Source organism: Oceaniglobus sp. K40-3, from assembly GCF_055808395.1.
Genome location: NZ_CM147868.1, coordinates 2825325 through 2882014, shown reverse-complemented (window position 1 = coordinate 2882014; position 56690 = coordinate 2825325). Strand labels below are relative to the sequence as shown.

53 protein-coding genes and 8 pseudogenes (2 of these 61 cut by a window edge) are annotated in these 56690 nt (G+C 61.5%); 37 read left to right on the top strand and 24 right to left on the bottom strand.

Features of this window, described 5'->3' with window-relative positions:
- From AC0L7P_RS14970 to AC0L7P_RS14920, 11 genes are all read left to right on the top strand, one after another.
- Positions 1 to 23 carry the end of a carbohydrate ABC transporter permease gene (locus AC0L7P_RS14970; protein ID WP_473433458.1) on the top strand. Its footprint begins 1408 nt before the window's first position, so only the last 23 of its 1431 coding nucleotides appear in the window; its start codon lies beyond the left edge, outside the window; it ends in the stop codon at positions 21 to 23.
- A gap of 3 nt (positions 24 to 26) precedes the next feature.
- Positions 27 to 1106 carry a carbohydrate ABC transporter permease gene (locus AC0L7P_RS14965; RefSeq protein WP_473433457.1) on the top strand — a complete coding sequence of 360 codons (1080 nt, stop codon included), beginning with the start codon at positions 27 to 29 and terminating at the stop codon, positions 1104 to 1106.
- 19 nt (positions 1107 to 1125) lie between these two features.
- Entirely contained in the window at positions 1126 to 1848 is a 723-nt protein-coding gene (locus tag AC0L7P_RS14960) for an ABC transporter ATP-binding protein (RefSeq protein ID WP_473433456.1), read from the top strand.
- Complete coding sequence (locus AC0L7P_RS14955) at positions 1845 to 2030, top strand: hypothetical protein (RefSeq protein WP_473433455.1); 186 nt, start codon at positions 1845 to 1847, stop codon at positions 2028 to 2030. Before AC0L7P_RS14960 ends, AC0L7P_RS14955 begins: the two co-directional genes overlap by 4 nt.
- Complete coding sequence (locus AC0L7P_RS14950; RefSeq protein WP_473433454.1) at positions 2017 to 2220, top strand: TOBE domain-containing protein; 204 nt, start codon at positions 2017 to 2019, stop codon at positions 2218 to 2220. Before AC0L7P_RS14955 ends, AC0L7P_RS14950 begins: the two co-directional genes overlap by 14 nt.
- Complete coding sequence (locus AC0L7P_RS14945) at positions 2217 to 3371, top strand: Gfo/Idh/MocA family protein (RefSeq protein WP_473433453.1); 1155 nt, start codon at positions 2217 to 2219, stop codon at positions 3369 to 3371. The genes AC0L7P_RS14950 and AC0L7P_RS14945 overlap by 4 nt, the downstream gene beginning before the upstream one ends.
- On the top strand, positions 3331 to 4215 hold the full coding sequence (locus AC0L7P_RS14940; RefSeq protein ID WP_473433452.1) for a Gfo/Idh/MocA family protein: 885 nt from the start codon (positions 3331 to 3333) through the stop codon (positions 4213 to 4215). The genes AC0L7P_RS14945 and AC0L7P_RS14940 overlap by 41 nt, the downstream gene beginning before the upstream one ends.
- Positions 4212 to 5276, top strand: a complete 1065-nt coding sequence (locus AC0L7P_RS14935; RefSeq protein WP_473433451.1) for a Gfo/Idh/MocA family protein — start codon at positions 4212 to 4214, stop codon at positions 5274 to 5276. The genes AC0L7P_RS14940 and AC0L7P_RS14935 overlap by 4 nt, the downstream gene beginning before the upstream one ends.
- A 178-nt stretch (positions 5277 to 5454) precedes the next feature.
- Entirely contained in the window at positions 5455 to 6594 is a 1140-nt protein-coding gene (locus AC0L7P_RS14930) for an aromatic ring-hydroxylating oxygenase subunit alpha (RefSeq protein ID WP_473433450.1), read from the top strand.
- Between the two features lie 204 nt (positions 6595 to 6798).
- Positions 6799 to 7452, top strand: coding sequence for a DUF1028 domain-containing protein (locus tag AC0L7P_RS14925; RefSeq protein WP_473433449.1), 654 nt, complete (start codon positions 6799 to 6801; stop codon positions 7450 to 7452).
- 26 nt (positions 7453 to 7478) lie between these two features.
- On the top strand, positions 7479 to 7778 hold the full coding sequence (locus AC0L7P_RS14920) for a hypothetical protein (RefSeq protein ID WP_473433448.1): 300 nt from the start codon (positions 7479 to 7481) through the stop codon (positions 7776 to 7778).
- Between the two features lie 40 nt (positions 7779 to 7818).
- Here AC0L7P_RS14920 and AC0L7P_RS14915 read toward each other — a convergent pair whose 3' ends face one another.
- The gene (locus AC0L7P_RS14915; protein ID WP_473433447.1) at positions 7819 to 7977 is read right to left on the bottom strand and encodes a hypothetical protein; all 159 of its coding nucleotides are present in this window, start codon (positions 7975 to 7977) and stop codon (positions 7819 to 7821) included.
- A gap of 36 nt (positions 7978 to 8013) precedes the next feature.
- On the opposite strand from AC0L7P_RS14915, the gene AC0L7P_RS14910 reads away from it, so the two are divergent.
- Positions 8014 to 9852, top strand: coding sequence for a patatin-like phospholipase family protein (locus AC0L7P_RS14910; RefSeq protein ID WP_473433446.1), 1839 nt, complete (start codon positions 8014 to 8016; stop codon positions 9850 to 9852).
- 73 nt (positions 9853 to 9925) lie between these two features.
- Here AC0L7P_RS14910 and AC0L7P_RS14905 read toward each other — a convergent pair.
- A pseudogene (locus tag AC0L7P_RS14905) lies at positions 9926 to 10565 on the bottom strand (50S ribosomal protein L25/general stress protein Ctc).
- 231 nt (positions 10566 to 10796) lie between these two features.
- Between AC0L7P_RS14905 and AC0L7P_RS14900 the strand changes: the two are divergent.
- Together AC0L7P_RS14900 and AC0L7P_RS14895 are read left to right on the top strand one after the other, a co-directional pair.
- Positions 10797 to 11582, top strand: coding sequence for an MFS transporter (locus tag AC0L7P_RS14900; RefSeq protein ID WP_473433445.1), 786 nt, complete (start codon positions 10797 to 10799; stop codon positions 11580 to 11582).
- A complete protein-coding gene (locus AC0L7P_RS14895) occupies positions 11471 to 12013 on the top strand; it encodes an MFS transporter (protein ID WP_473433444.1) in 543 nt (180 codons plus the stop codon). The genes AC0L7P_RS14900 and AC0L7P_RS14895 overlap by 112 nt, the downstream gene beginning before the upstream one ends.
- On the opposite strand, the gene AC0L7P_RS14890 is transcribed toward AC0L7P_RS14895, so the two are convergent.
- The 3 genes from AC0L7P_RS14890 to trpA form a co-directional block, all read right to left on the bottom strand.
- Positions 11980 to 13872 (bottom strand): amylosucrase, encoded by a 1893-nt coding sequence (locus AC0L7P_RS14890; RefSeq protein WP_473433443.1) that lies wholly within the window; start codon positions 13870 to 13872, stop codon positions 11980 to 11982. The two genes, AC0L7P_RS14895 and AC0L7P_RS14890, sit on opposite strands and share 34 nt — an antisense overlap.
- A 53-nt stretch (positions 13873 to 13925) precedes the next feature.
- The gene (locus tag AC0L7P_RS14885; RefSeq protein WP_473433442.1) at positions 13926 to 15095 is read right to left on the bottom strand and encodes an alpha-hydroxy acid oxidase; all 1170 of its coding nucleotides are present in this window, start codon (positions 15093 to 15095) and stop codon (positions 13926 to 13928) included.
- Between the two features lie 81 nt (positions 15096 to 15176).
- Complete coding sequence (gene trpA, locus AC0L7P_RS14880; RefSeq protein WP_473433441.1) at positions 15177 to 15968, bottom strand: tryptophan synthase subunit alpha; 792 nt, start codon at positions 15966 to 15968, stop codon at positions 15177 to 15179.
- 210 nt (positions 15969 to 16178) lie between these two features.
- On the opposite strand from trpA, the pseudogene ychF reads away from it, so the two are divergent.
- The 5 genes and pseudogenes from ychF (at position 16179) to kdsA (ending at position 21261) form a co-directional block, all read left to right on the top strand.
- Positions 16179 to 17277 (top strand): annotated as a pseudogene (gene ychF / locus AC0L7P_RS14875) (redox-regulated ATPase YchF).
- 155 nt (positions 17278 to 17432) lie between these two features.
- Complete coding sequence (locus tag AC0L7P_RS14870) at positions 17433 to 18038, top strand: hypothetical protein (RefSeq protein ID WP_473433440.1); 606 nt, start codon at positions 17433 to 17435, stop codon at positions 18036 to 18038.
- An 81-nt stretch (positions 18039 to 18119) separates the two neighbouring features.
- Positions 18120 to 19513 (top strand): annotated as a pseudogene (locus AC0L7P_RS14865) (pyridoxal phosphate-dependent decarboxylase family protein).
- Positions 19514 to 19638: 125 nt separating this feature from the next.
- Positions 19639 to 20443 (top strand): annotated as a pseudogene (locus AC0L7P_RS14860) (3-deoxy-manno-octulosonate cytidylyltransferase).
- Positions 20428 to 21261 (top strand): 3-deoxy-8-phosphooctulonate synthase, encoded by an 834-nt coding sequence (kdsA, locus tag AC0L7P_RS14855; protein WP_473433439.1) that lies wholly within the window; start codon positions 20428 to 20430, stop codon positions 21259 to 21261. The pseudogene AC0L7P_RS14860 and the gene kdsA overlap by 16 nt, the downstream one beginning before the upstream one ends.
- Here the strand turns inward: kdsA and AC0L7P_RS14850 are convergent.
- The 5 genes from AC0L7P_RS14850 to AC0L7P_RS14830 all read right to left on the bottom strand — a co-directional run bounded on the left by AC0L7P_RS14850 (position 21252) and on the right by AC0L7P_RS14830 (position 27134).
- Positions 21252 to 22640, bottom strand: coding sequence for a phosphomannomutase (locus AC0L7P_RS14850; RefSeq protein WP_473433438.1), 1389 nt, complete (start codon positions 22638 to 22640; stop codon positions 21252 to 21254). The genes kdsA and AC0L7P_RS14850 overlap by 10 nt on opposite strands.
- 64 nt (positions 22641 to 22704) lie before the next feature.
- Positions 22705 to 23574 (bottom strand): DMT family transporter, encoded by an 870-nt coding sequence (locus tag AC0L7P_RS14845; protein ID WP_473433437.1) that lies wholly within the window; start codon positions 23572 to 23574, stop codon positions 22705 to 22707.
- A 3-nt stretch (positions 23575 to 23577) separates the two neighbouring features.
- Positions 23578 to 25944, bottom strand: coding sequence for a PIG-L family deacetylase (locus AC0L7P_RS14840; RefSeq protein ID WP_473433436.1), 2367 nt, complete (start codon positions 25942 to 25944; stop codon positions 23578 to 23580).
- Positions 25945 to 25959: 15 nt separating this feature from the next.
- Complete coding sequence (locus AC0L7P_RS14835) at positions 25960 to 26892, bottom strand: ROK family protein (protein ID WP_473433435.1); 933 nt, start codon at positions 26890 to 26892, stop codon at positions 25960 to 25962.
- On the bottom strand, positions 26889 to 27134 hold the full coding sequence (locus AC0L7P_RS14830; protein ID WP_473433434.1) for a MarR family transcriptional regulator: 246 nt from the start codon (positions 27132 to 27134) through the stop codon (positions 26889 to 26891). The genes AC0L7P_RS14835 and AC0L7P_RS14830 overlap by 4 nt, the downstream gene beginning before the upstream one ends.
- 124 nt (positions 27135 to 27258) lie before the next feature.
- Here AC0L7P_RS14830 and AC0L7P_RS14825 point away from each other — a divergent pair, with 124 nt between their 5' ends.
- From AC0L7P_RS14825 to AC0L7P_RS14790, 8 genes are all read left to right on the top strand, one after another.
- Positions 27259 to 28089 (top strand): extracellular solute-binding protein, encoded by an 831-nt coding sequence (locus AC0L7P_RS14825; RefSeq protein WP_473433433.1) that lies wholly within the window; start codon positions 27259 to 27261, stop codon positions 28087 to 28089.
- On the top strand, positions 28058 to 28522 hold the full coding sequence (locus AC0L7P_RS14820) for an extracellular solute-binding protein (RefSeq protein ID WP_473433432.1): 465 nt from the start codon (positions 28058 to 28060) through the stop codon (positions 28520 to 28522). The genes AC0L7P_RS14825 and AC0L7P_RS14820 overlap by 32 nt, the downstream gene beginning before the upstream one ends.
- Before the next feature lie 76 nt (positions 28523 to 28598).
- Positions 28599 to 29486 (top strand): carbohydrate ABC transporter permease, encoded by an 888-nt coding sequence (locus AC0L7P_RS14815; protein ID WP_473433431.1) that lies wholly within the window; start codon positions 28599 to 28601, stop codon positions 29484 to 29486.
- The gene (locus AC0L7P_RS14810) at positions 29486 to 30364 is read left to right on the top strand and encodes a carbohydrate ABC transporter permease (RefSeq protein WP_473433430.1); all 879 of its coding nucleotides are present in this window, start codon (positions 29486 to 29488) and stop codon (positions 30362 to 30364) included. The genes AC0L7P_RS14815 and AC0L7P_RS14810 overlap by 1 nt, the downstream gene beginning before the upstream one ends.
- A gap of 126 nt (positions 30365 to 30490) precedes the next feature.
- Positions 30491 to 31975, top strand: a complete 1485-nt coding sequence (locus AC0L7P_RS14805) for a lyase family protein (RefSeq protein ID WP_473433429.1) — start codon at positions 30491 to 30493, stop codon at positions 31973 to 31975.
- A 3-nt stretch (positions 31976 to 31978) separates the two neighbouring features.
- Complete coding sequence (locus AC0L7P_RS14800) at positions 31979 to 33031, top strand: ABC transporter ATP-binding protein (protein WP_473433428.1); 1053 nt, start codon at positions 31979 to 31981, stop codon at positions 33029 to 33031.
- Positions 33028 to 33369 carry a hypothetical protein gene (locus tag AC0L7P_RS14795; protein WP_473433427.1) on the top strand — a complete coding sequence of 114 codons (342 nt, stop codon included), beginning with the start codon at positions 33028 to 33030 and terminating at the stop codon, positions 33367 to 33369. Before AC0L7P_RS14800 ends, AC0L7P_RS14795 begins: the two co-directional genes overlap by 4 nt.
- A complete protein-coding gene (locus tag AC0L7P_RS14790) occupies positions 33339 to 33902 on the top strand; it encodes a carbohydrate kinase family protein (RefSeq protein WP_473435473.1) in 564 nt (187 codons plus the stop codon). The genes AC0L7P_RS14795 and AC0L7P_RS14790 overlap by 31 nt, the downstream gene beginning before the upstream one ends.
- On the opposite strand, the pseudogene AC0L7P_RS14785 reads toward AC0L7P_RS14790, so the two are convergent.
- From AC0L7P_RS14785 to AC0L7P_RS14755, 7 genes and pseudogenes are all read right to left on the bottom strand, one after another.
- Positions 33903 to 35040: pseudogene (locus AC0L7P_RS14785) on the bottom strand (iron-containing alcohol dehydrogenase). It abuts the gene before it with no gap.
- 4 nt (positions 35041 to 35044) lie between these two features.
- Positions 35045 to 36424, bottom strand: a complete 1380-nt coding sequence (locus tag AC0L7P_RS14780) for an aldehyde dehydrogenase family protein (protein ID WP_473433426.1) — start codon at positions 36422 to 36424, stop codon at positions 35045 to 35047.
- Between the two features lie 40 nt (positions 36425 to 36464).
- The gene (locus AC0L7P_RS14775; RefSeq protein WP_473433425.1) at positions 36465 to 37823 is read right to left on the bottom strand and encodes a glutamine synthetase family protein; all 1359 of its coding nucleotides are present in this window, start codon (positions 37821 to 37823) and stop codon (positions 36465 to 36467) included.
- Positions 37824 to 37904: 81 nt separating this feature from the next.
- Positions 37905 to 38934: pseudogene (locus tag AC0L7P_RS14770) on the bottom strand (TRAP transporter substrate-binding protein).
- Positions 38935 to 38982: 48 nt separating this feature from the next.
- Positions 38983 to 40308, bottom strand: a complete 1326-nt coding sequence (locus AC0L7P_RS14765) for a TRAP transporter large permease (RefSeq protein WP_473435472.1) — start codon at positions 40306 to 40308, stop codon at positions 38983 to 38985.
- Positions 40309 to 40874, bottom strand: a pseudogene (locus AC0L7P_RS14760) (TRAP transporter small permease subunit); the annotation flags it as partial.
- Entirely contained in the window at positions 40871 to 41656 is a 786-nt protein-coding gene (locus AC0L7P_RS14755; RefSeq protein WP_473433424.1) for an N-formylglutamate amidohydrolase, read from the bottom strand. The gene AC0L7P_RS14755 and the pseudogene AC0L7P_RS14760, both read right to left, overlap by 4 nt.
- 96 nt (positions 41657 to 41752) lie before the next feature.
- On the opposite strand from AC0L7P_RS14755, the gene AC0L7P_RS14750 reads away from it, so the two are divergent.
- The 5 genes from AC0L7P_RS14750 to AC0L7P_RS14730 all read left to right on the top strand — a co-directional run bounded on the left by AC0L7P_RS14750 (position 41753) and on the right by AC0L7P_RS14730 (position 47774).
- Positions 41753 to 42625, top strand: a complete 873-nt coding sequence (locus AC0L7P_RS14750) for a MurR/RpiR family transcriptional regulator (RefSeq protein ID WP_473433423.1) — start codon at positions 41753 to 41755, stop codon at positions 42623 to 42625.
- Between the two features lie 204 nt (positions 42626 to 42829).
- Positions 42830 to 43159: a hypothetical protein gene (locus AC0L7P_RS14745; RefSeq protein WP_473433422.1), complete on the top strand. Its 330-nt coding sequence runs from the start codon at positions 42830 to 42832 to the stop codon at positions 43157 to 43159.
- 17 nt (positions 43160 to 43176) lie between these two features.
- A complete protein-coding gene (locus AC0L7P_RS14740; RefSeq protein WP_473433421.1) occupies positions 43177 to 44721 on the top strand; it encodes a polysaccharide biosynthesis protein in 1545 nt (514 codons plus the stop codon).
- 150 nt (positions 44722 to 44871) lie between these two features.
- Positions 44872 to 47031 carry a YjbH domain-containing protein gene (locus tag AC0L7P_RS14735; protein WP_473433420.1) on the top strand — a complete coding sequence of 720 codons (2160 nt, stop codon included), beginning with the start codon at positions 44872 to 44874 and terminating at the stop codon, positions 47029 to 47031.
- Positions 47028 to 47774 (top strand): YjbF family lipoprotein, encoded by a 747-nt coding sequence (locus AC0L7P_RS14730; protein WP_473433419.1) that lies wholly within the window; start codon positions 47028 to 47030, stop codon positions 47772 to 47774. The genes AC0L7P_RS14735 and AC0L7P_RS14730 overlap by 4 nt, the downstream gene beginning before the upstream one ends.
- On the opposite strand, the pseudogene AC0L7P_RS14725 reads toward AC0L7P_RS14730, so the two are convergent.
- Both AC0L7P_RS14725 and AC0L7P_RS14720 read right to left on the bottom strand, forming a co-directional pair.
- Positions 47761 to 48370: pseudogene (locus AC0L7P_RS14725) on the bottom strand (sugar transferase). The gene AC0L7P_RS14730 and the pseudogene AC0L7P_RS14725 overlap by 14 nt on opposite strands.
- Positions 48367 to 49221, bottom strand: coding sequence for an NAD-dependent epimerase/dehydratase family protein (locus AC0L7P_RS14720; protein WP_473433418.1), 855 nt, complete (start codon positions 49219 to 49221; stop codon positions 48367 to 48369). The pseudogene AC0L7P_RS14725 and the gene AC0L7P_RS14720 overlap by 4 nt, the downstream one beginning before the upstream one ends.
- Positions 49222 to 49340: 119 nt before the next feature.
- On the opposite strand from AC0L7P_RS14720, the gene AC0L7P_RS14715 reads away from it, so the two are divergent.
- On the top strand, positions 49341 to 50459 hold the full coding sequence (locus AC0L7P_RS14715) for a polysaccharide biosynthesis/export family protein (RefSeq protein WP_473433417.1): 1119 nt from the start codon (positions 49341 to 49343) through the stop codon (positions 50457 to 50459).
- A gap of 35 nt (positions 50460 to 50494) precedes the next feature.
- On the opposite strand, the gene AC0L7P_RS14710 is transcribed toward AC0L7P_RS14715, so the two are convergent.
- Entirely contained in the window at positions 50495 to 51643 is a 1149-nt protein-coding gene (locus AC0L7P_RS14710; protein ID WP_473433416.1) for a HupE/UreJ family protein, read from the bottom strand.
- A 13-nt stretch (positions 51644 to 51656) separates the two neighbouring features.
- Between AC0L7P_RS14710 and AC0L7P_RS14705 the strand changes: the two genes are divergently transcribed.
- A complete protein-coding gene (locus tag AC0L7P_RS14705) occupies positions 51657 to 52472 on the top strand; it encodes a DUF4198 domain-containing protein (RefSeq protein WP_473433415.1) in 816 nt (271 codons plus the stop codon).
- A gap of 196 nt (positions 52473 to 52668) precedes the next feature.
- On the opposite strand, the gene AC0L7P_RS14700 is transcribed toward AC0L7P_RS14705, so the two are convergent.
- Both AC0L7P_RS14700 and AC0L7P_RS14695 read right to left on the bottom strand, forming a co-directional pair.
- Complete coding sequence (locus AC0L7P_RS14700; protein ID WP_473433414.1) at positions 52669 to 53064, bottom strand: hypothetical protein; 396 nt, start codon at positions 53062 to 53064, stop codon at positions 52669 to 52671.
- Positions 53064 to 54266, bottom strand: coding sequence for a pyridoxal phosphate-dependent aminotransferase (locus AC0L7P_RS14695; protein WP_473433413.1), 1203 nt, complete (start codon positions 54264 to 54266; stop codon positions 53064 to 53066). The genes AC0L7P_RS14700 and AC0L7P_RS14695 overlap by 1 nt, the downstream gene beginning before the upstream one ends.
- A 107-nt stretch (positions 54267 to 54373) precedes the next feature.
- Between AC0L7P_RS14695 and AC0L7P_RS14690 the strand changes: the two genes are divergently transcribed.
- The 3 genes from AC0L7P_RS14690 (at position 54374) to AC0L7P_RS14680 (ending at position 55616) form a co-directional block, all read left to right on the top strand.
- Positions 54374 to 54778, top strand: a complete 405-nt coding sequence (locus AC0L7P_RS14690; protein ID WP_473433412.1) for a helix-turn-helix domain-containing protein — start codon at positions 54374 to 54376, stop codon at positions 54776 to 54778.
- Positions 54775 to 55038, top strand: coding sequence for a succinate dehydrogenase assembly factor 2 (locus tag AC0L7P_RS14685; protein ID WP_473433411.1), 264 nt, complete (start codon positions 54775 to 54777; stop codon positions 55036 to 55038). Before AC0L7P_RS14690 ends, AC0L7P_RS14685 begins: the two co-directional genes overlap by 4 nt.
- 80 nt (positions 55039 to 55118) lie before the next feature.
- The gene (locus AC0L7P_RS14680; protein ID WP_473433410.1) at positions 55119 to 55616 is read left to right on the top strand and encodes a MarR family winged helix-turn-helix transcriptional regulator; all 498 of its coding nucleotides are present in this window, start codon (positions 55119 to 55121) and stop codon (positions 55614 to 55616) included.
- Between the two features lie 103 nt (positions 55617 to 55719).
- On the opposite strand, the gene AC0L7P_RS14675 is transcribed toward AC0L7P_RS14680, so the two are convergent.
- Both AC0L7P_RS14675 and AC0L7P_RS14670 read right to left on the bottom strand, forming a co-directional pair.
- Complete coding sequence (locus tag AC0L7P_RS14675) at positions 55720 to 56469, bottom strand: DUF1194 domain-containing protein (RefSeq protein WP_473433409.1); 750 nt, start codon at positions 56467 to 56469, stop codon at positions 55720 to 55722.
- 112 nt (positions 56470 to 56581) lie between these two features.
- On the bottom strand, positions 56582 to 56690 hold the end of the coding sequence (locus AC0L7P_RS14670) for a VOC family protein (RefSeq protein WP_473433408.1). Its footprint extends 320 nt past the window's final position; the window shows 109 of its 429 coding nt (coding positions 321-429); the start codon falls outside the window, past its right edge; it ends in the stop codon at positions 56582 to 56584.

Below are 56690 nucleotides of genomic sequence, written 5' to 3'. Positions count from 1 at the left end.
CCCGCCGTCAGTCGGAGCTGTAAGCCATGGGAATTGCAACATTTCTTACCCGCACCCGTGGCAGCGCCGACAAGGCCGACAGGATCGGCGCCGCCGATGTTCTGGCCTATTGCTATCTCGCGCTGGGGGTGCTGATTATCCTTATCCCGGTGCTTTGGACCTTTGTGAGTTCGGTTAAACCCGAGCGCGCAGTCGACAGTTTCGATACCCGCCTGTTGCCGATGGCCCAGATCGAGGCCGACGTGCACGGGGTGGGTGAAAAAAGCACATGGGTCTATACAGACGATGCGGGCGACAGCCAGGTCGTGTTCAAGGCCGGGCCGACGCGCAAGGAAACCGAGGTCGCGCCCATAGATGACCCGGAAAATGTGTTCAAGGTGCCCCGCACCCAATTGAAATCGAACGAAGAAATCCGAATTGCCACGGAAAACTATCTCGATCCGATTTTGAAGAGGAACGGGCAGACCAATTTCACCTTCTTCACCTATCTGTTCAACTCGGTCTTTGTCACGGTGATGGCCACGCTGATTACCCTGCTGATCAATTCCATGGCGGCCTTCGCCCTGTCAAAATACCGCTTTCGTGGGCGGCTGACCTTTACCATCCTGATCGTTGCGACCCTGCTGATCCCCAGTTCGATTATCCTTGTTTCGCTGTTCTTTGTGGTCTGGTCGTTCGGCATCTTCGGTTCGCTCTGGGGGGTTATTATCCCGGCCGCCGCGACCCCCACCGGCGTGTTCCTGCTGCGTCAATACATGCTGACCATCCCCGACGAATTGCTTGAGGCGGCGCGCATGGATGCGGCCAGCGAATGGCGCATTTTCTGGCGGATCGTGCTGCCGCTCAGCCTTCCGGCGCTGTCGGTTCTGGCGATCCTGTCGGTGATCTGGCGCTGGAACGATTTCCTTTGGCCGCTGATCGTGCTGATTTCCGATCCCTCGGCCCATACCCTGCAAATCGGCCTGACCACATTCTCGGGCGAGTTCGATTCCGATTTCCATTATATCCTCGCGATGACCGTGGTTTCGCTCATCCCGATCACTCTGGTGTTTGTCTGGCTGCAACGCTTCATCACCACCGGCATCGCCACAACGGGGCTCAAATGACTCTCACGACAGGTTTGAAATGACAGCACATGCACTGGAACTGAAGCAGATCAAGAAATCCTGGGGCGCGGTGCAGGTGATCCATGGAATTGATTTGCAGATCGAAGAGGGCGAATTTGTCGTTTTCGTCGGCCCCTCGGGGTGTGGAAAATCCACGTTGCTGCGCCTGATTGCGGGGCTGGATGACCCGTCGTCGGGCGATATTATGTTGCAGGACAAGCGGGTGAACAATGTTCCCGCCTCGGAACGCGGGCTGTCGATGGTGTTTCAGTCTTACGCGCTTTATCCGCATATGTCGGTGCGTTCGAACCTGTCGTTCGGGTTGGAAAACCTGCGTATGGCAAAGGCCGACATCGACCGCCGGGTGAACGATGCCGCCGAACTGCTTCAGATTGAAATGCTGATGGATCGCCGACCCGGGCAGCTTTCGGGCGGGCAACGCCAACGGGTGGCCATCGGGCGGGCCATTGTGCGCGAGCCGCAGATTTTCCTTTTTGACGAACCGCTGTCGAACCTCGATGCCGAATTGCGCCTGCAAATGCGGGTGGAAATCGCCAATCTTCACGCCGAACTGGGAAACACGATGATCTATGTGACCCACGATCAGGTTGAGGCGATGACCATGGCAAACCGGATTGTCGTGCTGCGGGGGGGCGGATCGAACAGGTGGGCAAGCCGTTGGAGCTGTATAACCGTCCGGCCAACAAATTTGTTGCCGGCTTTCTGGGGGCGCCGCAGATGAATTTTCTGAATGGCACCATTGCGCCCGACGGCACCCTTGATATGGATTGCGGGTTGCAGATGCCCGTGCGCTTGGGCGAAACTCTGGTTGAAACAATGCCCTGCACCTTGGGACTGCGCCCTGAAACCATTGGGGTGTCGCTGGACGGGGGGCGATATGGTGGTAAAAGTGCAGAATTTTGAACAACTTGGCGCGGTCACATATATCTATACCGCGTTCCCGAACGGAGAGACATTGACCGTGCAACTGGCGCAGCAGATCCCCCTGAAACGTGGGCAGGAAATTGGCGTTGGGTTCGATCCGGCACAGGTTCATATCTTCGCCGGTGAGGGCGACCGCGCGCTGGAGCTAAATGGGCGGGCGACCGCATGAAGGTTGCCCTGATCGGCCTTGGCATGGTGTCGGGCACCTATGTTGATGCCTTGTCGAACACCGACATCACCCTTGCCGGGGTCTTTGCCCGGTCCGCAGACAGCCGCGCGGCATTTCTGACCAAACACGGGCTGAACGCCCGCAGCTATGGCTCGGTTGCTGAAATTGCTGCCGACGACGTGGATTTTGTGATCCTGACCACCCCGCCCAACGCGCGGGCAGACATCGTCGGTGAACTGGCGGCGGCGGGCAAACCGATTTTGATGGAAAAACCGGTCGAGCGGACGTTGGACGCGGCGACGGCGTTGGTTGAAACCTGCGAAGGCGCGCAGGTGCCCCTTGGCATCATGTTGCAACACCGCGCCCGCCCGATCATTGCCGATCTGCGCCGCATCCTGCCTGATCTTGGGGCGCTTGGGGTGGTCGAGGTGCATGTGCCCTGGTGGCGCGATCAGGCCTATTACGATGAACCGGGGCGCGGCAGTTATGCGCGCGATGGCGGCGGTGTTCTGCTGTCGCAGGCGATTCATACGCTGGACCTGATGTTGTCGCTTACCGGTCCGGTGGCCCATGTCACCGCGCTGACCGCCACCAGTGATTTCCACCGCATGGAAGCAGAAGATTTCGTATCCGCCGGATTGCAATTTGCCAATGGCGCGGTGGGAACCCTGTCGGCCACCACGGCCAGCTTTCCGGGCAGGGGCGAAACGATCACGCTGCATTTCGCCAAGGGCTCGGCGCGGATCGACACCAATCTGCTCAGCATTGATTGGCGTGACGGCAGCAGCGAAACCTTTGGCGCGGCGATGGCCAGTGGCGGCGGCGCCGATCCCATGGCCTTTACCTCGGATTGGCACCGGGCGGTGATTTGTGATTTTGCCGAGGCCATTCGTGACGTCCGCGCGCCCCTTGTACCGGGGCGTTCTGCGCTTGAGGTGCATCGTCTGATCGCGGCGCTGGAAACATCGGGCGCAGCGGCGCCCGTACGGAGGTTTAGATGCCATTCAAATTGGGCGTCATGGGAATCGACCATGGCCATATTTTCGGAATGTTGGGAAACATGCTGGCGCAGGGTGCAGTTGCACCCAGTGGTGGACGGGCGGTTCGGCGGTGACCGAGACGAAGTTTCGCGAGGTTTTTCCACAGCTTGAGAAGGTTGCCGATCATCGGAGCATCCTCGATGACGCAGACGTGAAAATGGTGCTGATTTCCGCCATTCCCTGTGATCGCGCGGCCCTTGCCATTGCGGCGATGGAGGCGGGCAAGGATGTGATGGTCGATAAACCCGGCTGCACGACGCTTGAACAATTGGCAGAAATCAAGGCCTGTCAGGCGCGCACCGGGCGCATCTGGACGGTGAATTTTTCCGAACGGTTTGAGGTGGCGGCCGTGGCCAAAGCCGAAGAACTGGTCAATGCCGGGGCCATCGGGCGGGTGGTGCAAACGGTGGGGTTGGGACCGCACAAACAAAACCTGAAAACCCGGCCCGAGTGGTTTTTTGACACTGAAAAATTCGGCGGCATCCTGTGTGATATCGGGTCGCATCAGATTGACCAGTTTCTGCATTTTACCGGTTCGGATTCGGCGGTCATCGCCCACGCCTGTGTGGAAAATACCACGATGCCCGATCATCCAGGATTTCAGGATTTTGGCGAAATGGTGCTGCGTTCGCCCAAGGGCCATGGATATGTGCGGGTGGATTGGTTTACTCCTGACGGGTTGCCCACATGGGGCGACGGGCGGTTGTTTCTGCAAGGCACCGAAGGCCAGATCGAGCTGCGCAAGTACACCGAGGTTGGCCAGGCGCACCGCACCGGCAATCTTTACCTCGTGAATGGTGAAGAAAACGTGCATATTGATTGTTCGGATATGGCATTGCCCTATTTTCCGCGACTTTGCGCCGACGTGCAGGATCGTACAGAAACCGCGGTAAGCCAGGCGCACACCTTTACAACCATGGAACTGGCGATCCGCGCACAGGGAATGGCGACATGAGCAGAACCGTCTCGATTATCGGAGCGGGGATTGGTGCGGCGCACCTCAAGGGGTATGCCGCATTGCCCGACGACTTTCAGATTCACAGCATTTGCGATCTGGATGCGGCCCGGGGGCAGGCCCTGGCAGACACCCATGATGGGTGTCAGTATATAAGTGATTTCAAATCTATATTGGCCGATCCTGAAGTGGATATCGTCGATATCTGTCTGCCTCCCCACTTGCACTTTTCTGCTATTGTTGCGGGGCTGGAGGCTGGCAAGATCGTCGTGTGCGAAAAGCCGCTGGTCGCCTCTTTGGCCGAAGCGGATCAGTTGATCGAAAAGGTGGCCGAGACCGATGGCACGGTCGCGCCGGTGTTTCAATATCGCTATGGACTTGGCACCGCACAGCTTTTGGCGCTGATAGATGCCGGGCTTGCCGGGCGCTGTTATACTGGCACGCTGGAGACCCACTGGAACCGCGATGCCGCCTATTACGCGATTCCGTGGCGCGGCACCTGGGAGGGCGAGCGCGGCGGGGCGTTGCTCGGTCATGCGATTCATATTCACGATCTGCTGCCCTGGCTGCTTGGCCCTGTGGCCCAGGTTTACGCCGACACCGCCACGCGGGTGAACGACATCGAAGTGGAAGATTGCGCCGCCCTGTCGATCCGCATGGGCGAAGGTGCGCTGATCACCAGTTCAGTCACCCTTGGCTGTGCGGAAAATACCAGCCGGATGCGTCTGAATTTCGAAGGTTTCACGGTTGAATCCGATCACGCGCCCTATTCATTGGCCGAAAAAGGGTGGCGTTTCATCGCCCGGGAGCCAACGACCCAGGACCAGATTGACGATGTGCTGGCCGATGTCACTGACGCCAGAACGGGCTTTGCCGGAATGTTTGAGGCATTGGCCGAGGCTCTGGATGGCAACGGCGGGCGCGAAGTGACGCTGGAGGATGGCCGCAGGTCGCTGGAGTTCGTTACCGCCGTCTATGCTTCGGCGCGGGCCAATGCGCCGGTGACGCTGCCCCTGGGGCACGATCATCCGATGTATGGGGGCTGGGTTCCGCGCGCCTGATCGCGTGTGCGCCAGGTCTCATGGTGGGGCGGGCCGTGCGTTGACCGCGCGGCCTGTGATGATGCACATTGACACGACCTGTGGCTTGGACAGACGTATGGGGGTGTTCAATGAGGCAATGCTTGGGAAGCGACAATCACCGCGTGGGGGATACACACCCCATGTGCAAGGCCGCCGAATGACCATTCATCCCACATGCAACGCCGCCAGTGAACTGGCGGAAAATGTTGCGCGTCCCTTTGGCGAAGCCCGCGCCATGCCGCGCAGCGTGTATCTGTCCGAGGAATTCCTGGCGCGGGAAGTGTCGGAAATTTTCGCCAGGGAATGGGTCTGCGTTGGCCGGGCTACGCAATTCGCGAACACGGGCGATTACGTGACCGCAGAAATTGCCGGGCAACCTGTTATGGTGATTCGCGACAGGGAAGGCGTGTTGCGCGCCCAATCCAACGTCTGCCTGCACCGCATGTCCACCCTGTTGGAGGGCGCGGGCAATGTGGGCCGCGTCGTCTGTCCCTATCACGCCTGGACCTATAATCTTGACGGGCAGTTGCGCGGGGCGCCGGGAATGACGCTGAATCAAGGGTTTGACCGGCATGATTATTGCCTGCCGCAGTTGCGTTGTGCCGAATGGCTGGGCTGGGTTCTGGTGTCGCTGAACCCGGACGCGCCCGATCCGGCGGTGCATCTGAAAGAGGCCGCAGATCTGATTGCGCCCTATGGAATGGAAAACTATGTTCAGACCTTTCAGGAGCGCCACCACTGGAACACCAACTGGAAGGTGCTGGCCGAGAATTTCATGGAAAGCTATCATTTGCCGGTCTGTCATTCGGGCACCATCGGCGGGTTTGTGAAGCTGGAAGAGATGGATTGCCCGCCGTCGGGGGCGACCTATAATTATCATTCGATCCTGAAAGACCCCGATGCGCCGCTGACCAATGCGCACCCCGACAACACCACGCTTGCGGGGGAAATGCGGCGCACCACGGTGCTGTTGACTGTATATCCCGCGCTGCTGATTACGCTGACGCCGGGGTATTTCTGGTATCTGTCGTTGCACCCTGACGGGCCGGACCATGTGCAGATCACCTATGGCGGCGGGCTGTCGCCTGATTATGTGAACGACCCAAAGGCGCATGATCATTTCGCGGCGCTGAAAAGCCTGCTGGACCGGGTGAATGACGAGGATCGCGGCTGTACGGAAAAGGTGTATCGCGGGCTGTCGTCCGATCTGGCGAGGCCGGGGCACCTGAGCCATCTTGAGCGCCCGAATTACGATTTTGCCACCTATATCAACGAGCGGATTCAGGCGCGGGCGTGACCGCTGTGGTGTTCTCAGGCAATTCGTTCCAGCCGCTCTTCGCTCGGGCGGGGCTGACGCCCGCCATCGCTCATCGCTCGTCCGGTTTTGCAACGGTGCGCGGGGGGATGACGCGGGTTTGGGATCGGGGGCACGGCGGTGATCCCGGATTGACCTTTGTGATCTAAGGGTTACCTCTGGTCGGGAACAAGCGGAGGACGGGACATGACATTTTCACTGGTGGCGCGCTGCGCTGACACCGGCATGTTCGGGGTTGCGATTTCATCCTCATCCCCCGCAGTTGCCGCGCGTTCTGCCTTCAGTCGGGCCGGGGTGGGGGCCGTCGCATCGCAGAACGTGACCGACCCGGCGCTTGGGCCATTCGTACTGGACAGCATGGGACAGGGCCTGAGTGCGGCACAGGCCGTCGAAGCCGCGCAGCGCAGCGGCGGTTTCATGGCCTGGCGCCAGATTCTGGCCATCGACGGGCGCGGGGGGACCGCGGTGCATTCGGGGCAGAACGCCCGGGGTATCTGGGCGGAGGCGCAGGGCAGGGATGTGGCCGCAGGCGGCAACCTGTTGGCCAACGCGGATGTGCCTGGCGCCATCGTCGCCGGGTTCGAGGCGGCAAGGGGTCATCTGGGCGACCGGTTGATTGCCGCCATGCAGGCCGGGCTGGCCGCCGGAGGCGAGGCGGGGCCGGTGCATTCGGCGGGCATGCAGATTGCCCACAAACTGTCCTGGCCCCTTGCCGATCTGCGCTGTGACTGGACCAAAGATTGCCCGATTGCCGCCATCGCCACCGCATGGGCGGTGTATAAGCCGCAGAGCGACACGCATGTGCAGCGGGCGATGGACCCGCGCGAGGCCCCGCCATAGGCTGTGCCGGGCGACAATCTGGCGCCGTGACCCTGCGCCAACTGGAATATCTGGTCGCTGTGGGCGGGGTGGGCCGTATCGCTGCCGCCTGCGAAAGGGTGGATGTGTCGATGTCGGCGGGCGATGCGGTGTTTTCCCCGCTGGCCCATCTGTCATTGATGGGGCAGGATGCGGGGCATGGCGCCTTTTGGATGACGCGGGCGCATGAGCGTGAAAAAGCGGGGCCGTGTTCAACGTGGCGATGTCGGCCACGATGCCAACCATGCGGGGTGCCGCCCCGGTGTCGTGGCTTTTATCCGGCCCCCTGCGCCGCTTTGGTAACCTGAACACCCCGACCGGAACAAGGTCCGCGAGAATCAGCGGCAATCAAGTTTCCTGCAGGCGATATTTCTGCACAACCAAATCGTTGGCGCGCCAGGGCAGGGCCGGCGGTGCGATCACGCCCGCAAAGGCCATCAGTTCGCACTGTTTGTCGGGCATTGCCTCTTGCCCCTTTTTGTTTGCACTCCAACGGTCCATGGCCATTATGCGCTCGGTTCACAGGTCAACGCAGGTTCGCTTATGTCTTTCAACGATACGCCCCAGGCCGACCCCGGCGCGCGTGCGGCGGCCACCATGCGCGCGCTGCGCCAGACACCGCTGTTGGCGGATTTGTCTGACGATCTTGTGGCGCGCCTTATGGCTGTGGCGCACAGGCGCGCGGTTGAAAAGGGCGAACGGCTGATATGCGCGGGCGACGTGGCGGACCATCTTTATCTGGTGCTGCGGGGCCGCTTTACCGTGATTGCCGCAGGGCAGGCGATTGCCGATATTGGCGCGGGCGAACCCATTGGCGAGATTGCCTTTTTTGCAGGCGGCGAACGCTCGGCCAATGTTGTGGCTGCGCGCAGCGGCGAGGTGCTGGTGCTGGGCCGGGATGCCTGGGAAAGTGTCGCGCGGGATGTTCCCGAAATCGGGCAGGGGATACTGGCCAGTCTGGCGCGTCGTCTGGCCACCACTAGCCGGGGCGCCACGGCCCTGCGTCCGCTGGCGGCGCGCTGCGTGGCGCTGACCGGCGATGTGCCGGGGGCGGTGGTGGCCGCACTGAGCGCCGGATTGACAGGCTGGGGGGTGATCGCCGCCGATGCCGACAACCCGCGTGAACAATTGCACCGGATCGAAGGCGAGGGGCGCAAGGCGCTGCTGATCGCCCCGCCCATGGCCCTGCTCAGCGAGGTGGATGAGGTGTTCGATTTTGCCCGCTTGTCGGATACGCCTCGCGCCGCGCGGATTCCCGATGGTGCCGCGCCACAACTGGTGCTTTGGCGCGATCACGGCGCGGCGCCGATCACCGGCACCGCCCTTTGGTGTGCGGCGCGCGGCGCGCGGCGCCATCATCACGTGGCGCTGGATCGGCCCGGCGATGTCGCGCGCCTGCTGCGCTTTGTAGAGGGGCGCGCCCTTGGCCTTGTGCTTAGTGGTGGCGGCGCACAGGGCACGGCGCATCTTGGTGCGCTCAAGGCGCTGGGGGAACACGGGCTGACGTTTGACATGATCGGGGGCACCAGCGCCGGGGCCGCCATGGGGGCGGCGCTGGCCCTTGGGCGCGATCCCGATATGGTGATGGACCTGTGCGAAGATATCTTCCTGCGCAGCCGTGCCATGGGGCGCTATACCCTGCCGAAATACAGCGTGCTGGACCCCACTCTGTTCGACGCGGCCCTGCGCCAGCACTTCGGCCAATGGGAGATCGAGGACCTGCCCCTGCCATTCTTTGCCGTGGCCACCAATCTGTCGACCAACGACGTCGCCATTCTGGATACCGGGCCCCTGTGGCAGGCCCTGCGCGCCAGCACCTCCATCCCGGTAATTTTTCCTCCGTGGATCGGCAAGGGCGGCTCGGTTCTGGTGGATGGGGCGATGATCGACAACGCGCCGATCCTTGCCATGCGGTCGCGCAAGCCGGGGCCGGCGGTCCTGCTCAACCTGCTGCGCGACACCGATTGGCGCAGCCTGCACCCCTATGATACCCTGCCGTCGCGCGCTGCCACATTATGGGAGGTGCTGGCCGCGCCATGGCGCAAACCGGCCACGCAGGGCGCCTTTCCGACAGCGGTTTCCGTGCTGTCGCGGGTGTTCAATGTCAACGCCCAAAGGCGACTGCGCGGTGTGGATGCACCGGGCGACGTGATGATCGACATTCAGCCGCTGGCGGGCATGGCCTATCTCGACTGGACCAAATCCCGCGCCCAGTTCGATGCCAGCTACCGCGCGTTCTCCGCAGCGCTGACCCGGGCCAAAGCAGCGGGCCATGATCTGTCCGATCCGGTGGCGCTGATGACGGCGATGAAAGCGGACCTGCCCTGGAACCGGCGCGACAGGGCTGTTGCGCCTCTCGAACAATGGACGGGCGGTAAATAGGCCGGGCCAACGAAAAATGCCGCCAGCGGGGCTGGCGGCATTCACGGCTTGGTTCAAGAAAAGCGGCTGGCGCTTATTCCTCGGTGGCTGCTTCGGCCTCGTCGGCTTCGTCGCCCTCTTCATCTTCGCCAGCCGACACCAGACCGGCCGGAGCCGAGATGTTGGCGATGACGAAATCACGGTCGATGGTTGGGCGGGTGCCCTCGGGCAGGTTGACCGACCCGATGGTCACGGTGTCGCCGATGTTCAGACCGGCAATGGAAACCGTGATCTTTTCAGGAATGTCACCGGCGGTACAACGCAGCTCCACTTCGGGGCGCACCATGGTCAGCACGCCACCCTTGCGCAGGCCGGGGCAATCGTCTTCGCCTTCGACTTCCACGTGGATGAAAAGCGAAACGCGGCTGGTGCGCTTGAGGCGCATGAAATCCACGTGCGTCGGCAGATCCTTGACCACGTGGCGCTGAACGCCACGGCAGATCACGCGAACATCTTCCTGACCATCCATCTTCAGGTTGAACAGGGTGGACATGAAACGCCCCGCCTTCAGTTGCTTGAGCAGCGTATTGAAAGGCAGGTTGATCGGCAGCGGATCACCGCCCCCGCCATAAACGACACCGGGGACGAGATCCTTCGCGGCGGGCAGTGCGGGCGGCCCCCTTGCCTGTCCCCGTTCTTGCCAGCGCCTGGATGTCTGGGATTTTACCAGCCATTGCAGTTCTCCATAAATTCGATGTTGGGGGCGGCCTCCAAGGGTGTCCGCCCATGAGCGCGCGGCTATAGGCGATTTTTGCCCCGTTGGAAAGCTTTATCAGCGTCGCGAGAGGCTGAAACTGCGGGTGCCTCCGGCGGGAGTATTTCGGATCAGTAAAAAGATACCCCCGACGCCCGGGCTTTTTACTGATTCAAATACTCAAACAATAACCGGTCGGCGGGCGCCTGGGGTGATCAAGGGGCTTGTCGCTGCCGGGTTTCGCTGGCAACAGGCGGGGATGAATGTTTTATCCGCCCTTCGTCTGTCGCGCGCGCCCGCCCTTGCCTTTGCAGGTATGGGGGCGATGTGGGGATCCTTTGCTGCTTTTGTGCCGGTGATCAAGGCGGGGCTTGCTGTCGGTGATGGTGTGTTCGGGCTGGCGCTGCTGTGTTCGGCGGTGGGGTTGGTGATGTCCATGTGGCTGGCGCCGCTGGCGGATGCGCGGCTTGGGCGTTGGGCCTTGCCTATCGCCTCGGGGCTTTTGTCGATGTCATTTCTGTTGCCCGGGATGGCGGGAAATGTGGCAGTCTTTGCTCTTTCGATGGCCTGTGTCGGCATGGCCTCGGGGTTGACGGATGTGGTGATGAATGCCCGGGTGAGTGAGCTTGAGGCGCGCCATGACCGATCCTTGATGAACCTGAACCATTCGATGTTTTCCTTTGCCTATGCGGCCAGTGCCGTGGTCACCGGGCTGGCGCGCGAGGCGGGGTTGGCGCCGGTGGTGGTGTTCGGGGCCATTGGCGCGGTGGCGCTGCTGGGCACCCTGGGGATGCGCATGGCGGTGGAGGCTGCCCCGGAGGATGACGAAACCAGTCGACGCGCCTTTCCCACCTCTATCGTGGTTTGGGGGGCGGAATTGTTCTGGTGGCCTTTCTGGCCGAAAATGCCGCCGAGGGCTGGTCGGCCCTGCATATCGAGCGAACCCTGGGCGGGGGCGCGGCCGAGGGGGCGTTTGGCCCTGCCATGTTGGGCCTGACCATGGGCGTCGGGCGGTTTTCGGGGCAGTTGATCGCGGACCGGCTGCGCGAAACACTGGTGATCCGTTGGGCTGCCATTCTGTCGGCGGTGGGGGCGGTTCTGGCGGCGGGGGCGGTGAACCTGCCCATGGCATACCTTGGATTTGCGATGTTCGGGCTTGGTATTTCGGTGCTGGCGCCCATGGGGTTGGCGCTGGTCGGGCGGCGGGTATCACCCGGGCATCGGACCAAGGCGATTTCGCGCACGGCGGTGATCGGGTTTCTGGGTTTTTTCGTTGGTCCGCCCGTGATGGGGTTTCTGTCCGAGTTTTTCAGCCTGCGGGTGTCATTCGGGGTGATTGCCCTGTTGTTGATCGCAATCCTCGGGATGCTGTTGCCCTTACGGCGCAGCGAAGGTCAGGTTGGCGGCAGCAGCCAGACCCTGCCATAGGGCGGTAGTTCCAGCGTCTCATGACCCGCCAGCGCGGGGCAGTCGGCCAATGTGTCATGATACCGGCGCCCGGGTGTCAGCCCAAGGGCGGTTCCGTCGATCTGCTGGGGATGTTCGGTAAAGTTGCACACAGCCGTGAGGGTGGCATCGTCGCCGGGGCGTTGCAGGGCAAACAGCGCCGGGTGGCCGGTGTGTATTACCCGGGTTGGCACCGATCCGGCGAGTTGCGGGGTTGCCTTGCGTCGGGCCATGATATGCCGGGTGCCGCGCAAGAGCCGCGCGGCGGGCTTGCTCCCGGCTTCGGCCTCCGTGGCTGCCGCCCAATCCATTGCCGGGCGCTGCATCCAGCGGCCATCGCCAGCCCGTTCGGGGCTGTCACGAAAGCTGTGATCGTTCAGCAATCCGATTTCATCCCCCATATAAATCAGGGGCATTCCCCCGAATGACGCGATCAGGGCGTGGCCCATGAGGATGCGGTTGACGGCAAGGTCGATCAGCACCGGATCATCGGCCAAAAGCGCCGTTTCAAGCCCGGCAAGGGAGGCGAAACTGCCGTTGGTCCGCTTGTCGCCGGTCGCTTTGTTGATCTGAAAATCTGCACCGCGCGCAAAGGTGCCGGGAAAGCGCCCGCCATAGAAATCGGCCAGAAACCGGCGGTGGCCGGGGCCGGAGATGGGGGCAAAGCGGGCGGCGTCGTGATCATCGATGGCCCAGCCGATATCGTCGTGACAGCGGATATAGGTGGCCCAACCGGCACGTCGGAAGCTTTCGGGGAAATGGCGCGCCAGAACATCCGACATCATCCGGGTGTCGCGCGCGGCCAGGGATGACCAGAATTGCACCATCAAATTGTTATGATAGGCGAAATTGCTGACCCGCCCGGCGTGGCGCCCCTGACCCAGATAGGGCACCAGATCACGGGGGCCGACGATGGCCTCGGCCTTGTGGATCACGCCGGGGGCGGCGATGCGGGTGGCCTGAACGATGGCCTGCAACAGGTCATGCACCTCGGGCAGGTTCTGGCAAGAGGTGCCAAGGCGTTTCCACATGAAAGCGACGGCATCCAGGCGCATCACCTCGGCGCCGTTGTTGGCCAGGTCGAGGATCGCGGCGAGGACAGCCAGAAACACCTCGGGGTTTTCCCAGTTCAGATCCCATTGATATGCGTTGAACGTGGTCCAGACCCATTTACCGATCTCGGGGCCGTGGGTGAAATTTCCCGGGGCCTGTTCGGGAAAGACCTCGACCAGGGTTTTTTCGTAGTGGCGGGGCAGGGTATCATCGTCGAACATGCGATAAAACGCGCGGTAGTAAGGATCACCGGAGCGGGCCTTTTGCGCCCAGTCGTGTTCCTTGGCGGTGTGGTTCAGCACGATGTCGATGCAGGTGGAAATGCCCGCATTGCGCATCTGTTTGGTGACATGGCGAAACTCGGCCATGGTGCCGAGGGCGGGATTGATCGCGCCGTAATCCATCACGGCATAGCCGCCGTCACTGTCGCCGGGGCGGGGTTTCAGGCAGGGCATGAAGTGGGCATAGGTCACGCCCAGTTTTTGCAGATAGGGGATGTGTTTGGGCACATCGCGCAGGCGTCCGGCGAATTTGTCGATGTAAAAGACGTACCCGACCATATCCTGTGACAGAAACCAGTCTGGCATCACATCGCGGGCCAGATCCAGCGCACGCAGATCCCGGGGGCGGGCGCACCATTTGTCCAACAGCAGCGCGCGCAGGCGGGCGGTGAACGCGCCCATATCCACATGGGCACCATAAAGCCGCTGAAGGGCCACGGTCATATCCGGCGCGCTGCGCTGCCAGCGCAGATCGAACAGGGGGTCGGCGGGGGCTTTGTCGGCCATGGGGGTATCAAGGCAGACCGGGGCGAATTGTCAATTCCGCCCCGGAGGCACCATCAACGGTTGCGCCGCCAGCGGTGGAAATCTTCGTCGATCAACAGGATGTCGCGATCGACGTCCTTGATATCCTTGCGCCCGCACAGGGCCATGGTGGTGTCGAGTTCCTTGCGGATCACCTCCAGCGCGGTTTCCACCCCTTTTTGCCCCATGGCCCCCAGACCATAGATGTAGGAGCGGCCGATGAAGGTGCTTTTGGCCCCCAGCGCGATCGCCTTGAGCACATCCTGACCCGAGCGGATGCCGCTGTCGAGGTGGATTTCCACCTTGTCGCCCACCGCCTCGACGATTTCGGGCAAGGCGCGGATTGATGACAGGGCACCGTCCAGCTGGCGGCCGCCGTGGTTGGAAACGATGATCGCATCGGCGCCGATGTCCAGTGCCATCCGCGCGTCATCGGCATCGAGAATCCCCTTGAGGATCAGCTTGCCGCCCCATTGCTCCTTGAGTTTGGCAACCTTGCCCCAGTCCAGTTGCGGATCGAATTGTTCGGCGGTCCAGGCCGAAAGATTGCCCACATCGCTTACGCCCTTGGCGTGGCCGACGATATTGCCGAAGGTCCGCCGTTTGGTTTGCAGCATCTCGATGCCCCAGCCCCATTTGGTGGCCAGATTGGCAATGCTTTGGGGGGTCAGTTTTGGCGGAGCGGACAGGCCGTTCTTGATGTCCTTGTGCCGCTGGCCCAGGATTTGCAGATCCAGCGTCAGCACAAGGGCGGAACAGCCCACATCCTTGGCCCGCGAAATCATGTTCGTGACAAAATCCTGATCGCGCATGACGTAAAGCTGAAACCAGAACGGTTTCGTGGTGTGTGCGGCCACATCCTCAAGCGAACAGATCGACATGGTGGACAGGGTGAAGGGCACGCCCATCTTTTCGGCGGCCTTGGCGGCCAGAATCTCACCGTCGGCGTGTTGCATCCCGGTCAGCCCGACAGGGGCCAGCGCGACAGGCATCGACACATCTTCCCCGATCATCGTCGTGGCGGTGCTGCGGTCCTGCATATCGACCGCGACCCTCTGGCGCAGACGCAGCAGGTCGAAATCCGATGAATTTTCGCGGAACGTCTGTTCGGTCCATGCCCCCGATTCGCAATAATCATAGAACATCCGCGGGACGCGGCGCTTGTAGATGCGTTTGAGATCTTCGATTTCGGTGATGTGGGGCATCGGGGTGCGGCCTTTGCAGGAATTGGTAAGGAAGTTTTACCAACGCCGCCGCGCCCTTGCAATTGTGAAAATGACCGGGTGTCAGGCGCGGTGGGCGCCGTCGGACAGGGATTTCACGAAGGTCAGCACCTCATCCACCGGTTTGCCTGTTGCCAACTCACTGACGATGGCCGAACCGACGACGCAGCCATCGGCGATGGCTGCAATGGCCTGTGCTGCCTCGGGGGTGCGGATGCCAAAGCCAACAATCACGGGCAGATCGGTTGTGGCTTTGATCCGGGCCACTTCGGGGGCGACATCGCCCGCTTCGGGGGCGGCGGCGCCGGTGATGCCGGTGATCGACACGTAATAGACGAAACCGCTGGTGTTCTGCATCACCTTGGGCAGACGGGCATCATCGGTGGTCGGGGTGGCCAGACGGATGAAATTCAGCCCCGCCGCCTGTGCCGGAAGGCAAAGTTCGCCGTCCTCTTCCGGGGGCAGATCGACGATGATCAGACCGTCGATGCCGGCCTCGCGGGCCTGTTCCAGAAACCGGTCAACCCCGCGCGAATGGATCGGGTTGTAATACCCCATGAGGACGATGGGCGTGATATCGTCGCCTTCGCGAAAGGCGCGCACCATTTCAAGGGTCCGGTCCAGGGTCATGCCGGCGGCCAGCGCCCGTTGCCCGGCCAGTTGGATGGTGCTGCCATCGGCCATGGGATCGGTAAAGGGCAGGCCCAGTTCGATGATATCCACCCCCGCCCCGGGCAGGCCCTTGACCAGCGCCAGTGCCGTGTCGAAATCGGGATCGCCCGCCATCACATAAGACACGAAGGCCTTTTTGCCTGTACGGCGCAGTTCGGCAAATTTGGCGTCGATCCGTGTCATTTTCGTTCTCCCTCTGGCGTGTCATGGGGTTTGCGCGAAACCACGCGCGATTTCAATGGGGGATCGGCGAGCCGGGTGCGTTATGCTGCCGGCCCTCATCGCTCGGCCACCTGGGGTGGCCATCGCTCTTCGGGGGGATGATGCGCGACTTTGCCTTGCGCGTCACACCATGGCTGCTAGAAGCGCGGCAAGCATGAAGGAGAGCGGATCATGGGTTTCAAGATGGGTATTGTCGGATTGCCGAACGTGGGCAAATCCACCCTGTTCAATGCGCTGACCCGCACCGCCGCTGCGCAGGCCGCGAATTTCCCGTTCTGCACGATCGAGCCGAACGTGGGCGAGGTGGCAGTGCCGGACGCGCGGCTGGATCAACTGGCCGCAATTGCCAAAAGCAAGCAGATCATCCCGACGCGGATGACCTTTGTTGACATTGCCGGGCTGGTGAAAGGGGCCAGCCGTGGCGAGGGCTTGGGCAATCAGTTTCTGGCCAATATCCGTGAATGTGATGCCATCGCCCATGTGCTGCGCTGTTTTGAAGACGGTGATGTGACCCATGTGGAAGATCGCGTTGATCCCGTGGCCGACGCCGACACCATCGAAACCGAGCTGATGCTGGCCGATCTGGATTCAGTCGAACGCCGGCTGGCCGGGCTGTCGCGCAAGGTGCGTGGCGGCGACAAGGACGCGGTGCAGCAGGAACGCCTGTTGAAAGCTGCGCAAGCGGTTTTGGAAGACGGCAAACCGGCCCGCACGGTCGAGGTGGCCGAGGATGATCTGCGCGCCTGGCGCTTGCTGCAACTGCTGACCAGCAAGCCGATCCTGTTTGTCTGCAACGTGGCCGAAGATGACGCCGCCACGGGCAATGCCCAATCCGAACGGGTTGCCGCCATGGCCGCTGAACAGGGCGCCGGCATCGTGGTGATTTCCGCCAAGATCGAGGAGGAAATCAGCCAGCTGGAGCCGGACGAGGCCGAAATGTTCCTGACGGAACTGGGGCTGGAGGAAGCGGGCCTGGATCGTCTGATCCGCGCCGGATATGAATTGCTGGGCCTTGAGACCTATTTCACCGTCGGCCCGAAAGAGGCCCGCGCCTGGACCATTCCAACCGGCACCGCCGCGCCTCAGGCTGCTGGGGTGATCCACGGGGATTTCGAAAAGGGGTTTATTCGCGCCGAAACCATTGCCTTTGACGATTTCGTAACCCTTGGCGGCGAAACTGCAGTGAAGGAGGCAGGCAAGATGCGAGATCGAGGGCAAGGGATATGTCGTCAAGGATGGCGATGTCTTGCACTTTCTCTTCAACACCTGATCAATGGGTGGCAAGAATTGCCGCCGATCAAGGCTGGAATACCGGACCCTGGGTTGTGAATGAATGGATTGTGCGGTGGGAATGCCGGGCCTAAGTTGACGTAGCGTCGGGTGATGCTCCCCTCGCATCAGGAAACTCGGGAAAGGGCGTTCGCTATGGCGAAATTCAATGGATTTGACGCGCAACAAATGTTGGTCGTGGATGCTGTCTATCGTGATGCAAGGCGCTGTCTTGAGTCTATCGTTGGTGGCAAACTGGGCGGAACGGCCTATCGTTCTGTGTTTTCGCGGGTCATGGGGGGCGGCGATGTGAGTGCCATCAAGGCGGCTGAGGCGGATCTGGACCGGTCCCTGACGGCCATGCACCTGCGGATCGCCGGGCAGAGTTTTGACGTTACCTACGAGGCGACTTTTGGCAACACCAACGCCGACATGTTGTCAGGCCCACACACGGCCAGCGGCGGTGGGGCAGGGCACACGTCGTTCATTGACGGGCTACGCCAGACTGACGCCGCGCCGTCCCGTTTGCCGATGCGGCTTGGTCCCAACTTCTTTGCCATGCCCCAGCGCAGCATGTTCGAGCAATCTCAGGTTGAAACCTTCCTGCACGAATTGTCGCATCATGCGGCGGGGACGATTGACGATGAGGTGGGCGGTGCCTGTTACGGCATGACGGGCGTGAACCGTCTCAAGGGGCTGGGGCCTGCGCGGGCCGTGTGGAACGCCGAGAATGTCGGATTTTTCTGCGTCTGGCTGGCCTGAAACCATCGCCCATCCGGCGCCCGAGGGTTTTCCCCGGCGAAAAACTGCGGTCTAAGACAGGCAGCAGAAGGATGATGCGCCATGGAGTGGGATGAATTTTCCGAATGGGGCGCCCGGGTGTCGGACTGGGCCGCCGCATATCACAAGACACTGCGTGACCGCCCGGTGCGCGCCCAGACCGCGCCGGGTGAAATTGCCGCGCAACTGCCCGCCAGCCCACCGGACTCCCCGAAGCCATGGACGCGATCATGGCCGATTTCGAACAGGTGGTGATGCCCGGAATCACCCATTGGCAACACCCCCGGTTCTTTGCCTATTTCCCGGCCAACGCGGCGCCGCCGTCGATGCTGGCGGAAATGTTGGTCACGACCATCGCCGCACAGTGCATGTTGTGGCAAACCTCGCCCGCCGCGACCGAGATGGAAACGGTGATGCTGGCGTGGTTGCGCCAGGCGATCGGCCTGCCCGAAGCGTTCACCGGGGTGATTCAGGACAGCGCGTCATCGGCCACGCTGGCCGCCGTGCTGACCATGCGCGAACGGGCGCTGGACTGGCGGGGCAATCAGCAGGGGCTGTCGGGGCAGGGGCGGCTGCGGGTCTATTGCTCTGATGAGGTTCACACCTCGGTGGATCGCGCGATCTGGATTTCCGGCATCGGGCAGGACAATCTGGTGCGTATTCCGGTCACCGGGCCATTGCGCGGGATGCATGCCGGCGCACTGGATGCTGCGATCCGTGCTGATCTCGCGGCGGGGCATACCCCGGCGGGGTTGATCGCCTGCACCGGGGGCACCGGAACCGGCGCCTGCGACGATCTGACGGCGGTGATTGACGTGGCGCGCGCCCACGGGCTTTATACCCATGTGGATGCGGCATGGGCCGGGGCGGCGATGATCTGTCCTGAATTCCGCAGCCTTTGGGCCGGGGTGGCGGGGGCGGATTCGGTGGTGTTCAACCCGCATAAATGGCTGGGCGCGCAATTTGACTGTTCGGCGCATTTTCTGCGCGAACCCGCCGATCTGGTTAAGACTTTGGCAATCCAACCGGAGTATCTACGAACCCATGGTCATGACGGGTTGATCAATTATTCCGAATGGTCGGTGCCGCTGGGGCGGCGGTTCCGGGCGCTGAAATTGTGGTTTCTGATCCGCTCATACGGGTTGGAAGGGTTGCGCACACGGGTGCGCAACCATGTGGAATGGGCCAACGGGCTGTGCAACGACCTGGTCGGGATGGGGCGGTTTGAAATCGTGACGCCGCCGATGTTGTCGCTGTTCACCTTTCGCCTGCGCGGGGGCGATGATGCGGCGCAAATTGATCTGGTGCGCCGGATCAACGATGATGGCCGCATTTACCTGACCCAGACCCGGGTGGACGGGCGCATTGCGATCCGGTTTCAGGTGGGGCAATTCGATGCGACAAAGGCCGATGTTGAAACGGCCCGGCAGGTGATTGTTGACCTTTCAGGCGGCTGATCCCCTGTCAATTTCACGGGATTGCCGCAATATGGGCGCGGTTATGTGGTTCACTGGCGTGGATCCAAAAGGAAGGAAGGCCTGTGAACGCACTGACTGAGATCGGCCGCAGCTCTGGGCGCAAGATGAAAACGATTGTGATGATCCCGGCGCGCTTTGCCTCCACCCGGTTTCCGGGCAAACCCCTCGTGGCGCTGGCGGTGCCCGGGGGGGCACAAAAGCCTGATCCATTTGACGTGGGAGGCGGCGATGCAGGTGCGCGGTGTCGATGGCGTGTATGTCGTGACCGACGATGCCCGCATCCGCGATGCGGCGCAGGATTTCGGCGCCTCGGTCCTGATGACATCGCCCGGGTGTGAGAACGGCACCGCCCGCTGCGCCGATGCCTTGGCGCGCCATGACATCACCGCCGATCTGATCGTCAACGTACAGGGGGATGCGCCCCTGACGCCGCCGTGGTTTGTCGAAGATCTGATCGCCGCCATGGCCGAGGATACCGCCGCGCAGGTGGCCACGCCGGTGGTGCAGTGTGATCCGCAAAGTTACGGGCATTTCATGGCCGACCGGCAGGCGGGGCGCGTGGGTGCCACCACCGCCGTGTTCGACGCCCGCCAGCATGCGCTGTATTTCAGCAAGGAAGTGTTGCCCTATATCGACCCGAAAAAGACGTTCAGCCGCGACGTTCCTGTTTATCATCACGTGGGAGTCTACGCTTATCGCCCCTCGGCGCTCACTGCCTATGTGGGTTGGCCGATCGGGCGGTTGGAGCGGCTGGAGGGGTTGGAACAGTTACGCTTTCTGGAAAACGGCCATGCGGTGCGCTGCGTTGTGGTCGATGGCCGGGGGCGTGTGTTCTGGGAGGTAAACAACCCCGAGGATGTGGTGCGGGTTGAACATGTTTTGCAGGAGCTGGCGTGCCCGGTCGCATAATCCGTGTCGGCGCGGTTGAGGTGGGCGGTGCGCGCCCCTTTGCCCTGATTGCCGGGCCGTGCCAGTTGGAATCCCTCGATCATGCGCTGTTCATGGCTGAAGGCATCGCCAAGGCCAATAACGGCAAACCGTTCATCTTCAAGGCCAGCTTTGACAAGGCGAACCGCTCCTCGGTCGGGTCGGCGCGAGGTGTGGGGATGGACGCGGGGCTGGAAATACTGACCCGGGTGCGCGATGCCATCGGGTGCCCGGTTCTGTCGGATGTGCACGACGTGGAACAGGCCCGCGCGGCAGGCGCGGTTCTGGATGTGGTGCAGATCCCGGCGTTTTTGTGCCGCCAGACCGATCTGTTGCTGGCGGCAGGGCAAACGCGCGCCGCGGTGAACATCAAGAAGGGGCAGTTTCTGGCGCCCTGGGATATGGCCCATGTGGCCGCCAAGGTGGCCAGCACCGGCAACGAACGCATCATGCTGTGCGATCGTGGCACCAGCTTTGGCTATAACACTTTGGTCAGTGATTTCCGTGGCTTGCCGGTGATGGCCAAAATCGGCTGGCCCGTGGTGTTTGATGCCACCCATTCGGTGCAGCAACCGGGCGGGCAGGGCGGAACCAGCGGCGGGCAGCGCGAATTTGCGCCGGTTCTGGCCCGGGCCGCCTGTGCTGTTGGCATTTCGGCCCTGTTCATCGAAACCCATGAGGCGCCAGACACCGCGCCCAGCGATGGGCCAAACATGATTCCGCTGGATCAGATGGCGGCGTTGATTGCCGATCTGCGTCGGTATGATGATCTGCGCAAATCGACCGTTGATCAGCCATAGCGCGCCTTGATTTCGGCCAATGTATCGCGGACGATTTTGCGCGCGCGATCCTCTGTCGTTGCTTCGCCATAGCAGCGCAGTTCGGGCGCGTTGCCCGAGGGGCGCAGATGGGCCACCTCGCCCGAGGCAAAGGTCACGCGCAGACCGTCGGTCAGGTCCAGCGCCTGTTCATCGCCCAGGGCGGCAAACAGATCGGCCCGTGCGCCGCGATCTTGCCGCAGCGCCGCGATAAGCCGGGCCGAGGTTTCCGTCGGCAGCCCCACCAGCCGGTCCGCGGCGGTGCGCCGTGCGGGCAAGGTGGTGATCTGTCCGGTCAGCGGCCCGTTTTCGGCGATCCCGGCCAATGCGCAAATGATCGGCAAAAAGGCATCCCGCGTCAGCAGGGGCGACAGCGGGCCGCGCGGCCCTTCGACCGGAAACCCCGACAGGAACCCGCCATTTGCCTCGTACCCGACGACACGGGCCTGTGGGTTTTCGTCCAATGTGGTTTCGATCCCTTCGATGACAAAGGGTGATCCGATGCGTGTACGCACGATTTCGTCGAAATCCATGGCGTCGATCATCGTGTTCGACGACACTGGCGTGACGATGATCCGCGCCCCCAGATAGCGCGCGGTCAGGGCGCCGATCACATCGCCTGCAATGACATGGCCTGTTGCGTCAGTGACCAGCGGCCGGTCGGAATCGCCGTCCAGTGATACGATGGCGTCCAGCGTGTTTTCAGTCGCCCAATCGTGCAATTGGGCGCGTGTGGCGTCGTCCACCGCCTCGGTATCCACGGGGATGAAGTGTTCGGATCGCCCCAAACATACCACCTCGGCCCCCAGCGCGCGCAGCGCCTGACCCAACTGATCGCGCCCCACGGCGGAATGTTCATAAACACCCACACGCCGGCCGTGCAGGGCATCGGGCGCGAAAAAATCTGTGAAACGCTTGATATAGAGATCCGCCACGCCGGTGTCGGTCTGCGGGTCGCGCAGATCAAGCGGGCCGTCCCAATCGCGCAGGGCGGCGTTGATCGCGGCCTCGTCGCCCTTGGTGATTTCGCCCCGCCGGGTATAGAATTTCAGCCCGTTGCGATCGGCGGGAATATGGCTGCCGGTGACCATGACAGCCGGGGCGCGGCGCCGCTGGGCCTCAAGCGCCAGAGCGGGGGTGGGGATGGTGCCGCAGTCCACCACGTCGATCCCCAGATCGCGCGCTCCGGCGGCCACGGCGCGCAGGTGTTGCCGGGTCGAGGGGCGCAGGTCGCCGGCCACCAAAAGAATGCCCTCGTGTTTTGCCCGGCTGAGGAACGCCCGGGTATAGCTTGCGCACAATGTATCGGTCAGTTCGGTGATCAGCCCGCGAAGGCCGCTTGAGCCGAATTTGGGTGCCATGAAATCCTGTCCTTGAATGATCGTTGGCGCCCTTTATCACGGAGCAACGACCTGAGACCAGACCTCAGAGCGCGGGCAAACGGCGACGCCGCGCGCCATAGCTGACGCTGAGGGCGGCGACAATCACCAGGCAGGCGCCAAGGGCAAAGGCGGGGGTTGGCACCTCGTCAAAGACGAAATACCCCACCAGCCCGGAAAAGATCAGGGACAGATAGCCGAGGACCGATAAAAAGCCCGCCTCGCCGTGGAATTGCGCGCGCAGGAAACAGGCCTGTGCGCATTGGGCAAACACCCCGATGCTGAGCAGCGGCACGATATGTTCACGCGGTATGGGCACCCAGGTAAAGGCGGCGATGGGGCCGGTAACCAGGGCCAGACCGGCGGTGTAGAATGTCATCATCACCAATGTCGGGGCGGCGCGCAGGCGGCGGGTGGCGATCACCGCCGCCGATCCGGCAAAGATCGCGATGAACAGGACGGGCAACCCGTTGCCGGGCGGCAGGGCGCCGGGGTTGACCGCGATCACCACCCCGATCAGCGCCACGCCCGCCGCCGCCCATCGTCCCCAGCCGATGGTTTCACGCAGGATCAGCGCGGCCAGCATCATTGTCACCACCGGACGGGTGAAATTCACCGCGGTGAAGGTGGCAAAGGGCAGGCGGGCGATGGCGAAAAAGCTGGCCGTCAGGGTGATGATCGACAGGGTGACGCGCAGGGCGTGGATCGGCAGATCGCGCAGCCCGGCAAATTCGGCCCGCCCGCGCCACACCCATGGCACAATCAGGATCAGCCCGATCACTGCCCGCAGAAACACCAGTTGCGCCGGGGGAAAGCCAAGCCCCAGCGCCTTGACGATGCTCAGGGCCCAGATGTTCAGCGACAGATCCGCCAGCATCCATGCCCCGCCGCGCAGGTTGTCGCGGGGCGGCAGCACCCGTCAGCCCCGGCGCGCAATCAGGTTGGCAAACAACGCGAATGCGCCGGGCGTCAACCGCGCCATCTGGTGATGCAGGATCAGCGAGGTATGGATATGGCGCCCCTTGCCGATATCTGCGACCAAAAGCGCGCCGTGCTGCGGGGCCTCATCCGGGTCGGCCATTTCCAGCAGCGGGCGATAGGCATCGTCCCAGGATTTGGCGAAATAAAGCCCCCGTTCCTTGTGCCAATCCGCCCATGTGTCGGGGCCGATGACATTGGGTGTGTTCAACAGCGGGTGATCGGGGGCCAGATGGGTCACCTCGGCCTGTTCATCGGTCACCCGCCAGCGCAGGGAAGGTTGGCCGATTTCCAGCCGCCGGGGCGGAATGGTGTCGGGATCCCAGCCATCCCACGGGCGATGATACAGCGTCAGTAGGGTGCCGCCCCGTTCAACCCATGCATGCAGTCGGGGCATCAGCGCGGCCAACCCGTCACGGAATTTCACCGCAAAGATGCCAATCACGATGGTATCGAGCTGATCGAGATCGTCGTCACTGACCCGGGCTGGGTCGGGCATGGCCAACCCGACACCCAGTTGTTGCAGCCAATAGCCGACCCGGTCGTGGCCGCCGCCGATATAGCCGACATGCACATCGGGAAGCGCCACATCGACCACCCGCACCTGAATGTGCGCGGGAACGGCGCGGGCCGTGGGGGCGATATGGGGATAGGTGATGGGGTGCGCCGACATGGCCGGCGTGCCGTCCAGCGTCAGGGCGATGTCATAAAGACCCGGCGTCACATCCCCGGGGGCGGTGAGGGTGAAACCGCTGGCGTCGCTCTCATCGCTCCAGCCCGGGGGCAGGTCCAGCGCCGGAACCGCACCGGTTGGGACGATGTCGTTCAGCCCCACAGGAATCGTGCGACGTTTGCCTTGCCGGTTCAGCAGGGCGTTGTGCGGCGTCAGATCGGCGGCGCGCGCGGGCAGGATCACCGGCGGCACCAGCAGGGGCAGGCGGCTTTCGCTGGCGATTCCGTCGATGGTGGTGGTGACCTTTACCGCCGGAAGATCGGGCGCGTCGCCCAGCCACGTGTCGCGGTAACCATCGCTGGGCGTTGCATCGGTGGCCACGCTCAGGCTGTCGCCGTCCTTGGTCCAGCCCGGGGGCAAAAGCCACTCAACCTTGACCGACTCGGCGGTGCCCGCGCGTTGTTCGGTGACGGCGCGCACCGTCTGGCCCGGGCGCAGGAACGCGTGGTCGAGATAGCCATCCACCATCACACCGGCGGCAATGCGGATCGCAGCCGCCAGTTGTTGTTCCTTGCGGGCCAGCCGGTGTTGCACCTCGGGGGCGGCGTGATCGGGGCAGGCGGCGCGGGCGGTGCGGATGTGATCCAGCGCCCGTGACAGGCGGGTGGGCAGGCCATTGGCCGTCACGTTGGCAACGCAGGCATCGATCAGCGATTGCGCGGTGCCAAGGGCGGCGGCGATTTCGGGCGCCCCGGCAAAGCCGGCAAGGTCGCCCAGACGCAGGGGCAGACCGGCGCCCACATCATCGCCACCGGTGGCAATCCGGCAATCGGCCAGGTGCAGGGGCCAATCACGTTCCTCGCCCGGTGCGACCCAGCGACCCATGGCCTGAGTCGCGTGGAAAACCCGCGATTGCTGGGCGATCTGTTCAAAACTGAACCCGCTGAGCGGGTCCGCCCCCTTGCCAGCCACGGTTGTGGTGGCGGGCGGCGGCGGCAGATCGTCGTCATAGGCCTGTCCGGCGCCCGACCACGCGGGCAGGAACAGTTTTTTCACCTGCCAGACCGGCAGGTCACAGCCGGTAAACGCCGGATCGGCGGCCAGATCCATCACCAGATGGGCGGCTTCGGTCATGGCGCGGTGATGGCCGTGCTGCCCGGGAATATCCAGAAACGTCGGGCAGATGATATCGGGGCGTTCACGGCGCAGGATATGAACGAACCGGGCCAGGGTGCGGTCGCGCCCCCATTTGGCCAGAGTTTCAACCCCGCTTTTGGAAAAGCCGAAATCGGTGATCGGATCATCCGCTGTTTCGCTTAGCCAATACATGCGCAGGGACAGGGCCGCCGACGCGCGCTCCATTTCCGCGGTGCGCAGGGCGCCCAGATCGGCGCCGCTTTCGGTGCCGATGTCGTTCTGCCCGCCTTCGCCCCGGGTGGAACAGGCATAGGACAGATCAAACCCGCGCTGGCGCAGGGCGGCCAGCATGGCCGAGGTTTCATCATCGGGATGGGCGCCGGTGCTCATGAAGCTGACACAGGATTGCAGGGGCAACAGCGCCTTCCACAGGGCCAGAACGCGGGGCTGTTGCCCGTGGATGCGGGCGGCGTCGGTCAGAGGGGCGAGTGAAGGCATGGCAGGGTTTTCCGGTTAGACAGCAACGGCAAGTTGCGGTGTGAAAGTACGGTTGATGACAAGGGACGCAGCGCCAAGGGCGGCGGTCATCCGCCCCGAAGCGCCACGCAACAGGCGTGGTGTGGCCCGGTCAGGGCGGTTGGCGATGGAACGAACATCAAGAGGCAGACCGGCAATCAGATGGTCGATGATGGTTTCGGGCAGGGCGCCTCCCAATATGATCGCCTGCGGGTCGAACAGGTTTTCCACCAGTGCCACGGCATGGGCCAGCGGATCAATGGCCCGCTCCAGCCAATCGAACAAGGGCGCGCTGCGATCCTGATAAAGCTGTGCCAAAGTGGCGCTGTCGGGGGCCTTGATGCCGTGGCGGGCCAGATGACGGGCAATCGACAACCGGCTGACCGCCTGTTCCAGAATCACGCCGCCGGTCGGGGTTGGCACCGTCACATGGCCGATTTCGCCCGCGTTGCCAAAGGCCCCGCGCACCAGTTGCCCCCCCGAAACAAGCCCAAGCCCCAGACCGGTGCCAAAATAGAGAAAGGCAAAATGGCCCAGCGTTCGGGCCACACCGGAAACATGTTCGGCCATGGCGGCGGCGTTGGCATCGTTTTCCACATGGGCCGGCAGGCCAAAGGCCGCGCTGAACCATGCGGTCATGTCGATCTGTTCCCATCCGGGCAGTTCGGTTGCCTCATCGGCCAGACCGGTTGTGCCGAACGGCCCCGGCACCACCACGCCCACCCCGAGAATGCGCTGACCCGGCACGCCGGTTTCGGCCAGCGCCCGGTCACGCAGGGCCAGAACGCGGGCGGTGATCGCCTCGGGGGTGCTTTGGGGCAGGGCGCAGCGGCGGCTGAACACCTCGTTTCCCATCAGATCAAGCATCACGGCAAACACCGCACCGGGGCGAATTTCCACGCCAAAGGCAAAGCCCCCCGTCGGGTTCACCGCGTATTGGATCGCCGGAAGGCCCCGCCCCCTTGCGAGCGACCCTGTGCCTCCAGCAATCCGTCGCGTTCCAGATCGGCAATGATGTTGGACACGGCCTGTGTGCTCAGCCCCGAAGCGCGGGCGATTTCGGCCCGCCCCATACGCCCGCCTCGGCGCACCTGACCCAGCACCACCTGCCGGTTGTGGCTGCGCGAGCGTTCGGCGTTGGCGCCGACAATCTGATCCAGCTTTACAACCATTCCGACGGATTAGCGCAAACGGCTTGTTAATTCAACTGGATTGAGTTAATCACGATTCAGGTGGGCAAAGACCCCCAGAATTCACCACAAACGCACCCAAGGGTGTCGAACCGGGAGAACAGATATGAAATTTGGAGCCATCCGGGGCCTTGCCCTTGCCGGCGTGACCGCCATGGCGGGACTGATGGGCACCGCCGCCCATGCGGTTGAAATCGAATATTGGCAGTATTTCTATGACGCCCGTGTCGATGCCATGAACCAGCTGATCGAGAAATTCGAAGCGGCCAATCCCGACATCACCGTCAAGATGACCACCTTCCCCTATGACAGCTATCGCACCAAGGTTGCGGCGGCGATCCCGGCGGGCGAGGGGCCGGATGTGGTGCAATTGTTCTATGGCTGGCTGACGGACTACAAGGACGCGCAGTTGATCCAACCGCTGCCCGCCGATGCCTTCCCGGCTGACAAGATCGACGAGGAATTCTTCCCGATGGTCAAGGCCATGCGCGAAGGCGATCAATATTGGGCGCTGCCCACTGCGGTGCGTTCGCTGGCGTTGTTTTACAACAAACGCCTGTTCGACGAGGCCGGAATCGACAGCCCGCCCGAAACATTGGACGAGCTGGTGGCCGACGCGAAAAAGCTGACCAAAAAGGATGGCGCGGGCAATATGACCCAGGTGGGCATCACCGCCGGAATGACCGCGCAGGATCACCATTGGTGGCGCGAGGGGCTGGTGCGCCAGTTCGGTGGCGACCCCTATCTCGACGACTACAAGACGGTGAATTATGACAGCGACGCCGGACGTGCCGCGCTGAAGTATTATTCCGACCTGTTCATGGGCGACGATCCGGTCACGTCCATCGGTTTCATGGATGAACCGCAAGCGGCCTTCAAGGCCGGACGCGCCGGGATGCACATTGATGGTTCGTTCCGTATCGAACCGACTCGCTGATATTCGCGGCCTGAAATGGGGCGTTGCCGAACTGCCCGCTGCGGCGGATGGAACGCGGTCGAATTATTCGTCCTATTGGGTCAATGCGATCACCACCAAGGCCAAGGGCGAAAAACTCGACGCATCGGTCAAGTTCATGGAATATCTCACCTCGGATGAGGCGATGCAACTGTGGCTTGAGGTCGTGGGCGAGCTTCCCGCGAAGCCCTCGGTTGGCATGACCGACGAAAACGCCAATGATCCGGTCTATGGCCCGTTCATTCGCGGGCTGGCCTATGCCCACACCACCAAATTTGCCGACGAAAGCGGCCAGCGCCAGGTGCTGGTTGAAATGGTCGAGCGGATGACCCTGCAAGACATGCCTCTGGCCGAAAGCCTGAGCATCGCCGCCAAGGCAGAGCAGAAACTGCTTGACGATTATTACAGCAAGTAAGCCGAAACGGGTGGCCTGACCACCCTGCGCCCACCCCGCAAGGGGTGGGCGGTGCTTTCGGCGGGCGGGGCACCCCATGTATCGCAATCTGACCATCAAACAGAAACAGATCGTCTGGGCCTGGGCTTTTCTGGCGCTCCCGGTTTTGTTCTATGGCGTGATCCGGTTTTATCCCACGGCCAACGCGATCCTGATTTCGTTCCAGAACTGGAACCTGTTGGGCAGCCGCACCTGGGCGGGTCTGGACAATTATGAAAAGCTCTGGAACGATCCGGTGTTCTGGAAGGTGTTCGCCAACACGTTCCTGTACCTGCTGCTCGGGACACCGATCAGCCTCGTGATGTCGTTTATCATTGCCTATCACCTCGATCAGTTGCGCTTCATGCACGGGTTTCTCAGGATGCTGTATTTCCTGCCGTTCATGACATCGGCGGTCGCCATGGCCTGGGTCTGGCGGTGGTTTTACCAACCGGTGCCGACAGGATTGTTCAACAATTTCCTCGCCAGCATGGGCATCGGGCAGATCGAATTCCTGAACTCGACCACCAACGCCCTGCCTGCGGTTCTGGCTCCGGCAATCTGGGCGGGCCTCGGATTTCAGATCATCATCTTCATGGCCGGTCTGCGCGCGATCCCGAAATCCTATTACGAGGCGGCGCGCATTGACGGCGTGGGCTGGTGGACGATCCTGTGGGAAATCACCCTGCCACTGCTTAAACCCACCATCGTGTTCATCGTGGTCTTTTCGTCAATCGGGTTCCTGCGGATATTTGACCATGTGTTCAACATGACCACCAACAATCCGGGCGGGCCGCTCAATTCGACCAAACCACTGGTGCTGATGATCTATGAATCGGCGTTCACCAAATTCGACATGGGCTATGCCGCCGCGCAGACGGTGGTTCTGTTCACCGTGCTGCTGGTGGTGTCGCTGCTGCAACTGCGCATCCTGAGGGACAAATAATGGCTGTCGTCGAGGAAATTCGCCCCACGTCAGATGCACTGCTGACCACCAAAGGGCCAAGAAAACCCGCAAACATGGGACAGATCATCCGATGGGTGCTGCTATTTCTGGGCGGCATCGTGATGGTGATGCCCATCGCCTATATGATCTCGACCTCGCTGAAGTGGCCCTATGAGGTGTATAACATCAACCTCATCCCCGAAGAGCCGACAATCGAGAATTACACCTATGTGCTTGAAGATGGGCGGTTCTACGGCTGGTTCACCAACTCTCTCATCATTGCCACGCTGACCACCATGTCCAACATCCTGTTCGATAGCCTGGTCGGCTATACCCTGTGCAAGTTCCGCTTTCCCGGTCGCTACATCGTGTTCATCGCAATCCTGTCGACCCTGATGATCCCGACTGAAATGTTGGTCATCCCATGGTATCTGATGAGCCAGCAATTCGGCTGGCTCGACAGCTATTGGGGCATCATGTTCCCGGGGCTGATGACGGCCTTCGGCACGTTTCTGATGAAACAATTCTTTGAAACTGTTCCCGATGATTTCATCGAAGCCGCGCGCATCGACGGGCTGAACGAGCTGCAAATCTGGTGGACGGTCGCCATGCCCCTGGTCAAACCCGCGTTGGCCGCCCTGGCCATCTTTGTGTTCCTGGGCAACTGGACCGCATTCATCTGGCCGCTGATCGTTACGAATTCAGTCGAAATGTACACTCTGCCCGTGGGTCTGTCCTCGTTCGGAGACGAGGCCGACGTGGCGTGGGAACTCATCATGACCGGCGCCGCGATCTCGACGATCCCGACACTGGTGGTCTTCCTGATCTTCCAGCGTTTTATCATTCGCGGCGTCGTGATGGCGGGGCTCAAAGGATGAGTGTGCGCCTGTGGCCCCTGTCGGATTTGAGTATTTTTATCAGTAAAAAGATCACCCCGCTTTTTACTGACCGAAATACTCCCGCCGGAGGCGCCGACGTTTTCCGCACACACAGGTCAAAGTGATATGAACGACACCTCGCAATTTCCCGATCCGACCTACCGTGACACGGTGCTGGCGCCGTTGTTCGAAGGCGTGAAAACCCATTATGCCGCCCATATGGGGGCGATTAATCGTGCGCATCTGGTGATGCTGAGTGAAACCGGCATCCTGACCCGGGATGATACCCGCAGCATCGCCCGCGCCCTGCGCGCCATCGAGGCTGAAACCGACATTGCAGCGCTCAGCTATACCGGCGAGTATGAGGACTACTTTTTTCTCGTCGAGGCCGAGCTGAAACGCCGGCTTGGTGATCTGGGTGGTGCCCTGCACACGGCGCGGTCGCGCAATGACATGGATCACACCCTTTTCAAACTGGTGCTGATGGAACGCGGGCACCGGATGTTTGTCCAGCTCACGCGCCTGACCGATGCGTTGATCGAAACGGCGGTGCGCGAGCGTGATACGTTGATCGTTGCCTATACCCACGGCCAACCGGCCCAGCCGAGCACCTTTGGCCACTACCTTGGCGCGGCCATCGAAGTGCTGCTGCGCGATGGCGCGCGCCTGAGCGCGGCCTTGGATGAGGTTGCCCATTGTCCCATGGGGGCTGCGGCAATCACCACCAGCGGTTTCCCCATTGACCGGCCCCGCATGGCGGAATTGCTTGGCTTTGATGCGCCGCTGCTGAACAGCTACGGCTGTATCGCCTCGGTCGATTACGTTACGGGCCTCTATTCCGCGATAAAGCTGATTTTCCTGCATCTGGGCCGTGTCATTCAGGACATGGCATTCTGGAGTGCCTTTGAAGTCGGCCAGCTTTACGTGCCCAACAGTCTGGTCCAGATTTCCAGCATCATGCCGCAAAAACGCAATCCGGTGCCCATAGAACACCTGCGCCACCTGTCCAGCGTCACCGTGGGGCGCTGCGATACCATCGTGAACACAATGCACAACACCCCGTTCACCGATATGAACGACAGCGAGGGCGAGGTCCAGCAGGCGGGTTATGCCGCGTTTGACAGTGGGGGCAGGGTGCTTGACCTGCTTACGGCCTTCTTGCCCGCCTGTTCGATCGATGCTGACCGGGTGCGTGCCAATACTGATGCGGCCTGCATTACCATCACTGAACTGGCCGATACTCTGGTGCGCGACGAGGGGCTTAGTTTTCGTCAGGCCCACGAGGTCGCCGCCCAGACTGCCAGGGCGGTTATTGCCGCGCGTCAGCCCCTGAGCGAAGGCTATGCCGCCTTCAGCGCCGCCTTCCAAGGCGAAGAGGGACGCGTTCCGCGGACCGATGAGCCGACCTTTCGTACGGCGGTCGCGCCTGAAACCTTTGTCGCCCGCCGCGACCGCCCCGGTGGTCCGGCGCCCGCCGCGCTGGACCATGCACTTGCCTGTTACCGCAGGTCGCTCGCCAGTCTCGTCGCGTCGGGCGAGACGCGCCAGCAACGCCGAAACGATGGCGCAACCCAACTTGACACGGCCTTTGCCGCCCTATCGGAGGACTGACTTTTGGCCACCCTTGCCCTGCGCGATCTGGTGAAAACCTATGACAAGACCGAGGTGCTGCACGGCATCAACCTTGCGGTGGAAGACGGCGAGTTTGTCGTTTTCGTCGGCCCCTCGGGGTGCGGTAAATCCACGACCCTGCGGATGATCGCGGGGCTTGAGGAAGTGACCAGCGGCAGCATCGAGATCGGCGGGCGACAGGTGAACAACCTGGAACCCAAGGAACGCGACATCGCCATGGTGTTCCAGAATTATGCCATTTACCCCCATATGTCGGTGCGCAAGAATATTGGTTTCGGCCTGCGCACCGCCAAGATGAGTAAACCCGACAAAGAGGCGCGCATCGACGAGGTGGCGGGCATTCTCGATATGACAGACCTGCTTGATCGCAAACCGAACCAGCTCAGCGGTGGGCAGCGTCAGCGCGTCGCTATCGGGCGGGCCATGGTGCGCGATCCGGCGGTGTTTCTGTTTGATGAACCCCTGTCCAACCTCGATGCCCAATTGCGCACGCAAATGCGCCTTGAAATCAAGAAGCTGCACCAACGGGTGGGCAATACCATCGTTTTCGTCACCCACGATCAGGTTGAGGCGATGACCATGGCCGACCGGATCGTCATCATGAAAGACGGCCACATCCAACAGGTTGGCACGCCTTCCGATGTGTATCACAACCCTGCCAACACCTTTGTTGCCCGGTTTATCGGGGCACCGTCGATGAACATGCTGCCGGCCAGCGCCAGCGGTGGCGTTTTGCATCTGGAGACAGGCAGCGAAATCGCCGTGCCCGGCCATGCCGATGGCGCGGTTACGCTGGGGGTGCGGCCCGATGATCTGGGCCTTGGCGAAGGCGTTGCCGTTGTCCGCGGTACGGTCACTGTGCGCGAGCCGTTGGGGCCGGAAACGCTCATCTATGTCGATACCGGCGCGGGGGATGAGGTGATTGCCAAGGCCGATGGCCGCACCCCACCCGAGGTCGGCGCCGAGGTGACCTTGAACGCCCGCCCCGAAACCCTGCACTTTTTTGATGCCATCACCGGTCAGGCCCTGCGGTGAGCGATCCATCCCGCCCGCCGGGGGTTTTGTGCGTCGGGCGCCTCTATTGCGATCTGGTGTTTGGCGATCTGCCCCGGATGCCAACCCTGGGGCAAGAGGTTTACGCCGGATCGCTCAACCTGCGGGCAGGGGGCGGGGCGGTGATCACGGCGGCGCATCTGGCGCAATTGGGCCGCCCCGCGCATCTGGCCGCCTTCTGGCCCGCGCCCCCTTTCAGGATCAGGTGCGGGGCGATGTTGCCGCCGTGGGCGTGGGGCACGATCTGTGTCTGCCTGCCCCACCGGGCGATCCGCAGATCACCGTGGCCATGTCCGGCGCCCGTGATCGCGCCTTTCTGACCCGCAGGGTGGGGCGCGCGCTGCCTGATCTGACCACCGCCGATCTGCTGGGGCTGGGGGTTGGCCATCTGCATATTGGCGAACTGGCCACCCTGGCCGAGGCGCCGCGCCTGATCGACATCGCGCGTGCGGCGGGGCTGAGCATTTCGCTCGATTGCAGTTGGGACGATAACACCAAGGCCGCTCACCTTGAACTGGTTGGCGGGGTGGATGTGTTTTTCCCGAACGAGGAAGAGGTGGCGCAGCTGGCCCGATTGGGGGTTCAACCGCCCTTTGCCCCGCTTACGGTCACCAAATGCGGGGCTGCTGGTGCGGTGGCGCGCAGTGAACGTGAAACGGTGCAATCGCCCGCTGAAAACGTTTGCGTCGTCGATACGACTGGCGCGGGCGATGCCTTCAACAGTGGGTTTCTTGATCGTTGGCTGGCAGGTGCGCCATTGGCGACATGTCTTGCGGCCGGCAATGCGCGCGGTGCGATTTCGGTGCAGCAATCGGGCGGGTTCGTTTGTGAAGAACCCGCCGCAATCTTCTGATCAGAAACAGGTATCCAACAGCGCGCGGATATTTTCCGCCGTCAGTTCCACCGGGTTGCCACCACATGACGGATCGGCCAGAGCCGAGGCGGCGATCCTGTCCAGATCGGGCGCCGTCACGCCAAGGGCGGTCAGGTTGGCGGGGATGCCCAGATCGCTGTTCAACTGACCGACAAAATCGTAAAATCCGTCAAACCCGCCCGCAATCCCCAGATAGGCAGCGGCCCTTGCCAGCCGCGCCTCGACGGCGGGGCGGTTGAACCGCAGGACGGGCTGCATCACCACTGCATTCGTGGTGCCGTGGTGGGTGTGGTACATCGCGCCAATCGGATGGCTGATCGCATGGATCGCACCCAGCCCCTTTTGAAACGCCGTCGCCCCCATCATTGCCGCCGACATCATTTCAGCCCGCGCCGCCAGATTTCCGGGGTCGTTATATGCAACACGCAGATTTTCGGCCACCAGCCGCAACCCCTCAAGCGCGATGCCTTGCGACATCGGGTGATAATGGGGCGAACAATAGGCCTCAAGACAATGGGCAAAGGCATCCATGCCGGTGCCTGCGGTGATTGCGCGGGGCATGCCAACGGTCAGTTCCGGGTCGCAGATCACCACTGCGGGCAGGATTTTCGGGTGAAAGATGATCTTTTTCTCGGCTGTCACGCTGTTGGTGATCACGCTGGCGCGGCCCACCTCGCTGCCGGTGCCGGCCGTGGTCGGGACGGCGACAATGGGGTGAATCGCATCCGCATCGGCGCGGGTCCACCAATCGCCGATATCCTCGAAATCCCACAAGGGGCGGGTTTGCCCGGCCATGAAGGCCAGAACCTTGCCCAGATCCAGGCCCGATCCACCACCAAACGCCACCACGCCGTCGTGGCCCCCGTCGCGGTACACCTTCAGGCCCGCTTCGACGTTCTTTTCGTTCGGGTTGGGATCGACATCGGCAAAAAGGGCCCCCCAGCCCGGCTTTGTCCAACAGGGCCAATGTGTGGGTGGTGATCTCCATGTTCGCCAGTCCCTTGTCGGTTACCAGCAGGGGCCGGGTGATGCCCGCCGCGCGGCAGGCATCACCGATTTCGGCAATGCGCCCGGCGCCAAACCTGATTGCGGTGGGATAGGACCAGTTCGCGTTCATATTCTTATACCTTCTTGAAGTGAAAGGATTTTGGCCGGGTCAAAGCGCCATAGGCCAGTTCCGAAAGCCCCACGCCCCGCCCGGTATCCTTGCACCCGGTCCAGCACAGGGCCGGGTCAAGATAATCGCAGCGGTTGGCGAATACCGTGCCGGTTTCGATCTGTGCGGCAATGGTGTTGGCCCGGTCCAGATCGCGGGTCCAGAGTGCGGCGGTCAGGCCGAACTGGCTGTCGTTCATCAGGGCAATCGCCTCGGCGTCGCCAGACACTTTCATGATCCCCACGGCGGGGCCGAAGGTTTCGTCGCGCATGATCCGCATGTCGTGATTCACATTGGTCAGGATTTGCGGCGCGACATAGGCACCGTCATTTCCGGCAAAACGTTTGGCGTCGATCATCGGCGTTGCCCCATCGGCAATCGCCTCGCTTACCTGGGCGCGCACCTCATCGGCAAAACGGCGGTGTGCCATGGGGCCGATGGTGGTGTCCTGTTCTAACGGGTTGCCCAGTTTGTAACCCTCGACAATCGCCACGGCACGATCCACAAAGTTGGAAAAGTGCTTTTCATGGACGTAAATCCGTTCAATCCCACAGCAACATTGTCCGGAATTGAACATTGCCCCGTCAATCAACGTGTCCACTGCGGCGTCCAGATCGGCGTCTTCCATGACATATCCGGGGTCTTTGCCGCCCAATTCGGTGGAAACTGCCGTAAAGGTGCCTGCGGCAGCATGTTCCATGGCTTTGCCGCCGCCAACCGATCCGGTGAAATTCACAAACCCAAAGGCCCGCGCGGAAATCAGCCCGCTGGTGACCTCATGATCAAGGAACACCGCCTGAAACACCTCTTCGGGCACACCTGCGGCGTGGAAGGCGCGCGCCATGCGTTCCCCCACCAAAAGCGTCTGGGTGGCGTGTTTCAACAGCACGGCGTTGCCCGCGATCAGGGCGGGGGCGACGGTGTTGATTGCTGTCATGTAAGGATAATTCCATGGCGCGACCACCAGAACCACACCGTGGGGGCGGTGTTCGATCCGGCGTGAAAACCTGTCGGATTCTTCGATCACCATGGGGGCCAGTGCCGTTTCAGCGATCCCGGCCATATAACTGGCCCGTTCCTCAAACCCGCCGAATTCACCGCCATAGCGCACCGGGCGGCCCATTTGCCAGGCCAGTTCGGGCACGATTTCATCGTTCATCGCACCCACGGCGGCAACCCCGGCCATGACCAGCGCCACGCGTTCAGACAGGGGGCGGGCGGCCCATTCCTGTTGCGCCTCGCGGGCGCGGGCGACGGCCACGGCGGCGCCGTTGAAATCCAGCGTGGGGCGCTCGGCATAGACCGAACCGTCGATCGGTGAGATGCATTGCAAGGTCTTGGTCATGTCGGCTCCATCTTTGGTTGAAACAGGGCGGAAAACCCACTTATGCCCGCTCGAATCCCCGGGCTATTTCGTAATCTGTAACGGCGCGGTCGAAATCTTCCAACTCTACTTCGGCGCAGCGGACGTAATGGTCGATCACGTCGTCGCCCATGGCTTTGCGCAACATGTCAGAGCTGCGCAAGGTTTCCGTCGCGTCGCGCAATGTGCGTGGTATTTCAGGGACTTCGGCAGAGTAAACATCACCGCGAATGGGATCGGCCAGGGGGAGGCTCTGTTCTATTCCCGCAATACCGCAGGCGATCTGCGCGGCACAGGCGAGATAGGGGTTGATGTCCGACCCGGGGATGCGGCATTCGACCCGCACGCCTTTGGTGTCCGCCCCAACAAGGCGGAAACCGGCGGTGCGGTTGTCCACGCTCCAGACGGTTTTGGTTGGCGCGAAGGTGCCCGCGACAAACCGTTTATAGCTGTTCACATAGGGGGCCAGAAACACCGTCGTGTCGGGGGCAAAGGCGATCAGCCCGGCCATATAGCTGCGCATGAGATCGGACATGCCCAGATCGGCGCCCGGATCATGAAACACATTTTTTCCGTCTTTCCAAAGGCTTTGATGGATATGCGCGGCGGACCCAACCTTGTCGCGGTGCCATTTCGGCATGAAGGTCGCGGCAACGCCTTTGGCCCAGGCGATGTCCTTGATCGCCTGTTTTGAAATGGTGTGATAATCGCAGCACAGCAGCGCCCCCGCATAGCGGATGTTCAATTCCTCTTGCCCGGTTTCGGCCTCGCCTTTCGAGTTTTCTATTGGGATTCCAGCGTCATACAGGTGGTTCCTGATGGGGCGCATCACCGCTTCTTCGCGGGTGGTTTGCTGGATGCTGTAATCCTCATTATAGGCGGAAATCGGTTGCAGATCGCGAAAACCACCTTTGCGGATCGTATCGAAACTGTCAGCGAAAAGGAAAAATTCAAGCTCGGTCGCCATCATCGCCGAAAAACCCATGCTTTCCAGCCGTTCGAGTTGTGTTTTCAACACCTGTCGTGGTGAATGTGGGACCGGCTTGTGGCTGTGATGATCCAGCACGTCACAGATCACCATGGCCGTGCCCTCCAACCAGGGGGCAAGCCGTAAAGTGCTGATATCAGGTTGCATTACGTAATCGCCATAGCCGTGACGCCATGATGTCGCGGCATAGCCATCGGGGGTGGCCATTTCCAGGTCGGTGGCAAGAAGGTAGTTGCAGCAATGGGTTTCGGCATGGCTGCTTTCAAGGAAATTACGCACATGAAAGCGTTTTCCCATCAAACGGCCCTGCATATCCACGAGGCAAACCAGAACGGTATCCACCTCGCCGTTGTCGGCCATATCTTTCAGGGTATCGAGGGTAAGCTGGGGCATGGCGCGTGATCCTTGGTGTGGGCTTGGAACGTGGCGGGCGCGCAGCAGTGCTGCGCGCCCGATTGTTGGAAAAGTGAAAGATCAACTATAGCGATACGGGCGTCCGGCTTTCGCCATATCAGAATTGTACTTTTTGAACACTTCGACAACGCGGGCTTTGGTCGGGCTTTCCGCGGCGATTTCATCCCAGAATTTCAGAGCCGCATCTTCCACGGTCTGCCATTCGGCGTCGGGGATGCTGGTCAGTTCCAGCTTGGAGCCGTTGACCCGCAGCGACGCTTCGCCGCCCCAATACCACCACTGGCGATAATAATGGCTCTGATCACAGCAAACCCGGAACAATTCCTGAAGATGGGGGGCAGTTCGTTCCAGCGATCCTGATTGGCAAAGAACGACCCGGCCCATGCACCTGAAATGTTGTTGGTGAGGAAATAGTTCGTCACATCGGCCCAGCCGACCGTGTAATCCTCGGTGATGCCCGACCATGCGATCCCGTCCAATTCGCCGGTTTGCACGGCCACTTCGATGTCTTCCCAGGGCAGGGTGACGGGGACAACGCCAAACTGCTCCATGAACCGCCCGGCGGTGGGGAAGGTGAAGATGCGCTTGCCCTTGAGATCTTCGAGCGAGCGGATCGGTTCCTTGGTGGCGAAATGGCAGGGATCCCAGGCACCGGCGGAAATGTGTTTTACGCCGACCTTGGAATATTCTTCGTCCCAGATTTCGTTCAGGCCATATTGGTTGAACAGCACCGGCACATCGAGGGAGTAGCGCGACGCGAAGGGAAATACCCACCAAAAACAGTAACATCTGTGGGGGATGCCATGCTGTCATCGTCCGATTGCACCGCGTCGATGGTGCCGCGTTGCATGGCGCGGAACAGCTCTCCGGTAGGGACAAGCTGATCGGCGTAGAACAGCTCGATTTCCATCTGATCGCCGGCAATGGCGTTGAAGCTTTTGATTGCCGGGTCGATCACATGTTCGGCCAAAGCGGGGCCGGCATAGGTTTGCATCCGCCATTTGATCTTGGATTGTGCGAGGGCCGGGGTGGCCAGCGCGGCGGCGGGGGCAGTGGCGGCCCCTGCGATAAACTTGCGTCTTGTGGTCATTTCGGTTCTCCTTGGTGGTGGGTGACGCCCCATTCGGGGTCTTTATCGTTATTTTCCATAGACATAATCGGGCAGCCACAGGGCGATTTCGGGAAAGGCCATGATGATTGCGAGGGCCAGAACCATGATCCCGACAAAGGGCACGATCGAGCGGTAAATGTCTGACAGGCTGACCTGATCCGGGGCCATGGCGCGCATCAAAAACAGATTATACCCGAACGGTGGGGTCATATAGGCGATTTGCGTCGTGATCGTATAAAGAACGCCGTACCAGATCAGGTTGAACCCAAGGGCATCGACCAGCGGAATGTAAAGCGGCGCGACGATCACCAGCATGGCCGTATCATCCAGAAACGTCCCCATGAGGATAAAGCTGAGCTGCATCAGGATCAGGATCATCCAGGGCGACAGGCCCAATTCGTTGGTGAACAGGTTTTCGATCGCCTTGACCGCGCCAAGGCCATCAAAGACGGCGCCAAATCCCAAAGCCGCCAGAATGATCCACATGAACATGCAGGAAATGCCAAGGGTGTTTCTGACCGAGTTTTCAAACACTTCCCGTGTCATACGGCGTTTCAGAACCGCCGCGACAAAGGCCGTCATCGCGCCAATGGCGCTGCTTTCCACCAGCGAGGTCCAGCCGTTGACGAAGGGCACCATCATCGCCGCGAAGATGAACAGCGGCAACAACCCCGCGCGCAGCAGGCGGCGTTTTTCGGCGGGGGTGATCAGGGCCAGTTCCTCGGGGGGGATCGTGGGGCCAAGGGCCGGATTGGCCCGGCAGCGGATCACGATATAGGCGATGAACATCCCCGCCATCATCAGCCCCGGAATAACCCCGGCTAGCCATAATTGCCCCACGGGTTGGCGCGCAATCATCGCATACAGGACCAGAACCACCGAAGGCGGCACAAGGATGCCAAGCGAGCTTCCGGCCTGAATCACCCCCGTGACCATGCGTTTGTCATAGCCCCGTTTGAGCAGTTCGGGCAGGGCGATGGTGGCACCGATGGCCATGCCCGCCACCGACAGCCCGTTCATGGCGGAAATCAGCACCATCAACAGGATCGTGCCGATGGCCAGCCCGCCGTTCACCGGCCCCATCCAGACATGAAACATCCGGTACAGATCATCCGCGATGCGGGATTCCGACAGGACATAGCCCATGAAGATGAACATCGGCAGGGTCAAAAGCGGATACCACTTCATCAGCTTCATTGCTGACGAAAACGGAATGTCGATCCCGCCGGTGCCATAGAGCGCGACCGCCGAAATCGCCGCTACGGCGCCGATGGCCCCAAACACCCGTTGCCCCGTCAGCAGCAACAGCATCATCGTGCCGAACATCAGCAGCGCGATAAATTCATATTCCATCAGATGTCGCCCCCGCAGGCGGATGATATCTTTGGTAAATTCCGACAGTGCCTGAAGCAGCATCATAAACAGGCCGCTGACCATCACCACCTTGATCGGCCACAGATAGGGCCGCCATGCAGTGGGCGAACGCTCCAGCCGGCCGATTTCCTCGCTGCCGGTGACAAGGCCAACATAATACCCCAGATATTCGGTGCCCCAATAGCCAAAGGAATAGGCGAAGCGAGCCCAAGACCACCATAAAGCAGCACCCCGAGGTAATAGATCAGAAAGAAGATGGTAAAGGCATCGACGGCGGCCTTGCGCCGTGGTGACCAGCTTCCGTAGAGCAGATCCATGCGCACGTTGCTGCCCAGCTGGATCGAATAGGCACCACCCAGCATGTAATAGGCCACCATGGAAAATTGGGCCATTTCCAAGGTCCAGGACACGGGCAGGAAAAAGGTTTTGCTGATCGACGACCACAGCAAAATCCCGACCATGACAAAGATGCCATACATCACGATGCGCCCGATCCGGTGGTTCATCCCGTCCACCACGGCGACAAAACGGCGCGCGATACTCATGTCCGGGCCGCGCCAAGTTGGGAAAAGCGCGACAACCCGTGGGTCAGCATCTGTTCAACGATATCGGCCATCCGGGCGATTTCGGTGGTGTTGGTCAACAGGTCGTTGCGGATTTCCAGCATGGCATTCAACAATCCGGTGCCAATGGCCTGACGTTCCAGGGTGTGCAGCACGCCGTCACCGGGGCCATACGGGGCGTTGGGTTCGGGGTGCAGGGGCAGGCCGGGGGCGTTGAGAAGGGCGCGCGCCAGCCGGTCGTCGCGCGGATCGAACAGCACGCCCAGTTCGGTGTCGCGCGGCTGGCCGTAATAGGTGGGGGTGAAACTGTGGATCGATACGACAGCGGGCTGCGCCATCCGGGTGATCTGGTCGCTCAGGGCGGCGTGAAACGGGGTGTACAGGGCGGCAGTGCGGGCGGCGCGGGCGATTTCGCCAAGCGCGGCGTTGCCCGGCACGGCGATCCTCTCGCTTTGGGCGGGCATCGCAGAGGCCGCTTCGGGCGGGCGGTTGCAATCGTAAACGAGCCGCGAAAACCGGGCGGCAACCAAGGGCGCATCCAATCGGTCGGACAGGGCCAGCGCCAATTCGAACGCGCCGGGATCCCATGCTGCATGGGACATCCGGTCATCCGGGGCAAGGCCCAGATCGCCCAATGATTCGGGGATGAGAGGGCTGGCGTGTTCACACACCAGCACCAAAGGTGCCGTCCCGGCAGGGCGAAGCACCTCGACGGGCGGCCCGTCGGCGGCAGACAAAAGCGGTATCTTGATGGAATCTGTCATGGTGTGAACAGTTCATTACATTTTGTTTTGCTCTGTCAATATAATTTCAGTAGCGTCGAGGGAACGGCGCCCGGACTTTGCGCAGAGAGGCGATGAATGAGCGAAAACGAGGCAATGATCGAACAACGCCTGCGCGGCGATCTGGATGGCTTTACCCGGGCCGAGCGGTTGTTGATCGCGCAGCTTCTGGACAATTATCCGATGGCCGGTCTTGGGTCGATCAGCGAACTGGCCGAGGCGGCGGGGGTCAGTACGCCAACGGTAGTGCGTCTTGCGCGCAAGCTGGGGTTTGAGGGGTTTTCCGATCTGCAACGGGCCTTGCGGGCCGACGTTTCGGCGCAAATCCGCGCCCCCCTGTCCAAGAAAGACCAGTGGCGCGTGGGCCACACCGAGGAACACCCGTTGAATCAGTTTGCCGATGCCGTTTCCTCCAACGTGAGAAACACGTTGCAACGTGTTGATCTGGCTGATTTCGATGCCGTGGCGATGCTGTTGGCCGACCGCGCGCATTCGGTATCGATTGCCGGGGGGCGGATCACCCGGTCATTGGCTGATTACCTGTTTAACCACCTTCAGATTCTGCGCCCCGGGGTGCAACACCTGAGCCATTCACCAAACGTCTGGCCGCAATATCTGGTGGATATGAACGCCGACAGTGTGCTGGTGCTGTTCGACATCCGCCGCTATGAATCGGACTTGCTGAAACTGGCGCGTCTGGCCGAGGAACGCGGCGCGCGGATCGTGTTGTTTACCGATCAATGGGGCTCACCCGTGGCGCGCCATGCAAGGTTTCGGTTTCATGGGTCGGTCGAGGTGCCCTCAAGCTGGGACAATACGGTGGCTATCATGCTGTTGGTCGAGGCATTGATTGCCCAGGTGCAGGAGAACATCGGCGCCGAAAGCCGCAGCCGGATCGAAGATCTGGAAGGGATGTTCACCAAAACCCGGCAGTTCCGCAACTTTACCTGAGTGGGTGCCGGGGCCGGTGGGCAGTATTTCGCACATGCAGAAGAAACATCTTGTGCCACAATTTCCCACGCGCCTATAATATGTGGTCTGCAAAACAAACGGCCCGCGCTGCACGGCCGGCATTTCAACAAGGCATTTTTATTTCAAACCGCATTGTCGGTGGACGATCCGTTTTTCCTTCTGCGCCAATTTCAGGTGTGCCAAATGAACCAGATGATCAGTTATTTCACCTCGCTTCCACGAGAGGCCAAACGTTCGATCCTGTTGGCCGTCGACGTTATTTTGCTGCCCGTTGCCTATCTGTTCACGTTCGCCGTTCAACAGGAAACCATCACCGCCCTGCCATCGGCGGGGACCGGGGTTCTGGTTCTGGCGCTGTTGGTGGTTGTGACGGCTGGGGTGTCCAAGGCCCTGAAAATACCGAACATTCAACTGAATTCCTATGATGTGAACGGCATGGGCCGGATTGCTGCCCTGGCGGTGACCGTTGCCGTGGTCACGGCGGTGCTGCACCAGATCGGGGGATTCCCCTGAGCAGCGGCAGCTATGTGATGTTCGGCATCGTCTATTTCCTTTTGTCGGCGGCAAGCCGGGTTGTGATGTTGCAGGTGTTGGTGGCCATGTATCGCCGGATGCACCCCCGCTGCCACGTTCTGATCTATGGGGCGGGCACCACCGGTGGCCAGTTGGCGCGTGCGCTGATGCCCCACAAGATGATCAAGGCCGTCGCCTTTGTGGATGACAATTCCGCGTTGCAGGGCCTGTCGATTGCCGGCTTGCCGGTGATGCGCCCGACCGACATTGCCGCCATCGTCAAGGAAAAGCGGGTGGATCGGGTGCTGTTGGCCATGCCGTCCCTGTCGCACCCCAAACAGATGCAGATCGCCCGGCGGCTGGAAAAAAGCGGCCTTGAGGTTCAGGCCTTGCCCAGTTTTGCCCAGTTGATCGGCGAGGAAAAGGCCCTGCTCGATAAACTGGTGCCGATTGCACCCGCCCGGTTTCTGGGGCGCGAAGCCTTTGACCAGGCGTTGAATTTCGGCTGTTCCCATGTTGTCGGGCGCAGCGTTCTGGTGACGGGGGGCGGTGGCTCTATCGGGTCGGAACTGTGCCGTCAGGTGTTGGGCTGCAAGCCATCAAAGCTGATCGTGTTCGACATCAGCGAATATGCCCTCTACGAGGCCGAGCGCGCCTTGCGCCCCCTTGCGGCCGAAACGGGAACCGAACTGGTTACGGTTCTGGGGTCGGTGACGGAACAGCGGCTGGTGCGCCGGGTCTTGCAGGACCACGACGTAAATCTGGTGCTGCATGCGGCGGCTTATAAACATGTGCCGATGGTTGAACAGAATCCTTTGGTCGGGTTGGCCAACAATGTTCTAGGGACATGGACCCTGGGCCGCGAGGCCCGCGAGGCGGGGGTGGAGCGGTTCATCCTGATTTCATCGGACAAGGCCGTGCGCCCGACCAATGTGATGGGCGCCTCCAAACGGCTGGCCGAATTCGTGGTACAGGATCTGGCGGCGCGTTCGCCCGATACCGTGTTTGCCATGGTGCGGTTTGGCAATGTTCTGGGGTCGTCCGGTTCGGTTGTTCCGCTGTTTCAGGAACAGATCGCACGCGGCGGCCCGGTGACTGTGACCCACCGCGACGTGACCCGGTTCTTCATGACCGTCGAAGAGGCGGTAAGCCTTGTTCTGATGGCCGGCTCTTTTGCCCGGGGCGGCGAAGTGTTCGTTCTGGACATGGGCAAATCGCGCCGGATCTGGGATATGGCCCGTCAGGTGATCGAGGATGCCGGATATACGGTGGCCGATGCGCAAAACCCCGAGGGCGATATCACCATCGAGGAAATCGGCCTGCGCCCGGGGGAAAAGCTCCACGAGGAACTGTTGATCGGTGAAGGCCACGCGACGACAGCCCACGAAAAGATCTTTGCCGCCCACGAGGCGCGCCTGTCGGAAATCGAGGTGGCCTCGGCCATTCGCGCCCTGCGCGAGGCGCTGGCCACGGGCAATGACCGGGCCGCGCTCGCCGTGGCGGAACGCTTTGTCGAAGGGTACAGCCCCACCGGCGCCCTCGCATCGGGTGGCCTTGGCTGACCTGACGGATTGGGCGTTGGAAAAGCGCCACATGCATCCTACCATATCGGCGGGCGGACACTCGGGGTTTGCATCTTTGTGACGCGGCCCGATACAAACGCTTTAATGACGGTAAGGCCGAAGGTCCGGCCCAAAGAGACGGGATGTAACGTGAGCAGGCAGGCAACAAGGTGCGGCAAGGCATTCGGAGCGGCAGTGGCAACCATGGCCTTTGCGGGCGGGGTTGCGGCCGAAGACATGACCAATGCCGTGGCCAACCGTCCCACCCTCAATTTCTATGGGGTAACCGGCGTGATCGACACGCCATCCGCACTGAGCCAGCCCGACGGACAGCTTTCGCTGACCGTGGCACATTTTGCCGGAATCACCCGGAACACGCTGACCTTTCAAATCCTGCCCCGGGTCGAGGGCAGCTTTCGCTATGCCAAGCTCAAGGGGTTGAATTTTTCGGGGTTTCCGGACTATTTCGACCGCAGTTTCGACATTTCCCTGCGGATACTCGATGAAACGCGGTATCTGCCTGCGATCAAGATCGGCCTGCAAGATTTCGTCGGAACCGGGCTTTACTCTGGTGAATATGTCGTTGCCACCAAAACCTTTGGCGACCGCCTGACCGTCAGTGGCGGTTTGGGCTGGGGGCGGTTGGGGTCGTATAAACCCCTTGGATCGCCCTTTGGCGACCGGCCGGCAGATCAGATCGGGCAGGGCGGCAAGGCCAACTTTGGCCAGTGGTTTCGCGGCCCCGCGGCCCCGTTTGCCGGGATCACATTCAAGGCGACCGACAAGCTGACCTTCCTGGCGGAATATTCGTCGGATGCCTATACACTGGAAACCGGAAACGACACCCGACCATCATCGGCCCTGTTCGAGCGGAAATCGCCTCTGAACTTCGGGTTGGATTACAAGATCAACAGCGCGGCCAATGTTGGCGTCTATTACATGTACGGAACGACCCTCGGGGTTAACCTGAACATTTCCCTGAACCCCAATGCGCCCCCCGCCAAAGGCAGCCGTGGACCGGCCCCCGCGCCGGTGTTTATCCGTCCGGCCCGCGCGAACAATCCCGCAGCATGGGCCGCCGAATGGGCGATGGATCAGGGCGCGAATGCCAGATTGCTCAAGGCGCTGTCGGGCAGGCTGAAGCCACAAGAGATCATCGTTGATTCCCTTGCGGCGCAGGCCGAAAGCGTGGTCGTGCGGGTGCGAAGTGACAAGTTTGACAACAGGGCGCAGATGCTGGGCCGGGTCATGCGGGCACTGACAGCGGTGATGCCCGCCTCGGTTGAAACCTTTCGCATCGTGCCGGTGGTCAATGGCCTCGCGGCCTCGACGGTGACGGTCCGCCGGTCCGATGTCGAGGCGCTGGAACATTCGCCCAATCACGAAGAACTGTTGCTGGCAGTCACCGGGTTTGGCCCCGCGCCGGGCCGGGCCGAACCGGATGCCGCGCTGAACACCGACTTTTTCCCCAAGTTCACCTGGACCCTGGCCCCCTATTTGCGCCAGAGCTATTTTGACCCGCGCAACCCGTTCCGCTTTGGCACCGGCCTGCGCCTTTCGGCGAGCTATGAACCAACGCCGGGGTTGGTGTTTTCCGGGGCGATTGCCAAACGTCTGGCCGGCAACATCGCCAATGACACGGTGCGCGTCCCGACCAATCTTCCGCCTGTGCGCACCGATGCACTGGATTACACCCAACAGGGCGATCCGGCGCTCGAATCCCTGACGGCAAGCTATTATTTCAAGCCCGGTGAAAACCTGTATGGCCGGATCACCGGCGGGTATCTTGAACGGATGTTCGGTGGTGTATCCGGTGAAATCCTGTGGCGTCCGGTGAACAGCCGCCTCGCGCTTGGGGCGGAACTGAATTATGTCAAACAGCGCGATTATGACACCCGCTTTGGCTTTCAGGATTACAGCGTCGTGACCGGCCATGTGTCGGCCTATTATCAGATGAACAACGGATTTCACGCCCAGCTTGACGTTGGCCGCTATCTGGCCGGTGATGTGGGGGCGACCCTTGCCATCGACCGGGAATTTGCCAATGGCTGGTCCCTTGGCGCCTTTGCCACGCTGACCAATGTATCGGCAGAAGATTTTGGCGAAGGGTCGTTCGACAAGGGCATTCGCCTGACAATTCCGGTGTCGTGGTTCCTTGGCACCCCGAACACCTATCAGCTCGGGTCAACCATCCGGCCCATTCAACGTGACGGTGGCGCGCGTTTGAACGTCGAGGGGCGCCTTTACGAACGTGTCCGCCAATATCAGCGCCCCGCGCTGCAAGAAGACTGGGGACGGGTGTGGCGATGAACATGAAACAGATGGGCGCGCGCTGGCAGATGTCCGCGCTGGGGGCAATGATGGCATTGACCGCCGGATGCAGCAGCGACAGTGACAGCAACGGAATGTTCGACATCGGGCGCGAAGTGGCCGGGCTGGTCACCACAAACGCCGGGGTCAGCCGTGGCATATTGGGGGCCAGAGGCCTGTCGGCGACCGATGCCGAATTGCGCGCCTTTCACCGTCCGTTGCTGAAGATCACCCGCAAAGATATCGGGCTGAGCGCCGCCGTTGCCATCGACGATGACAAGGGCGCGGCGGTGACCTGGCGTTCGGCTGATGGCAACACGATTACCCTGTTCAACGGTTTGCTGATCGGGACCAAGGGGTTAGGCAACGATCTGAGTTCGGCCAAAGTGCCCACCGTGCAGGCGGGCGACAGCGGAAAATTGCGCGAACATTATTATCTGGGCGGCGACGAGGTGGTGCGCCGCATGGCGTTCCTGTGCGATTTCCGCGATGGCGGGCGGCAGACCACCGATGTGGTCGGCCTGTCATTTGACACCAATCTTGTGACGGAAACCTGCGTTGGCGACGAACATCGTTTCGTGAACCGCTATTGGTTCATGGTTAATGGCGGTATTGTGAAATCGGAACAATGGGCCGGCCCCGAGATCGGCACCCTGAAAATCGAATTCGTGCCGCGCGGCGCGGGCGCGACCCGCCAGGCGGCGGCGACCGAGGCGCAACCACAGGTGTTTATTTTGGAATAACGCGGCTGAACGTCTGGCCGATCAGTTTCAGATCATAGCACAGGGATTGATTGCGCTGATAAATCAGATCGAAGGTTGCCTTGCGCGGCACACAGCGTTGGGCATAGACGGCATCGGTCGCGGCGCGGGTCTTGCAGTGGGCCAAAAGCCGTTCTTCGGTGCGGTGATAGCGCAGGGTGGCCAGTCCGGTCACACCGGGGCGTGATTTCAGAACCTCGCCGTAAAGCTCGGGAAACCGTTCCACATATTCGCGCAGGGGCGGGCGCGGCCCGACAAAGCTGATGTCGCCGCGCAGGATGTTCCACAACTGCGGCAATTCATCGGCCCGGGTGCGGCGCAAAAAACGACCAAAGGGAGTGATGCGCGCCGCCTTGTCCCCCCGAAACACCGGAATCACCATCTGCGTCATGGGTCATGGTGCGCAGTTTCCACAGGGTGAACGGCTGACTGGGCGTTTTCATCCGTTCGGATGCGTAAAACAGCGGCCGCCCGGTGGTGACCAGCATCACCGCCAGCACGACCAACAGGATCGGCCCCAGCCAGGCCAGCATCACAATTACAATAAACAGGTCAAAGGCACGTTTTTGCGGCGTCATGGGAAGGGATCGCTCCGGGACAGTTCGTCAACAAGGAATCGGGCCGCGCCTGCCCCGTCGGGCAGGGGACAAAGGCGCATCAGCCGCGTCACATCCAGGTGAACCCGGTGAATCGCATCGGATGGGGCCGGCACCCAGTGCCAGGGGCGGCCAAGGGCATCAAGAATATCGGCCATCTGTGTCGGCTGCGGGGCGGCGATGTTCAACAGATGGGGCAGGTCGGCGCCAGCGTTGGCCAAATCGCAAAGCTGCGCCAGGACCCGGGCCAGATTGCGCGGACCGATATAGCTGCGTGATGGGCCGGTCTGATCGGGAAAGCGGTGCAATGACACGCTGTTCTTTGCCGTTTCACGTGCGGCATCAAAGGGTTGTCCGGCCCCGGCGACATTGGCCAGCCGCAGCACGGTTACCTTGGGGCCGCCGTCCGGAAGATCGCGCAACGCCCGTTCCATGGCCAGTTTGGCGACGCCATATGCGCCGCGCGGGGCAGGATCGGCAATCTCGGTCACCGGCTCGGGCCCGGGATCGCCGTAAACCGCCGAAGAAGAACAAAGAAACACATGGCGCAGGCCCCATTCGCGCGCCGCGCGGCATGCGGCCAGCGCCAGGGCCCGGTTTTGCGACAGATCGGCGCCGTTGCGCGGGACGACCCCGGCAAAGCAGACCATGACGGAATGGCGCGCGGCATCGGGCAGGGGTGGCGGAGGGCGTGTCATATCCCAGGTCAAATCAACATCACCACTGCGCCCGATTCTGAGCAAGGTTTCGCCGATCCGGCCCGTCCCCGTCCAGCGGTCAGCCACCAGCCGGGCAACACGACTACCGGATCCGAGAAAAATCGGCGAGATCATGAGACAAACTCTGTTGAATTCATTCTAACTGGGCTAACAATTCTGGACCGGCGCGGGGGCGTCGGCAACTGTCTATCAAGGTGACGGCAAAGCTGCCAGAACGTTGTGCCGGAGGGACGATGAGTAAATTGCGGAATGTGTTTGTGGTGTCGGTCAGCGCCCTCGCGATGATCGGCGGGTGCACCGATCTGCCCCAGGGCGCTGCACTGCGGACGGACATTACCGCCGACGCCGACACCTATGAAGGTGATCTGGCGTTTTATCCGGTGACCCGGGGCCTTTTGCCTGCGGTGGCCACATGGCCCCAGGTCAACCCCGAACGGTCGGACGGATGGCCAAAGGCGAATCGTGGATCCCTGGGCCGGATTATTGCGGCCGGTGATACAGTCGAAATCAAGATTTGGGACAATCAGGAAAATTCGCTTCTTCTGGCACCGGGGGAACGGGTTGCCGATCTGGGGCCACAGGTGGTGTCGCCAGCGGGGCGCGTGTTCCTGCCTTATGTCGGGGATGTGCGGCTGGCCGGGATGGGCCCGGACCGGGCGCGCCGGGTCTTGCAGGAACAGATGTCGACGATCTCGGCCTCGGCGCAGGCACAGGTGACGCTGGTTTCCGGGCGCCAAAACACCGTTGATCTGGTGAGTGGCGTGGCAAAACCGGGCAGCTATCCCATGGAGGATCGCAATTTTTCAGTGCTGTCCCTGATCAGTCAGGGGGGCGGCATCCCGCCCAGCATGCGCAATCCGCGGGTCAAACTGCAGCGCGGCAACAAAACCTATGTGACCTCGGTGTCGCGGCTGTTTGACACGCCCAGTCTTGATGCCGTTCTGACCGGTGGCGACAAGGTGATCGTCGAGGATGACCCTCGTTATTTCCTGTCACTCGGGGCGGCGGGCAAGGAGGAAATCGTGAAATTCGACCGCGACACGATTACCGCGCTTGAGGCAATTTCGATGATCGGCGGCGTTGCCGATACCCGCGCCGACCCAAAGGGCATTCTCGTGCTGCGCGAATACCCCCGTTCGGCCATTGCGGCGGGCAACCGGGGGCCGCGCAATCAAAGGGTGGTTTTTGCCATTGATATGACCTCGGCTGATGGGTTGTTCAGCGCCAAGAACCTGGAAATTCAGCCGGGCGATGTGGTGTTGGCAACCGAAAGCCCGGTAACCCGTGTGCGCACCGTTCTGGGGCTGATCGGTTCGGGATTCGGGTTGATCAACACGGCAAACAATCTGTGAGGTCGGGCGCGGGGAGGTGGCCCCGCGCCGGTTGTTCACAGAACGGTGCGTTCGACCACCCACCACGCCCCGACCAGTGCAATCGCAATGGAGGCGGGGTTTGATATCCGGCTGCGATACCAGGGTTTCTTGCGGAACCACAGACCCACCAACAGAAAAGCGGCGGCAATCACGCCGAGCTGGCCCAGTTCGACCCCGACGTTGAATCCAATGAGCCCGGTCACAAATTGCGCGGGGTTCAGGCCGATATCGCCCAGAACGCTGGCAAATCCCAACCCGTGCAGCAATCCAAAGCAAAACACCACCGCCGGCCGCCAGGGTGACAACCCGCGCGAGATCACATTTTCAACCCCGACATAGACGATGGAGGCAGCGATCAGCGGTTCAACCACGCTGGCCGGAATGGTGACATATCCCAACGTGGCCAGCGCGAGCGAAACCGTGTGTGCGGCAGTAAAGGCCGTGACCTGCCACAGCAGCGGCGCCAGACGGGGGGACAGGAAAAACAGGCCCAGTACAAACAGGATATGATCCAGCCCTTTCGGGATGATGTGTTCAAACCCCACGACGATATAATCAAGGAATACCGCGAATGTGGATTTCGGCGTAACCCCCTTACGTGGAATGGGATCGCTGAGCGTGCCGTTTGAGAGGAACCCGGTATAGGCATCCGGCCCGGCGCCCATCTGCCGCACCACAAGGCTGCCATAGCTGGCATTCCAGCCGACAATCACCGGCGTGTTGTCGGTGGGCAATTCGGCGCTGAGATGCAGGCGTGACAGACGGGGCAGGGCCGGATCGCCGACCTCGGGAATGTCCACGTCCACGAGCTCTGGGGGTATCGCGGTATCGCCCGCGCGCAGGATGATGTTGCGCTGCATCTGCGGCCAGAAGGCGGTAAATTGCTGCTGTAGCGCCGCTGGGGGCAGGGCGCGCAGCCGGTCGATTTCCAGGGCTTCGTCGGCGGCATTGGTATCGCCCAGCCCCTGCAGGTCGGTCCCCGGAATCAGGGCTTCGAGGGACAAGACAATCTCCCACTCAAGGGTGGTGCCGTCGATGGACAGGTCGGACACCGCCGGTTGAATTTCATGGGCGCCAAGGCGCAACGTCGAAATCATCACCAAGGCGAGCGCCAGGATACTTGACAGCAGGCCGTTCAGGCCCACCCTGTTCTTCAGTCCCAACGGAGCGGCATCCATGTTCAATCACCTTAAAATTTCAATACTCGCCTTCGCACTTAGCACAACTGTGGCATTTGGCCATGAGTTCTGGATTGATCCGCTGGATTTCACCCCGGCGACGGGGGCGCCTTTGCTGGCCGATCTGCGGGTGGGGCAGGATTTTGGGGGGTCGCCCCATGCGTATTTGCCCATTAATTTCAAATTGTTCGAGCTGGCGCAGGGGGATGTGCGCGAACCGGTGCTTGGGCGCCTTGGTGACCGTCCGGCGCTTAATCAGGCGCCGTTGGGCGATGGGTTGAACGTGGTTTTGCACGAGACGCGGACATATACCCTGAACTATGCGGAATTGGCCGACTTTGAGAGTTTCGTGCGCCACAAGGATGCCGTCTGGACGCTGGCGGCCCATAAGGCGGCGGGATATCCCGACACGAATATCACCGAGATTTATTCCCGTTATGCCAAAAGCCTGATTGCCGTTGGCGATGGGGCGGGCGCGGATCAGGACTATGGCCTGTTGACTGAAATTGTGGCACTGGCCAACCCCTATACGGATGATCTGTCGGGTCAGTTTCCCGTGCGGGTGTTGTATCAGGGCGCACCGCGCGCCGATGCACAGGTTGAATTGTTCGCCAAGGCGGCCGATGGCACGGTCGCGGTGACACTGCACCGCACTGACGCAGAGGGCGTGGCAACCCTGCCAGTAACACCGGACATGCGGTATCTGGTTGATGCGGTCGTGCTGCGCCAGCCTGACCCGGCCATCGCCGAAACCACCGGCGCCCAATGGGAAAGCCTGTGGGCCAGCCTCACCTTCGCCGTCCCCGGGGAATGATCGCGCGCCAGAGGGCGCGGCGCAGCTCACCGATCAGCAAAAGTGACAGACAGGCAATCAGAATTCCGTCGAGTCCGAATGGCAGGTTCATGGTGCCCCCAGAGGTTGCGCGGCCAGCAGCGGCCACGCCCCGAGACTGGACTAACCGTGTTACCGATTGATGAAGACCGCCTGATTTTTTGTGCGTTGCACCAAGTCAGCCATTGGTGGGCCGTTCGGCCCGTTTGCGCACCAATGTCGTGCGCAGATCGTGCATGGCCAACAGCAGGCGGTCGGTGACCTGATCCAGCTGTTCGTCTGTGGCCTTGCTTTGAATCCAATGGGTTGTGGTGTTCAGATAATCCACGGCACGGTGAATATCGTCAAGATCCCGTTGGGCCAGCAGCGCGCGCCGCTCGCGCATCCATTCGGCGATCGCGGCCTCGTCCTCGAATGACAGAACCCTGTCACCGTGAGGTTTTACCTCGCCTTTGTTAAGGTTGACCACGGCGATCTGATCCATGTCCAGCCGCCGTTGGCGGGTGTCATTGTTCACCCGAAAGACAAAAGCACCATTGTCGCGCACGCGAAAATAATAGTCCGGCAAATCCATCAGGTCAGCCCCGCGCAGAAGCTTTTGATGCGCGCACAGGCCTCGGTCAGTTGATCGTCGGCGGTCGCATAGCTGACCCGGAAATTCGGCGACAGGCCAAAGGCCGCGCCAAACACCACGGCAACGCCGGTTTCCTCCAGCAGGGCGGTGGCAAACGCTTCGTCATCCGCGATCAGGGTGCCACCTGCGCTGGTCTTGCCGATACAGCCCGCGATGGACGGATAGACATAGAACGCCCCGTCCGGCACCGGACAGCGGATGCCGTCGCAATCGTTCAGCCCCGCAACCACCAGATCGCGGCGGCGCTGAAACAGGGCGCGGTTGGTGGCCAGAAAATCCTGTGGGCCATTCAGCGCCTCGACCGCGGCCCATTGGCTGATTGTGCAGGGGTTTGATGTGCTTTGGCTTTGCACCTTGCGCATGGCATTGATCAGCTCAACCGGCCCGGCGGCATAGCCGATGCGCCAGCCGGTCATGGCATAGGCCTTGGACACGCCATTTACTGTCAGGGTCCGGTTGTAAAGCTGCGGTTCCACCTCGGCGGGGGTGCAAAAGGTGAAATCCCCGAACGTCAGGTGTTCGTACATATCGTCGGACATCACCCAGACATGGGGGTGGCGCAGCAACACGTCGGTCAGGGCCTTCAATTCGTCCCAGGTATATCCTGCACCTGTCGGGTTGGACGGCGAGTTGAAAATCAGCCACTTGGTTTTGGGCGTGATCGCCGCCTCAAGCTGATCGGGGGTGAGCTTGAACCCGGTTTGCAGGCTGGCCTCGGCCACCACGGGTGTGCCACCGGCCAACAACACCATATCGGGGTAAGACACCCAATAGGGCGCGGGAATCACTACCTCATCGCCGGGGTTCAGGGTGGCCATCAGGGCGTTATACAGGATCTGCTTGCCGCCCGTGCCGACGCTGACCTGTGCAGTTGTATAGTCCAGCCGGTTTTCCCGACGGAATTTTTCGACGATGGCGGTTTTGAGGTCCGGGATGCCGTCCACGGCGGTGTATTTGGTTTTCCCGGCGTCTATCGCTGCTTTGGCGGCAGTTTTAATGTTGTCCGGCGTGTCGAAATCGGGTTCACCCGCGCCCAGGCCGATGATGTCGCGCCCGGCGGCGCGCAGCTCGGCGGCCTTGGTCGTGACCGCGATGGTGGGGCTGGGTTTGACGCGGTTCAGTGTCGCGGAAAGGATGTCCATCGTGGTCTCCCGGTGGCATATTACGTTGATTTGTCTTAGGGTCCGCACCATTGCGGATCAAGCCCCCGTGACGTCAGACCTGACGCCGAACTGACAAGGATGGATAGATGACCGAGGAAACGACGACCGAGCGTAACTGGTATTCCAACGACACCGCCACCTTTGGTGACCGCTTGGCCGATGCCCGTCAGGCCGTGTCGATGAGCCAGAAGGATCTGGCGCGCCGGGTCGGGGTGAAACGCAGCACCCTGGCCAATTGGGAAAACGATCTGGCGGAACCGCGGGTTCATCGGCTGAGCATCCTGTCGGGGTTGTTGAATGTGTCCCTGCGCTGGTTGATGACCGGTGAGGGCGAAGGGCTGAACCCGCCAGACGAGGCGGCGCGCCTGCCCGATGATGTGACCCAGATCCTGACCGAAATGCGTCAGGCCCAAAGCGACATGATCAGGCTGTCCAACCGTTTGGGCGTGTTGGAAAAACGTCTGAAAACCGCGTGGAGTTCGGGCGTATGAGCGGCGAAACCCCGGAACACCGCCTGAAACGGATGGGCATGCGGTCGTGGCGGCGCGGGATCAAGGAAATGGACCTGATTCTCGGCGCTTATGCCGATGCAGGGCTGGGGCGGCTTTCGCCCGACTGGCTGGAGCTTTATGACGTGTTGTTGTCGGAAAACGACCATGACCTTTATCAATGGATCACCGGCCAACACCCCACACCCGCACAGTTTGCCCCGCTGATTGATGACATCGCCAGGCACAGCAATTTCCGTTGAGCCAAAGTTTCAACGGATTTGCAAATAATTAGGACTTTTCCTCCAAAGCTGTACCCCAACAGAGCAGTGGCGGAGAAAAAATGAGTGTGCATGAACGTCTGGGCGGGATCGGCGAACGCGGTTTCATGGCGGAATATCTTGATTGTCTGTCGCTGGTCGAACGATTGCATCGGCTGTTGCTGGATGTCCTCAAGGATGAGTTCGAGCGGGTTGGTGTGTTGGAAATCAACCCGGTGCAGGCGCTGTTGCTGTTCAACGTCGGTGACAACGAAGTGACGGCCGGAGAGTTGAAATCGCGCGGCTATTATCAGGGGTCGAACGTATCCTATAACCTGAAAAAGCTGGTTGAGATGGGGTATATGCACCATCAGCGCTGTGGGATTGACCGGCGCGCGGTCCGGGTACGGCTGACGGCCAAGGGGCGGGCGGTGCATGATGTGGTGCGCAAACTGTTTGAACGCCATGCCGATGGGTTGCAATCACGCGGGGTACTGGGGCCGGACGGGATTGACGTGATCAACACCACCCTGCGCCGGGTCGAACGTTATTGGACGGATCAGATTCGGTATATCTATTGAGTGTTGGCGATGGCTGATCCGACGGGCGCACCTGCGGCTGCTTGATCCGAATGGCGCACCTTCGGCGGTTTGATCCAAATGGCGCACCTGCGGTGCGACACGATTATTTGTCTGGCGCCCGTGGCGGGCGGTTGGCGGTATCTGTGGCGTTGCGCGCATTGCCAATGGCAAAGACCTGTAATTCGCGCAGCAGCTTGCGTTCGATGGCCGCGCGGTAATCATCATAGCCCATGGCCATTTCGACAAAGGCTTCGGGGCCGCGGATGACGTTGGCTGTGAAATAGCCCGACAGTTTCTTCATGTCGGCCATTTGGCGGTCACCCGTTGCAACCACAAGGGCGTTGACCGTCACGCTGGCGTTGACCTGCGTATCCTGCGGGCGCGGGCCAGCGTTGGAGGTGCCGTCGCCCGAAATGTCAAGCACCCGACGCCAGCACGCGGGACGCTGGGCCAGCATCGCATTGGCAAACCCCACTGCGGCGCCGATAGCGGTGGACGGATCGGCAGGGCGGCGCCCGGTTGTGCGCAATATGCTGGCCGCACGGGCAATGGCATTGGGGCTGTCGAGGGTGGTCCAGGGCAAAAGAATGCGTTGATCCTGCGGACCGGCCCATTCAAACACCGCCAGATCAACATGGGCGCCGGGCATGGCAAGCAAGGCCGCCTGAACCGGCGCCCCGTTCAACGCGCCCGCCACCCCGTCAAGCTGTTGGCGGTATTCACGCCCATCGACCGAGCCGGAGATATCAAGCCCGAGAACCAGCGCCTGACGACAGGCCGCGCTAGTGGGTGTGGCGAGGGCCAGCAGGGCGAGAACAGCAAGAGTGAACAAGGCGGGGGACCGGGGCGGCATGGGGGGTGCGTTTCCAGAATATCGGCAGATCATTCGCATGGAAAGGCCGCAGCCGTTCCTGTGCCGCCCGGATCGCCATTGTGCAAATCCGGGCGGCTGGTAAAGGCGCAGATCACCAGTGGCCCGTGTTTTCCATGCTGGACCATGGCTCGGCGGGGGCGAGGGGATCGCCAAGTTGCAACAGTTCGATTGAAACGTTGTCGGGCGAGCGGACAAAGGCC

Bases quoted from the DNA above. Each gene is read 5' to 3' on its own strand.
- AC0L7P_RS14965 (WP_473433457.1), top strand. From the start codon at position 27: ATGGGAATTGCAACATTTCTTACCCGCACCCGTGGCAGCGCCGACAAG.
- AC0L7P_RS14960 (WP_473433456.1), top strand. From the start codon at position 1,126: ATGACAGCACATGCACTGGAACTGAAGCAGATCAAGAAATCCTGGGGC.
- AC0L7P_RS14955 (WP_473433455.1), top strand. From the start codon at position 1,845: ATGAATTTTCTGAATGGCACCATTGCGCCCGACGGCACCCTTGATATG.
- AC0L7P_RS14945 (WP_473433453.1), top strand. From the start codon at position 2,217: ATGAAGGTTGCCCTGATCGGCCTTGGCATGGTGTCGGGCACCTATGTT.
- AC0L7P_RS14935 (WP_473433451.1), top strand. From the start codon at position 4,212: ATGAGCAGAACCGTCTCGATTATCGGAGCGGGGATTGGTGCGGCGCAC.
- AC0L7P_RS14930 (WP_473433450.1), top strand. From the start codon at position 5,455: ATGACCATTCATCCCACATGCAACGCCGCCAGTGAACTGGCGGAAAAT.
- AC0L7P_RS14925 (WP_473433449.1), top strand. From the start codon at position 6,799: ATGACATTTTCACTGGTGGCGCGCTGCGCTGACACCGGCATGTTCGGG.
- AC0L7P_RS14915 (WP_473433447.1), bottom strand. From the start codon at position 7,977: ATGGCCATGGACCGTTGGAGTGCAAACAAAAAGGGGCAAGAGGCAATG.
- AC0L7P_RS14910 (WP_473433446.1), top strand. From the start codon at position 8,014: ATGTCTTTCAACGATACGCCCCAGGCCGACCCCGGCGCGCGTGCGGCG.
- AC0L7P_RS14890 (WP_473433443.1), bottom strand. From the start codon at position 13,872: ATGGCCGACAAAGCCCCCGCCGACCCCCTGTTCGATCTGCGCTGGCAG.
- AC0L7P_RS14885 (WP_473433442.1), bottom strand. From the start codon at position 15,095: ATGCCCCACATCACCGAAATCGAAGATCTCAAACGCATCTACAAGCGC.
- trpA (WP_473433441.1), bottom strand. From the start codon at position 15,968: ATGACACGGATCGACGCCAAATTTGCCGAACTGCGCCGTACAGGCAAA.
- AC0L7P_RS14870 (WP_473433440.1), top strand. From the start codon at position 17,433: ATGGCGAAATTCAATGGATTTGACGCGCAACAAATGTTGGTCGTGGAT.
- AC0L7P_RS14850 (WP_473433438.1), bottom strand. From the start codon at position 22,640: ATGGCACCCAAATTCGGCTCAAGCGGCCTTCGCGGGCTGATCACCGAA.
- AC0L7P_RS14840 (WP_473433436.1), bottom strand. From the start codon at position 25,944: ATGCCTTCACTCGCCCCTCTGACCGACGCCGCCCGCATCCACGGGCAA.
- AC0L7P_RS14830 (WP_473433434.1), bottom strand. From the start codon at position 27,134: ATGGTTGTAAAGCTGGATCAGATTGTCGGCGCCAACGCCGAACGCTCG.
- AC0L7P_RS14825 (WP_473433433.1), top strand. From the start codon at position 27,259: ATGAAATTTGGAGCCATCCGGGGCCTTGCCCTTGCCGGCGTGACCGCC.
- AC0L7P_RS14820 (WP_473433432.1), top strand. From the start codon at position 28,058: ATGGTTCGTTCCGTATCGAACCGACTCGCTGATATTCGCGGCCTGAAA.
- AC0L7P_RS14815 (WP_473433431.1), top strand. From the start codon at position 28,599: ATGTATCGCAATCTGACCATCAAACAGAAACAGATCGTCTGGGCCTGG.
- AC0L7P_RS14810 (WP_473433430.1), top strand. From the start codon at position 29,486: ATGGCTGTCGTCGAGGAAATTCGCCCCACGTCAGATGCACTGCTGACC.
- AC0L7P_RS14805 (WP_473433429.1), top strand. From the start codon at position 30,491: ATGAACGACACCTCGCAATTTCCCGATCCGACCTACCGTGACACGGTG.
- AC0L7P_RS14790 (WP_473435473.1), top strand. From the start codon at position 33,339: ATGTCCGGCGCCCGTGATCGCGCCTTTCTGACCCGCAGGGTGGGGCGC.
- AC0L7P_RS14780 (WP_473433426.1), bottom strand. From the start codon at position 36,424: ATGACCAAGACCTTGCAATGCATCTCACCGATCGACGGTTCGGTCTAT.
- AC0L7P_RS14775 (WP_473433425.1), bottom strand. From the start codon at position 37,823: ATGCCCCAGCTTACCCTCGATACCCTGAAAGATATGGCCGACAACGGC.
- AC0L7P_RS14765 (WP_473435472.1), bottom strand. From the start codon at position 40,308: ATGGAATATGAATTTATCGCGCTGCTGATGTTCGGCACGATGATGCTG.
- AC0L7P_RS14755 (WP_473433424.1), bottom strand. From the start codon at position 41,656: ATGACAGATTCCATCAAGATACCGCTTTTGTCTGCCGCCGACGGGCCG.
- AC0L7P_RS14750 (WP_473433423.1), top strand. From the start codon at position 41,753: ATGAGCGAAAACGAGGCAATGATCGAACAACGCCTGCGCGGCGATCTG.
- AC0L7P_RS14745 (WP_473433422.1), top strand. From the start codon at position 42,830: ATGAACCAGATGATCAGTTATTTCACCTCGCTTCCACGAGAGGCCAAA.
- AC0L7P_RS14740 (WP_473433421.1), top strand. From the start codon at position 43,177: ATGTTCGGCATCGTCTATTTCCTTTTGTCGGCGGCAAGCCGGGTTGTG.
- AC0L7P_RS14730 (WP_473433419.1), top strand. From the start codon at position 47,028: ATGAACATGAAACAGATGGGCGCGCGCTGGCAGATGTCCGCGCTGGGG.
- AC0L7P_RS14720 (WP_473433418.1), bottom strand. From the start codon at position 49,221: ATGATCTCGCCGATTTTTCTCGGATCCGGTAGTCGTGTTGCCCGGCTG.
- AC0L7P_RS14715 (WP_473433417.1), top strand. From the start codon at position 49,341: ATGAGTAAATTGCGGAATGTGTTTGTGGTGTCGGTCAGCGCCCTCGCG.
- AC0L7P_RS14705 (WP_473433415.1), top strand. From the start codon at position 51,657: ATGTTCAATCACCTTAAAATTTCAATACTCGCCTTCGCACTTAGCACA.
- AC0L7P_RS14700 (WP_473433414.1), bottom strand. From the start codon at position 53,064: ATGGATTTGCCGGACTATTATTTTCGCGTGCGCGACAATGGTGCTTTT.
- AC0L7P_RS14695 (WP_473433413.1), bottom strand. From the start codon at position 54,266: ATGGACATCCTTTCCGCGACACTGAACCGCGTCAAACCCAGCCCCACC.
- AC0L7P_RS14690 (WP_473433412.1), top strand. From the start codon at position 54,374: ATGACCGAGGAAACGACGACCGAGCGTAACTGGTATTCCAACGACACC.
- AC0L7P_RS14685 (WP_473433411.1), top strand. From the start codon at position 54,775: ATGAGCGGCGAAACCCCGGAACACCGCCTGAAACGGATGGGCATGCGG.
- AC0L7P_RS14680 (WP_473433410.1), top strand. From the start codon at position 55,119: ATGAGTGTGCATGAACGTCTGGGCGGGATCGGCGAACGCGGTTTCATG.
- AC0L7P_RS14675 (WP_473433409.1), bottom strand. From the start codon at position 56,469: ATGCCGCCCCGGTCCCCCGCCTTGTTCACTCTTGCTGTTCTCGCCCTG.